This is a genomic window from Mesorhizobium sp. M0136 (assembly GCF_040322515.1).
Lineage (GTDB): Bacteria > Pseudomonadota > Alphaproteobacteria > Rhizobiales > Rhizobiaceae > Mesorhizobium.
Map to the genome: position 1 here is coordinate 112,419 of NZ_JAMYTP010000003.1, position 54,933 is coordinate 167,351.

Here is a 54,933-nt window from a genome sequence, read left to right on the forward strand (position 1 = left end):
CGCCTGGCCGATGAGCAGCGCGCCAGGACTTTCATCGGCATAGGCCGGATCGAAGCCACCGAGATAAGCGTAAGCGCGGCCCCGATCATGGAACCCGTAATAGGCGCCCACGGTCACGTCACCGATGGTGATGAGCCAGCATCGGGCAAGCACGTGTACGACCAGCTGCGGCAGCGCCTGACGGTGGAATGCTTCCACGCGGGAATCGGACAGAACGCCGTCGCCGTGTCCGGCCCAGCGCGCGCGGTGAAGGCGGATCAGGTGATCGAGGAATGTCTGCGGATCGGACAAAGCGGATTCGATGGAGACCCTGCCGCGTCTCGACGCGGCCCTGAGGGCGCGGCGCAATTGGCGCCTCCGCCGCGCCGGAACACAGCCCTGAAGCGTCTGGTCGCCGGCGAGAGCGAGCACCGGGCAAGCGGCATGACTGACGGCTTGGCACGATTCGAGCGCGGCATGCCTGATGGCAAGGCCGGCGCCGCCGGGAGGCAGGTCCTGCAAGATCCACTGTGACCAGCCGAGGGAAAGAACCGTGTCGGCGATGGCGATGGCGACCGGTTCGGCGGTTTCGGGAATACAAAGGACATCCAGATAGTCGCTCAACGAAATGCCGAGCGGAAGCAGCCGCGCGCCGGAGCCCTGGCGTTCCAGATAGAGTGGCGCCAGGCCGACCAGATCGGCGCCACGCCAGACGGCGACCGTCGCTAGCTCGCCGGGAGCGAATGTCCGCCACCATGGCAGCAACCATGCGGGAGACTGGAACGGCGTCGCCGAGGGACTGCGCGACCAGAGTTCCCACCAGTGCGGCTCAAGGGCTTCGAGGCCGGCCGGATCGTCGATGATCTCACCGCGGAGCATGTCCCGCTCACTTCGCCGTCGCGAGCTGCCCGCTGTCTGTGCCGAGCCGTGCCAGCGCCCGATAGGCGTCCATGTAGGAGGAAACCATGCGGTCGAGTGAAAAGCGCTGCCGCGCCTCGGCCCGGCAGGTCTCGGGATCCAGGTCGGGCGCGGCAAGGATGGCTTGCGCCATCTCGTCGACATCCCCGACCAGATACCCGGTCTTGCCGTGCTCGACCACATCCGGCAGTGCGCCATTCGGGAAGGCCACCACGGGCGTGCCGCAGGCGAGCGCCTCCATGGCGACCAGCGAACTGGTTTCCGCGGCAAGGCTCGGGATGACCAGGCAGCGGGCTGTGTTCAGCAGGCGCCGCTTGGCGACAAAGCCGACCGGACCAAGGAAGCGGCGCCGGTCGTCCAGCCGAGGTCCGACCTCGTCGTGAAAATACGCGGTGTGGGTTTCGTAAGGGTAGACTTTGCCGCCGATGACCAACGGCACACCGGCCTTCTTGGCTGCGTCCAGCGCCAGATGGATGCCCTTTTCCGGGCAGACGCGGCTGAGCACGAGGGCAAAGGCGCGCTTGGCCTGCCGCTCGCTGAGCGCGTCAATGTCCACTCCGTTCGGGATCGGTTCGATGAGCCTGGCTCCCGGCGGCGCGGTTCTTTGCTGAGCCGCTGATACCGCATGCAGCCACAGATCCTCCCGTGTCGGATTGAGAGCGTCGGCCGGATACCAGTCGAGCGGCAAGTGCAGGGTCACCAATGTCGGCCCGTCGCCCGGCAGATAGGCGTCGAAATCGATGCCGTGCAAATGAACCACGTCGATTGGCCAGCGAGCGCGTGCGGTAGCGATTGCAGCGCGATGAGCACGCTGCGCCCGGCGCTTCGCCGCTTCATCGAGCACGCCCGGTTCGGCCGGCGTCTCGATGAGAGTGCCCGCAGCGCTCGAGCCCTGGCAACCGATCACGATCGAGCGGTGTCCGGCCTGTACGAGCGCCTGGTCGAGCATCGACAGCACCTGCTCGGCACCACCGACCGCATCCGGCCCGACCGGGGCGAGGGGATAGGCGACGTTGAGGACGGTGAGCGTCATGGCGGGAGAGCCGAAGCTCCTCACGCTGCGGAGGCGCGTAGCCCGCCGACGGAGGGGGCAGCGATGCTGCCGGCATAGCGGCGCGTCATTGCCGCGCAGAACTCGGCGAATTCCTCCGGCACCAGCGGCGGACTGCTGTGGTGCGGCATCATTCCACGATGCTCCGGCGTGAAGCAGAAAGTAACGGTCACGTCGAAGTCGGCCAACGCCTCCATCTGCCGGTCGAACCAGTCAAGCGCGTTCGGCCTGAAGCTGTCGGCCCAGGAAAGCCCGGTACGCAGATTGGTGACGCCGAGGCGTTTCATCCAGGCAACGGCGTCATCAAGCCGATGATCTTCGAAATGGAACCACTGCACCAGTCCTAATGCCGGCGTGTGGTGCAGGAACTCCTCGAGCGCGGGCTTTGGCGTGCCGTCCTGGCGAAGCAGGCCCATGTAGAAATGGCGATAGTAAGACGAGCCTTCCGCCTCGCGATGGCGCGTCGTCGCTTCCCACTCGCGCGGCAGGTCGTAGAGGCTGTACCATTGGATGCGCGGTGCGTTGCCGATCAGCAATTCCGCGGTCCGGCGCAGGCCCCAGACCTGTACCTCCTCGGCGCCGAAGGTCGACACGCCGACCTCGCTGACCCATACCGGAAGATCGGTGACAGCCGAGATCTCGCCGACCTTCTGCGGCCATTCGTGGATCTGCCAGAGGTTCCAGTCGAGCGGAAAGCCGTGTACGGCGACCGCGTCGACATGATCGAGCACGCCGAATTCCTTCATCCGTGTCATGAAGCCGGCATCGATCGGCGAGATGCCGCCCAGCACCTTGGTCAAGGCGGGATTCTCCGCCGCGATTGCGTCGGCGGCCAGGATTGCCGTAGCGGCGAAGCGGCTCCAGTCGGGGTCGAGCTCGGGATCCCAGTGGGATTTGTTGTTGGGCTCGTTCCAGATCATCGCGGCTTCAATCATTTATCTGTCCTTTCGACGGGTAGACGGCGCCGCCGCCGGCCGGCACGTCGGCGGTGCGGCAGAAATAGACCTCCTGTTCCGGTTGCAGCACGATCTTGAAGCCGGCGCTGCGAAGCATGGCTTCGGTGCAGGCGCGATTGGGAATCCACCAGTTGGTCGGGTCGTCGGCGTAACGATGCTCGATGAAATGCAGCTTTGGGAATTCCGGCCGGTCGAAAAGGTCGTGGGTCCAGAAATGATAGTTCTGCTCGAGCGCCGGCACGTTGGTGCTGCCGCGCTGCATCGACTGGAAGATCATCAGGTCGTCGGCGACGTGCTCCCGGATCAGATCGAGTGCGAGCAGAGGATGGCGCAAATGGTAGAGCACGCCCATGAACAGCACGATGTCGAACCGCTCATGCAGGGCGCCAACGTCGTAGACCGAGAGCTGCCGGAATTCGATGTCGCAGTCTGCGACCTCGGCGGCAAAGCGCGCCTGCGCCAGGTAAGCTTCATCGAAGTCGATGCCTAGCACGCGGCCGGCGCCGCGACGTTTCATCTCGATCGAGTAGAAACCCGCATTGCAGCCTATGTCGAGCACCGCCTTACCGGAAAGATCGGCGGGAATCGCGTCGGCGAATTTGCGCCATTTGATCAGCGGATAGTTGCCAAGGAAATGGTCGGGAGCGGTTTCGATGCCGGCCAGCTCCATGTTGTGGAACCATGGGCCGAGCGCATCGATACGGCGGCGGATCTCGGCATCGGAATGCAGCATGGCTAGCCTCCTTCGCCTGCGAGGATAGGGACGTGCTGGTGGCCGGGCAGCGTAATGGCGGCTTGGCCGTCCTGGGTACCGGCGGCGCTTTCAAGCAGCCGCAATGCGGTGCGGTAACCGTTGAAGGTGCCGACGTCGACATAAGCGGTGCCAGCCTTGATGCCATAGGCTTCGCCCCCGGCGGCGAGATAGGCGTTGACCAGCGTGCCGATATATTCGTCGCACCGGTCCCGTTCCCGCCACAGCGCGGCGAGCTGATGAAGGGTGCGGCCGGGCATCTTGAACGCACCCCAGATCCAGTTCGACGCGGCATTCTGTTGCTTGACCTGGATTTGCTTCACCCGGCCGTCCTCGTCGACAACGACGGCATCGAAGAACTCCGGCTGGTCCACCGGAAACAGCAGGAAGGACAGGCCGTCGTCCGGGAGGGCCAGGAAGCCGTCTTCGGGAAACCAGATCGTGTCGGGCAACCCGACCAGAACGGTCTCGTCGGCTGCGACGAGCGGTGCGGCGCGGAAGATGGCGTCGCAAAGGCCGACCGGAGAAGGCTGCACCACGAACAGAGCGGCCGCGTCGGCATAGCCGGCAGAATAATATTCCAGGATATCCGACTTACCCGAGCCGATGACGAAACAGATCTTGTCGGCCCCAGCGCGGACCATGCGGCGCACCAGGTATTCGCTGACCGCGCAAGGCCGCTCGGTGTTGCCGTCGATGCGGCTGCCGACCGGCAGAAGCTCCTTCGAAAAGCCGAGCGGCTGGATGCGGCTTCCCCGTCCGGCTGCGGGCACGATGCCCAACATCAAACTGCCTCCTTCAACGGCTCGCCATGCGTGGAGCCGTGCAGTGCATCGGACAGGATGCGGTCGAATTCCTTCGCGCGCCGCGCCGAGGTGTGTTCGTCCAGCACCCGCTCGCGCGCACGGCGGCGGATCGCGTCAAGCTCGGCGTCGGACAGGTCGAGCGCCGCGACCACGTCGTCGGTGCTGTTGGCCACGACGATCTCTTCACCGGGCCGGAAAAAGGCCTCCAGTCCGGGCCATGTGTCGCTCACCATCGCAGCCCCGCAAGCGGCGGCTTCGAACAGCCGGCCGGAAGGACACCAGCCCCGTTCGGCCATCGCCTCGCGGGTCACGTTCAGGGTCAGTCGTGATGATGAAAAGAAGGCGGGGTGGTCGGCCGGCGGCAGATGCCGGACGAAGAAGATATTGTCGCTCCACGGGAATTCCTGCGGATATTGTGCGCCGCCAATAATGAAACGGCGATCCGGCAGGCGCGCAGCCGGGCTGACCAGCAACCTCTCGACCCCGGCCTGGCGGTCTGCCGCATAGGTTCCAAGATAGGACAGGTCGCCGGCAAACTCCGGCCTGGGCGGGGCGGGCCGGTGTCGCTCTGGATCGACATGGCCGTAGAGCGGCATGACGCGGCGTGCACCCAGCGTCGACCTCAATGCGTCGATCGCGGTTCCTCCCGTGTAGCTCAGCACGAGATCGAAATCGCGAAGTCCTTCCGGTCCGAAATAGGCCGGAGGCTCGCCTTGTTCGATCCGCGCCAGCGTCACCGGCGTGTCCAGATCGTAGAAGACCTTCAGCCCGCGACAGGCCTGGTGAGCAAGGCGCGACGCGCTCACGGCATCGGGACAATAGGAGGTGACGATGACGACATCGGCCTCTTTCATCGCCTTCTCGGCAACGCGCTGGATGTCCTCCCAATCCGGATAAAGGACAAGGTTGCCGCCATCCAACTGGTCGAGGTCGCGTGTACCGGCATAATAGGGGGTGTTGCGTTCGAAGAAGGTGATGGACCAGCCCAGCCCGGCCATCGCCCGGATCAATCCGCGCCACAGCGTGGCGTGGCCGTTGCCCCACGACGATGTCACGGTAAGACCGAAAATGACCATGCGCATCCGGCAAATTCCTCGTCAGGCAGCTTCGTTGAGTCTGATCAGCTTCGACCCCCAGTCCCCCCAAACAACCGTGGTGATTGACGCTGGGTCGATATCGAAGCGAAAGCAGTTCCCCAGCGACAGGCCGAGCACTTTGCACACCGCGGCCTTGATGACGTCGGCATGGCTGACCAGTGCAACGCACTGGTTCTGGTAGGTGCCGCGGACCTGTTCGATCAGCAAGACGACGCGTTGCTGCACGTCAAGCATGGTCTCGCCGCTCGGCGTTCTCGCTTGCTGACGCTGGTCGTTCCACGCTCGCCAGTCGGCATCCTTGTTCAGCTCCTCGAAGGTCTTTCCCGACCAGGTGCCGAAGTCGATCTCATCGAGTTCCTCGCGGATCACGATTTCACCGGCATTACAGGCGAGCGCCATCGGAGTCGCAGTCTCCTGCGTGCGTTCGCGCGGGCTGCAGAAGATTGCCGCTACCGGCTCGCGTGCCATACGGTCAGCCAGATGCGAGGCCTGTGCCCTGCCGGCCTCGCCGAGGCAAACGCCGGCCATCCGCCCGGCAAGATAACAGCCGACATTGTCATGCGCGGCGTGGCGCACCAGAAAAAACGTCGTCGTCATTCCGCCGCATCGAGCATCGGCTCGTCCTTGCCGGCGATGAAAGAGAGCGTGCGCTGGCGGGCTTCCGCGTCGGTGAACTGCTCGGGCGGCGATTTCATGAAATAGCTGCATGGGCCGGTCAGCGCGCCCGCGATGCCGCGGTCGAGCGCCAGCTTGGCGCAACGCACCGCATCGATGACGACGCCGGCCGAATTGGGCGAATCCCACACTTCCAGCTTGAGCTCGGCATTCAGCGGCACGCCGCCGAAGGTCGTGCCTTCGACCCGGATATAGGCCCACTTGCGGTCGGTCAGCCACGGGACATGGTCGCTCGGCCCGACGTGAATGTTGCCGGGCTCCAGGGGGACGTCGATCTGGCTGGTGACGGATTGCGTCTTTGAGATCTTCTTTGATTCCAGCCGCTCGCGCTCCAGCATATTGAGGAAGTCGGTGTTGCCGCCGAAATTGAGCTGGTAGGTGCGATCGATGCGCACGCCGCGCTCACGGAACAGGTTGGCGAGCAGCCGGTGGACGATCGTCGCACCGACCTGGCTCTTGATGTCGTCGCCGATCAGCGGCAGCCCGTGCTGCTCGAAGCGCCGGCGCCACTCCGGCCGCGAGGCGATGAAGACTGGTATGCAGTTGACGAAGGCGCAGCCCGCCTCGAGCGCGCACTCGGCATAAAAGCGTGTTGCCTCCTCCGAACCGACTGGCAGATAGGACACCAGGATCTCGGCGCCGCTTTCGGCGAGGATCTTGCCGACATTGGCGACCGGCTCGTCGGCCTCCTCGATCTCGTCGCGCAGATATTTGCCGATGCCGTCCAGCGTCGGTCCGCGTTCGACGCGAACGCCGGTAGGCGCAACATTGGCAAAGCGGAAAGTATTGTTGGGCGCGCTGTAGATCGCGTCTGCCACATCACGTCCGACCTTGCCCTTGGCGACGTCGAAAGCGCAGACCACCTCGATGTCCTTGACATGGTAGCCGCCAAGATCGGCATGCATCAGCCCCGGTATGGGTTCATTGCTCCTTGCGTCGCGGTAATAGGTGATGCCCTGAACAAGGGAGGAGGCGCAGTTGCCGACGCCGACTATTCCGATCCGAACTTTCTTCGATCCCACGAAACCGCTGCCTATGCTGTTGAAGGTAAGTTCTTCGTGCCAAACCGCCTTCCTCCCGGATTGTTCCTTGCCGGCTGTAAAAATCGTGCAACCGACGGTGGATCAAAGTAGCGCCCGCCGAGTTGTGCAGCCGGGGGGTGAGGCCAACCGGGACGAGACAATGATCGTCTATGGCGACCACAAGCAAACTGAGAGCGCGCGATATGTTCGCGCCTCGGCTTGCGACGCGGCCGGGCACATCGCGGACATGCCAAGCGGGATCGGACGGCACGCAGCCCTGGTCGGCCTGTTCATCAAGGTCTCGGAATTGGTCCAGGGCCTTGCCGACGCGGAATTCGAGGCCAAGGGCATAGACAGGAATTCCCCACAACGGATCGCGGGCGCAAATCTCCTGGTCGGCTTGGCCCGGGACGTGGGCAGATCGTGGAGGGCCGGATTCGCCGTCGACGGCCCGGTCGATGCCGAAGTGCCGCGAATGTTGGCCGAACTCGAATGCGATGGCGACATTCTGACCGGCGCGGCTGAGGGCTACGCTCACTACGCGCTCTATCCGGAGAGCTATTTCGTCGCCGCGCGGCAGTCGGGTCTCGATGCGAACACATGCGTGATCGGCATCCGCAGCATCGGCCTTGGGCTTGCATCGATGGTGGCTGCAGCCATCGGCGCGCCAGCACCCGTCAGCGTCCGTCCGACCGGCCACCCGTTTCGCAGGCGGCTTGCCGCCGATCCGGAGCTGATCAGCGGCTGGATGACGAAGCCGTCGGCCCGCTTTGCCATCGTCGATGAGGGCCCGGGTCTGTCCGGCAGCTCGTTCCATGCCGTCGTCGCATGGCTACAAGCGCTGGGCATCGATACCAGGCGCATCCATCTGTTCCCAAGTCATTTGGGTGGCCCGGGCCCCGCGACGTCGGCGGACATCCGTGAGGCATGGACGGTGTGCCAAAAACACACCTCGGATTTCGAACGGACTTTCCCCGCTGGATCCGCTCTGCCGGCGCTGCGGGATTGGGTGGCTAGAATGATCGGCCGCACAGCGGTCAGCCTGATGGAAATATCCGCCGGAGAGTGGCGTCGCTTGCATTATGGCTCGCAGGATCAGTGGCCGCCCGTTCATCGCGGCTTCGAGCGGCGGAAGTTCCTCGCTTCCGCGGGCCGGGAAAAATGGTCGGTCAAATTCGTCGGCCTCGGTGAAATCGGAATGCACAAGGCCGAGACCGCCAGGAGGCTGCACGACGCAGGCTTTGGCCCGGAAGTCGCCGGGCTGTGCCATGGCTTTCTGGTCGAACGCTGGATCGACGGCACAACGCTGGACCGGGCAACGCTTTCGAAAGAAAAATTGGTCGCTCACCTGGCGGGCTATCTCGCCTGGCGCGCAGCCAATCTGCCCGCCTCGGAGCCAGGTGCCTCGCTGGACGCGCTTGCCGACATGGCCGTGCGGAATACAAGTGAAGCGCTGGGCGAACGCCGCGCGGCGGAGCTGCAGACCTGGTTCTCGAAACAGGCTCCACCCAAGACCATGCAGCGGGTCGAGATCGACGGGCGGCTTCACCCGTGGGAGTTCATCCTTTCGCGCAGTGGAACGCTGGTCAAGACGGACGCCCTCGATCATTGCCGATCGCACGATCTGATCGGCTGCCAGAACATCGCCTGGGACATTGCCGGCGCCCGTGTCGAGTACAGCCTCTCCAATTCGGCGACTGGGGCGCTTTGCAAGGCCGTGGAAGCGAGAGCCTCCCGTCCCGTCGATGCCAATCTGGTCCAATACTATGAGCCCTGCTATCTTGCGTTCCAGCTTGGCTTGTGGAGCATGGCTGCACGATCTGGCGATGATCGGGAACAGATCCGGCTGGCGGCCGCGGCAAGACGTTATACCTCGATGTTGCTTCGTTTCCTGGAGAACCAAGGGGAACTGCGGCCCTTCGACCAGGATCAATCCAGCCGGCGAAGCATATCCGCTTCCTTTTCGAGGATAGCGACTACCTCCTCGCGCTGAAGATGCGTCATCATCAGGCTCACGCAGCATTCCAGATAGGTGATGGAGGCGCGCCGCAGGAAGGCAGCCGTCTCCTTCGCGGCCATTTGCTCGATGTCTTTGGCGGATCGCTTCGGATGCACGGTCGTCTCCATGCCGGTACCTTGGCAGAACCAGAAGCTGGACGGGTTGTTCCCGCGACGAGAAAAAGTGACCAAATCCGAAACGACCGCGCGATCATGCAGCGGCCAGACGCTCCCCGCCTCAGGCTGGCAGGTTTTGCAGCCGGCCTGAGGCAGAACGCACGGTGGCGGCAATTTGACGTCTTCTGTCGATCATCTGCGCCGTCTCAAGCTCGGCAAAATAGCCGATCGTGCGCATCAAACCTTGCCTGAGCGGCACTTTTGGCGACCAGCCGAGAAGCTTCTTTGCGCGGGATATGTCGGGTTGCCGACGACGAGGATCGTCTTGTGGCAGCGGCAGGAATTTCAGGCCCGATTTGGTTGCGGTCATGCCTCTCACCAGGCTCGCCAGTTGCAGGATGGTGAACTCCCCCGGATTGCCCAGATTGACTGGCTGGCGTGGATTGGGATCGACCTCCATCAACCGGATCAAGCCGTCGACCAGATCGGAAACGTAGCAGAACGACCTGGTCTGCAGCCCGTCGCCGAATATCGTCAGCGGCCGTCTCTCGAGTGCCTGCATGATCAGATTGGAAACGATCCGTCCGTCCGCAGGGTCCATCCTGGGGCCATAGGTGTTGAAGATGCGCGCGACACGGATATCGGCTTTTCCCATTCTCAAATAATCGAAGCATAAGGTTTCGGCGGTGCGCTTGCCTTCATCATAGCAGGCGCGGGGGCCGATGCAGTTCACGTGGCCGACATAGTCTTCCTTCTGCGGATGCTGTTCGGGATCGCCATAAATTTCGCTGGTGGACGCCTGCAGGAAGCGGGCGCCATCACGGGCGGCGAGCTCCAGCAGATTGAGCGTCCCGATGACACAAGTCCGCGTCGTGTGGACCGGGTCGGCCTGGTAACGCGGCGGCGAGGCCGCGCATGCCATGTTGAAGATGCGATCCACCGGTTCGCCAAGCTCCAACGGCCGGCAAATGTCTTGCTTGATCAGCCGAAAATCCGGGCGATCGGCGATCGATGCTATGTTCTCCATGCGGCCGGTAAGGAAATTGTCGACGCAGATCACGCGCCAGCCGGCCTGGAGCATTGTCTCGCAAAGATGCGAACCGAGGAAGCCGGCGCCGCCGGCGACAAGCACGGTCTTGGTCCGTTGCGCCTTTCTTGATAGCTGCATCTCTATCTTCTCCCGTCTGCGGGTCATGCTGCGCTCTCGACGTCCAGATCGAGAACAGAACGTGGCGATTTGGCCTGCGCCAGCAGCGCAACGAATTCGCGGGCTCTTGCGATGCTTGTGTGAGCTGCCAGGATGAGCCCGCGCGCCTGCTTGGCCATGGCAAGCCGGGCGCCGTCGGATTCTCCAGACAGGATACCGATTACGTCCTCGGTCCTGCGCGCCGTGTGGATCGTCCGCCCTGGAAACAGGCTGTCCAGTCCGGCCCAGCAATCGCTGATGATCGCCGTGCCGCAGGCGGCTGCCTCGAAGAGTCGCACGCTGGGCGACCATCCGGCCGCGATCATGGAACTGCGCGTGACGTTCAACGTGTAACGTTGGCGGCTGTAAAAGGCGGCATGATCTGCCGGCGGCAGGTGTTCGATGCGATCGACATTGTCCGGCCAGGCGATTTCGCGCGGATATTGCGAGCCGGCAACGACGAAGCGGCGCTCCGGCATGCGACGCGCCGGTTCGAACAGCAGGGCCTCCAGCGTCGCCTGGCGGTCGGGGCTGTACGTGCCGAGATAGCCGAGATCCCAGCGGATCGGGTCACCGGTTCCGTGATGCCGTTCCGGGTCGACAGAGCAGTAGAGCGGCTCGGCCCGCCTCGCGCCGAATTCCGCAGTCAGACGGGCAAGCGTCGGCCCGCCGGTGAAGGAGAAGTAGACATCGAAATACGGGACTTGCCGCCTGGCAATATACTCGCAATCATCGGTTGAAAGCTTTGCCAGCGTGACCGGCGTGTCGATGTCGTAGAAGCAGAACTGACCTGTGCACAGCGATGCCACGACGTCGATGATTTCAGGACCTTCGGGAACGAAGGAGCCGACGACCACGATATCGGCATCGCGCAGGCAGCGCGCAAAATTGCGGCGAAGATCATCGGTCGTTTCATAGTAGCGCAACGCGCAGAAATCGGGGTCGCGCAGATCCCGGTGACTTGCGTACCACGGCACGTCGCGTTCGAGAAAGGTGACGCGGTGACCGAGTTCGTGGAGACCTTTAAGCAGCCCCCGAAAGGTGGTGGCGTGGCCGTTTCCCCAGGACGAGGAGAGCGACAGGCCAAGAAAGACGATGTCGAGCGGCTTCGTCATTCGGCCGCCTCCACGGTCGGACGCTCGAAATGGCGCCTGAAAATGGCGTCGGCCAAAACGGCCCGTGTCGTATAGGTATGTTCGCCAAGTACCCGCCGAAGCGCGGATGCCCCGATCGCCTTGGCCCGTTCGGCGCTAAGGCTTTGCATGATCTCGGCGACATCCTCGCCATCGCGCGCGACCAGGATTTCCTCGCCGGGTTTCAGGAACAGGTCCACACCGAGCCAGGCGTCGGTGATGAGGCATGCGCCGGCGCCGGCTGCCTCGAACACGCGCGTCGCCGGTGAGAAGCCATTGGCCGCCATGCTGTCGCGGCTGATGTTGAGCACCGCCTTGGCCGTGACGTTCAGTGCATTGTGGTCACGCGTGCCGACATGGCCCAGCCATCGGACATTGGCAGGCATCTGCTTGTCGCCCCAGCCAGACCCGCCGAGCAGGAAGCGCTGATCGGCCGAGCGGCCGGCCGGGTCGAGGAAGAAGGCCTCGACGCGCGCCTCGCGGTCCGGCAGCCGGTTGCCGAGGAAGGCGAGATCGCAGGCAAAACGCATATCCTTGCCGACCGGATGATGCGTTTCCGGATCGAGCGCATTGTAGATCGGCACGCATTCGGCCGCTCCCATGGCCCGATAGGCCCAGACCACCGGGTCGCCGCCGCCATAGGTCAGCACGAGGTCGAGTTCCTGCAGCGCGCGATGCAGCGGATGGTCGGGCTCGTCGCGCAACTGGCCGAGCGTCGCCGGCGCATCGACATCCCAGAATACGGTCAGCGCATCGGCACGGGCGTGATCGAGCACCGCCCGCAACAGCGCGTCGTCGGCGAAACCGACGCCACTCGCCTTGACGACGACATCCGCCTCCGCCGCCCGCGCGGCCACCTGCATCATGGCATGCGGGGTGGCCTCGTAGACGACCACGGCACACCAGTCCGGCGCCTCGATGTCGCGGTTTTTCTGGCGATCGTAGACGTCCGGCTCGTAGAAGGTGATGTCATAGCCGAGCCTTGCCAGGGCCTTGAGCAATCCGCGGTAATAGGTTGCCGCGCCGTTCCAATAGGACGACAGCAGGCTCGATCCGTAGAATGCGATCTTCATTCGGCGGCCTCCTTTGCAAGGATCGTGTCGGCGGCTTGGCGGTGCCCGCATTCGGCGAGCACGCCGAACAATTCATCCGCCCGGTGCCGGCATGTGTGCCGCAAGCGGATGGTCTCGAGGCCCGAGGTCGCCAGAGAAGCGGCGAGATCCGCATCGTGCAGCACGGCGCGAAGATGACGCCGCATCTCGAAGCCATTATTTGCAAACAAGAAATCGGTGCCGGGCCTGAACAAGCGTTCGACATCGGACCAGGGCGCCGAAACAAGCGGAATGCCGCAGGCGAGCGCCTCGAACATGCGGATGGTCGGGATGCCGGGCAGGCTTTCGCGATATGGACGCCGCGGGATGTGAACCGTGATGCGGTTCGCCGCGAATGCCTTCGGCACGTCGGCATTGGCGATCCAGCCTTCGTAGCGCAGGCCGGCGGCCGCAAGGTCGGCGAGCGCCTCCGGCGGATAGCGAACGCCGTGGACGGTTCCGCTCAGGCCGAGCTCACGTACCGGGCCGACCAGGAACTCCCTGATTTCGGCGCTGCGCTCGTCGTCGCCCCAATTGCCGATCCAGATAAGGTCGGAACTACGCTCGATTTCAGGATGCGGCTGGAACAGGTGGTCATCGGCTGCCTCGTGCCAGGTGAAGACCCGCTTGCCCCATCCGGCACGGAGATAGCTTTCCCGCAGCGCCTCGCCGAAGGCGAGCACGCCGTCATAATGTTCAAGCCGCAAGGAGGAGATCGCTTGCGTGGCCGATATAGCGCGATGGTGCGTGTCGTGGAACAGCAGCGTGAAACGCCCGCCATTCGCTTTCGCCCTGCCCAGCCGCGCGACAAGACCCGGCTCGGTCCACTCATGCACGATCACCACATCGGCATCGGAGATCCAGGCTTCGTGGTCGAAGGCGGCGTCATAGGTGACCGGCATCAGCTCGGGAAAGTCCTTCCGGAATCGTTCGATCGCGAAGGATCCTTTCTCGGCCAGCAGGTTCGACCGGCTCCAGCCGTCGGCGGGCTCCAGCGCGATAGCCTGGTGCCCGCGCGCGACCAGCTCACGCATGATGCCGCGCAGGAAATGTGCGTTGCCGTGGTTCCAGTCGGAAACGATCGAATGGGTGTAGAACAAAAACCGCATAATCAACTATCCGCCATGGTGGCCAGGGCCGCCTTGTCGTAGACGCCGCGCATAGCGGTCGCCTGTCTTGCCAATGAAAATCTGCGGCTTCGGCGGGCCGCTGCCTCACCGAGTTCTCGCCGGCGCTGCGCGTCGCTGCAAAGGCTGCTGATGCATCTGGCGAGATCGCCCGGATCGCGCGCGTCGTAGAACATGGCCGCGCCGTCCCACAGTTCGCGATAGGTCGAAATATCGGCGAGCACCAAAGGCGTCTTCGACATCGCGGCTTCCAGCGTGGCCAGACCGAACGGTTCATAGAGCGACGGCGATACGAAAATGCCGGCCCGCGCCATCAGCAGGCGCACTTCCTCATGCGGTACCGGCCCGACGGGAACGGCGTGGCTGAAGCCAACATGCTGGCCGTCCGGCCCTTGCAGCGAGCCAGCGACGAAGATCGGCCATTGCGTGCGGGAGGCGGCCCGGTCCAGCACCGCCGCATTCTTTCCTTCGTCCCACCAGCGCGCAGCGGCGAAAACGACCGATTCCCGCCTTTCGCTCTTCGGCCCGGGCCGTGCACCGTTGCCGACGACGCTCAGGCGGGCGATCGGCCCGTAGCAGGTTTCCAGCATGTCGGCATGGCTGCGGCTGGGTGCAACGACCATGCCTGCGTTGTCGAAACCGCGCCGGTTGCGGTCCTTTTGCCAGGCCCAATCGCCGTCCGCCGCCTGTCCTTTGACGGCGTGGAACCATGTCACCACGCAGGAATGCGACACCGCCACCACCGGGCAGGGCACGTCGAGGCCCGCTGCCTGCGTCGGCGCGTTGAGATGGACGATTTCGATGGCGTAGTCACGGATGAACGGGAGCAGCTCCTGCTGCAACGCGTCGAGGTCGTGCTCGTCGCGGGTCATCCATTCGGGCGGCGTGTTGAGCCAGGTCAGCGCCGCGAATGACTGGGCCTCCTCGGCCTGCTGCCTGGACGGTTCCGGACCAAGCCCGGCAAACACGACGCTGTCGCCGCCGGCGACCAGTTGCCTGGCCAGATCGAGCGCATAGCGCCAGACGCCGCCGACGGCATCGACAGTCATCAGGATGCGACGCGGCGGGCTCAGTGTCCGCAACATGTGGCCTCCAATTCAGCCAGCGGACGCGGACGCTTCTCCTGGATGTCGCTGAACGTCCGGAAGGAGGCGAGGTAATGTTCATGCGCGCGCTCCCAGGCGAGATCGTCCGGCTCGCCCCAAAGTTCGCGGTAGCTGGGCGAACTCGGATAAGGATAAAGCGGCACCGGTTCGTTGGCCCAAACGCCGTTGTCGATCAGGTGCTTTCGCCAATAGTCGACCAGCGCGGGATCGTCTTCGACCACGCCGATGAGATTGGCCTGAACGAACGGCACATGGCGCCTGGCGTCGACCAGCAACGCAGCCAGTTCCTCGGTGCCCAGCCGGCAGCGTTTTGCCAACATGGCGCGGCCTTCCACCGTCAGGCTTTCGAGCCCCGCCTCGATCGAGACGCAGCCGGCGGCGCCGAGCAGTTTCAGCAGTTCCGGTTTCCAAAGGTCGATGCGCGTCTGCACCCCGAACTTCACATCGCGATCGACCAGCGCTTCCAGCAATGCCTTTTGCGGCAGGAATATCTCGTCGATGAAGTAGATGTAGCCGACGCCCTGTGCGATCAGCCGGTCGATCTCGGCGATCACCGCTTCGTGGTTCCGGCGGCGATAGGCGTCGCGGAAATCGATCTTGGCGCAGAAGCTGCAATTATACGGGCAGCCGCGCGAAGCCTCGACCTCGGCGCCAAAGCCGACCTGGTTGTCGTCGAAGCGGTGATGGTGGTGCGAATGGGCGGCAATCCAGTCCGATGGCCATTCGAGCGCCGGGTGATCGATGAACGAGCTCGCATGCACGCCGCCGTTCGAAACCAGTTCTCCATCCTCAAAATGGGCGGTGGACGGCACAGCATTCCAGTCGTCGCGCCGGGCGAGTTCCACGACCACTTCCTCGCATTCGCCGCGCACGACAATGTCGACGCCAAGCTTGCGCAAAGTCGGCGCCGGCGTCGCCGAGCCATGCGGCCCGACGGCGACGGTGCGGCCGCCGCACCCGGCAAGATGGTTGAGGAACTCAGCTGGCACGCGCAACTCGGGCGGTGCGCAGCGCCAGAACAGGTAGGTCGGCGCGGTGCTGACGACGGTCATATCAGGCTCGAAAGTGGCGACGCGATCGGCAAGCGCGGCATTGTCGAGCTTCTGGATCTGCCCGTCCAGCATCAGCACCTCGTGGCCGGCGGCTTCGAGCAAGGCTTTCGAATAGCCGAGTTCGAGCGGCAGATGCGGCTGGCGGCAGCCGAAATAGATGCTGTCCTGGTAGGTCCAGGACGGATTGACCAGAGCGACCTTCATGCCACGTACCTCGCCGGTTCGGGATGCGGGTCGGCGCGATGACGCTGCAGCCAGTCGGCGAGGTCGCGGATGCCGTTTCGCCACGGGACATGCGCTTTCCATCCCAGCGCCGCCTCGATCGCGCGTGTGTCGGCGACGAAGAATGGTTGGTCGCCGGTGCGTTCGCGGTCGTAGCGGATCGAAACGTCCCGTTTCGTTATGTCGCAAATCTCGTTCAGTAGCATGCGCAGGCTGACGGCGTTTTCCGGTCCGCCCCCGAGATTGAATGCCTGGCCCTTGATTTCCTCGATCCGGTCGAGCACGGCGCGGTAAGCCGCGACCGCGTCGGCAACGTGCAGGACGTCGCGTACCTGTTTGCCATCGCCATAGATGGTGATCGGCCGGTTGGAGAACGCGCTAAGCAGGAAATGGGCGACCCAGCCCTGATCCTCCGTCCCGAACTGGCGCGGTCCATAGATGCAGCTCATGCGCAGCACCGCCGTCGGCAGATCGTATGACTTGGCGTAGTCGAGGACATACTGGTCCGCCGCGCCCTTGGAGCAGCCATAGGGCGTGCAGAAATCAAGGCCGCGCGTCTCGTCAATGCCGTGCGCCTGGATGCTGGCGTCGCAAGGCGCATATTTGCCGTCGTCTTCGCGCATCGCAATGTCAGCGAGCCGCCCATAGACCTTGTTGGTGCTGGCGAAAACGACGGGGATGCGTTTGCCGCTGCGGCGAGCGGCTTCCAGGACGTTGAACGTTCCGCGCAGGTTGATGTCGAAATCCTCGTCCGGCCGAACCAGGCTCGTGGTGACGGCGGTCTGCGCGGCAAAGTGGAAAACCGCCTTCGAACCAGCCACCAGCGGCATCAGCGCCTCGGCCTCGCGGATGTCGACGATTTCAATGGTGAGACGGCTGCCGTGCTTTTGCGTCAGCCATTCGAGGTTCTGCTCGACGCCGGGACGGCTCAGATTATCGATGACCAGCACCGGTTCGCCATCCGACAACAGGCTGTCGGCGAGGTTGGAGCCGATGAAGCCGCTGCCGCCGATAACGGCGACGGGCGCTTCGCGAAAATCGGGTGAATCCGGTCTCATGATACCAGCCCTCGCGCTTCGAGTTCCCGCTTCATCTCGGCGCTGCGATCGATGGCGACGGTGTTGCGCACCCATGCGACGAAATCGCCGAGCGAATGCTCCAGCCGGTATTGCGGCTGGAAGCCGAGCAATTCGCGCGCCTTCGATATGTCGGCAAAGCAATTGCGGATATCGCCGGAGCGTGCCTTGCCGAGGATTTCCGGCTGGCGGCCAGGCACGCCCATTGCTTCGGCGAGCAGCCGGGCGACGTCGCTGACTGCGTAGGCCCGCCCGCTGCCGATGTTGATGACGTGGCTGCGCGCCTGGGGCTGTTCCAGCGCCAGCCGGAAGGCGCGGGCAACGTCGCGCACGTGCACGAAATCCCGCTGCTGTTCGCCGTCCTCGAAAATCAGCGGTCGCTGGCCATTGGCGATGCGCGAGGCGAAGTTCGCCAGGACGCCGGTATACGGGTTCGAGAGCGCCTGTCCGGCGCCGAAGACATTGAACAGGCGCAGTGCCACCGCGTCGATGCCATAGGCTTCACCGAAGATCAGTACGGCGCGTTCCTGGGCGTATTTTGTCAGCGCGTAGATCGAGGCGAGGTCGACCGGTTTCTGCTCGTCCGTGGGCAGCGGCGACAGGACTTCGCCTTCCGGCGACAGGGGATTCCATTGGCCGCTGCGGATATCGTCCGGCTGCCGTCTTGCATTGTCGATGCGCCGGCCGTCCGGCGTGGCATAGAGACCCTCGCCATAGACGCTCATCGACGAAGCAACGACGATCCGTTCGATCGGGCGTTTGATCAGCACTTCCAGCAGCGTGGCGGTGCCGAGGTCGTTGGCGCCGACATAGCGGGCGATCTCGTACATGGACTGGCCGACACCGACTTCGGCCGCCAGGTGAATGATCGCGTCGACATCGTCGACCGCCTCTGCGATGGCCTCGCGATCGCGAACGTCGCCTTTGATCAGCTTGGCGCCTGGCGGCAGGCTGATTGCCTCGCCGCCATGCACCTGGTCCAGCAACGCATCGAGAATTGAAACCCCATAGCCATGTTCAACGAGTTCCTGGGCGACGTGGCGGCCGATAAAACCGCAGCCTCCCGTGACCAGTATACGTTTCACGACAACTCCTCATACGAATGGCTTTGCCGCCCCAAACTTCCGGGCGAAAGGTTTGTTCCCTTGCTTCAACAAAGTTCCCGAGCGCTGCGCTCCGGAAGCGACCGCCTTGGGCTGGGCACGGGAACATCGAAGCGCGCTTGGTGTTAGGAGCCATAATCGACCAACCGCGCGCATATGCTCGGCAGCAATGCATCTGCTGGTTGTACGAGGCAGACCGGGATCTCGCGGTGTGCGGTGGAATCGAAGGGAGATTGGAATGTCTGAATCGAAGACGACCACCGATCATGATGAAATCCGCCGTTGGGCCGAGGATCGCGATGGCCGGCCGGCGGTGGTGCGCACCAAGGGCGAGGGCGGCATACTGCGCATCGACTTCGGCGAGCCTGAAGAGACGTTCGAGCCTGTCGAATGGGACGAGTTCTTCAGGATATTCGACGAGAACGAACTGGCCTTCCTCTACCAGGAAGAGACCAGCGGCGGCAAAACCAGCCGCTTCAACAAATTCGTCGAACGCAACCGGAAAGGCTGACCTCGTCTGATTGCCGGCAACTGCCGCGGTCAGTGCAGCAGGTTCGCTCCACGTGCCCTGACGATGTTTCGCATGATGCCGTTGAGCCAGTCCTCGGTGGAGGAGCCGGATGGTCTCCGGTCGATTTCGCCGATAGCCTGTTCGAGCGTCCGCTCGACCAGCCGGTCGGAGGCCTCGACATCTCCCAGCAGCAGGCGCGCCGCGAGCCTGAGCTTAGGCAGCAGCGAAAATACGTCGTCCGAGGGCTCCGACGCTCGACCTTCTGTCGATGCCGACGTCTCGGCTGGAAAGAGAGCGTCGAAAACAGCCTGGGCGTCCGAGGATTTTCGGAGGCTGCTGGCATACCGAAGCCGCTCGGGAATAACGATGTCTTCATCGCCGCTGAAAAACACGAACGGCACGCCACGGCGCATCAGTTCGTCGGCGATCGGAAATACCCGTCGTCCGTTGAGATTGATGTCCAGGATCGCGGCTTCGGCCTCGTCCGTATGTTTCGATGCCTGTTCCACCGTCGCTACCGGGCCAAGCACCACGGCGCCCATCTTGCTGAAATAACGTGCAAGATCCCCCGCCAGCATCCATTCGTCCTCGACGATCAGGATATGTAGGCCTTGCAGGTCGCGCACCTCATTGTTCCTTCTTTCTGCGGGATCTACGCTTGTCGGCGCGGACTTCTGCAAAGTGGCGCTCCAATACCTCTTGCAACCGTTCCGCGAGCGCGAGCAGGCGAGGCGGAATGTTTTCAGATACCGGGAACTTGGTCAGATCCGGCGAGGGCAACAGAATTCGCTTGGCCGGCTTTATTTCAGGTGATCGTTTTGCCATTGGAACCGCCTCCAAAGTCAAATGTTAATGCCCACCGGCGGTACTTTGTTCCGTTGGTGGACTATTTACTGGCCTCAGGCTCGGCCCGGTCTTAATCTGAGGCGCGATTTGGGTCTAAGGCCCGATTTGACGGCTTTGTGTTTGCGGCTGTTACCAGGGGCTTGGCGTGGCATCCCAGAATGGAAGATTTCCCATAGTCGGGGTCGGCGCATCGGCCGGCGGCATTCCCGCGATGGAGGGCCTGTTCAAAGGGCTGACCGGCGACACCGGCATGGCGTTCGTCGTCGTCACGCATCTCAGCCCGGAGCGGGAAAGCCTGCTGCACGAGGTCATCCGACGTTATACCGAAATGCCGGTCTTGGTGGCCGAGGAGGGGGCAGCGGTCCAACCCGACCAGGTCTATGTGATGCCGCAAAACGTCGTCCTCACCATCCGTAAGGGCGCGCTTTCGCTGCGCCGGCCGAACACGCTCAACCGCGAGCGCAAGCCGATCGATATCTTCTTCAGCGCATTGGCCGAGGACCAGGGCGAGTATGCCGTCGGCATTATTTTGTCGGGTGGCGATTCGGACGGCACGCTCGGCGCCAGGGCAATTAAGGAGCATGGCGGGCTGACCATTGCCCAGGCCTCCAACGGTTCCGGCCCCCGCAATCCAGATATGCCGCAGAGCGCGATTTCGAGCGGCCTGATCGACATAGCGGCGCCCGCCGAGCAGATCGGTGCAAAGCTTCAGGCGTTTGTCCGCGGTTTCGACGTGCTGAACGGCCTGACCGAAGCGGACGACGAACGCAAGGCCGAGATAGATCGAGCCCGCGATGAAATCTACGCCATTCTGCGCAGCCATTCCGGTCACGACTTTTCCGGCTACAAGGCCAAGACGTTCCTGCGTCGCGTAAAGCGGCGCATGCAGATAACGCAGCTACAGTCGATCAGCACCTACATAGAACGGCTGAAGAGGGATCCCGACGAGGTGGCGAAGCTGTTTCGCGACCTGCTCATCAATGTCACCAGCTTTTTTCGGGACGCCGAAGCGTTCAAATTGCTGGAGGACAAGATCATACCGCAGATTTTCGAGGGCAGGAACGCGTCCGATGCGGTGCGTGTCTGGGTGCCCGGCTGCGCCACCGGCGAGGAGGTGTTCTCGATCGGCATGCTGATGCGCGAGCGCATGGAGAAACTTCCCGCGCCGCCGCGCGTCCAGATATTCGCGACCGACATCGACGAGCCGGCGCTCGCGGTGGCGCGTGCGGCGCGTTATCCCGAAGCGCTGCTGCACGGGCTATCGCCACAGCGCAGGCAACGCTTTTTCCACAGCGACGGCGAGAGCTATGTGCTGGCCAAAGAGGTGCGCGAACTCTGCATTTTTTCCCCGCACAGCGTCATCCGCGATCCTCCGTTCTCGCGTATGGATATGATTTCGTGCCGCAACCTGTTGATCTATTTCGGCCCGCAGATCCAGAACCGGGTCGTCCCGATCTTCCACTATGCGCTGAGGCCGGGCGGTTATCTGTTCCTCGGCACCTCGGAAAGCGTCGGTCAGCACGGCGACCTGTTCGCCACGGTCGATAAAAAGCAGCGGATATTCCAGGCGCGGGAACATGCCACGCCGCGACCGCCGGTCCTGATCGGCAATGGCTTCACAGCTGCCCTGCCGGCGGGACGCCGTGGCTCAAAAAACGATGGCGCGAGCCATTCGCTGCGCCAGGCAATCGAGGCTCAGGTGCTGGAGCGGTTCGCCCCGCCTCACGTGCTGGTCAATGGCGATGGCGACATCGTCTACTATTCGGCACGGACGGGTAAATATCTGGAAGCGCCGCAAGGTGCCCCGAGCCGGCAGTTGCTGACCTTGGCCCGCCGCGGGCTGAGACTTGAGATGCGCGCCGCGTTGCGGGAAGCAGCAACGACGCGCCGCACGGTCGTGCGGGAGAACATAGCGGTCGAAGAAGACGACGGACAGCTTCAGTTCATTACACTGACAGTCGAGCCGTACACGGAACGCAGCAATGGCGAGCCCCTCTACCTCGTCCTGTTCAATCCGGTGGGGCAGGCCCAGATACGCTCCGATCCGGCCCGCGAAAGCCGCGGCACAGACGACGCGGCCGATCTCGAACGGGAGTTGCGCGACACGCGCGAGCGGCTGCAGTCGACCATCGAGGAGTACGAAACCGCGCTGGAGGAAGTAAAATCTTCGAACGAGGAACTCGTCTCCGTCAATGAAGAGGCACAGTCGACGAATGAGGAGCTTGAGGCCTCGAAGGAGGAAATGCAGTCGCTCAACGAAGAGCTCAACACCATCAATGCGGAACTGACCGGCAAGATAGAGGAACTCGATCGCGCCAACAGCGATCTCAGAAACTTGTTCGAAAGCACGGAAATCGCCACCATCTTCCTCGACCGCAACCTTGTGGTGCGAACCTTTACTCCTGCCGCGTCGTCGTTCTTCAACTTGCGTCCGTCAGATGTCGGCCGACCGCTGACCGATCTTTCGAGCCAACTCGACTACCCCGAGTTGAAGCGGCACATCCAGGCGGTGTTCGAGACGGGAGAGACCCTGAACCATCACCTTGCGCGCGACGACAAGGGCCGGTTCTACCTGGTCCGCATCAACCCTTACCGGGACAAAGGCGGCAGCATCCAGGGCGTGGTCGTGACACTGATCGACGTGACGACACTGGCGCAGGCGGAAGAGCGTCAGCAGGTGCTCATCTCGGAGCTGAACCATCGCGTCAAGAACATGCTGGCGGTTGTCGCCAGCATCACCAACCGGACGCGGGAATACTCGGCGTCAAAAGACGAGTTCGCTGAAGCTTTGATCGGCCGTCTGCATGCAATGTCACGAGCCTACAGTCTGCTCTCGCGCGAAAGCTGGACGGAAGCCTCCGTCGAGGAACTGCTGCGCCAGGAGCTTGGTCCCTTCGGGGCCGAACGGTTCGAGCTCGATGGCAAGCGGGTAAGCCTCAAGCCTGTACAGGGGCTTTCGTTCGGCATGGCAATCCATGAACTGGCGACCAATGCCGCTAAATATGGCGCACTGTCGAAGCCTGCCGGGCGGATAATTGTGAAATGGTCGGTGGTGGATGGAACCTTCAAGCTCGTCTGGCGCGAGAAGGGCGGCCCCCGCATCAAGGAGCCAACCGACAGCGGCTTCGGCCTTACCCTTCTGCGCGGAGAAATCGGCTACAGGCTGGGCGGAAAAATTGAAACAACTTTCCGCTCAAATGGTTTGGAGGCGGAAATTGCATTCCCTCTGACCCGCGAGGGCTCGTCGTGACCGGAAAGGTGCGTGTGCTGATCGTCGAGGATGAATGGCTGATCGCCGACGACGCGGCGGCTTACCTGCGCAAAGCCGGCCATCAGGTGGTTGGACCGGTTTCGTCGGTAACGGCAGCACTTCGGCTCGTTGGCGAAGGCGGCATCGACGCGGCGTTGTTGGATATCCAGTTGAACGACGAAACCAGCTATCCGATCGCGGAAGCGTTGCAAACGCGCGGTGTTCCGTTCGCCTTCCTCTCCGGGTACGGCGAACGCGAAATTCCAGCCGGGTTCCGCGCTTGCAGGATCGTGCAGAAGCCGGCGAGCCAAAGTGCGATTTTGAATGCCGTAGATGAACTCGCGCGCGCCGGCTGAATTCCTGTCGTTCCAGCGGGCCCGCCTTTTCAATCCAGCGGCTTGTCGGTGGGGCAGCGAGGTGCCAGCCTGCCGCCGCCGATTCCGGTCGAGGCCTTCCGGAACCATTTCCGCCATCGTTTGTTCGGCTCGAAGAAAGGAGCCGCGCGAAATGGAGCGACGTAACGCGTTAATTGCGATGGTGATTTCGGCCATCATCATCGTCGGCTTTCTCATAGGCTTTTTGTACGGCGATATGGGCTGGCAAACCTCGCCGCTCAAAAGAGCCCCTGAACAGAACCAGGGTGGCAATGCTCCGGCCGATACCTCGCCTGCCGCCGGCATCAAGAAGAACCCCAAGGAAAATACCGAAATGCCAGGCCAGCAATGAAGGCCGGTCCAGCAATGAAGTTAACCAATGCCACGAACTGAAACGGGCTCCTGTTTTTGCGGCGCCATAACGGCGGAGATGCGCGGCGAGCCTTTCTGGATTTGCTCCGATCACGATGACGACTGTCGCAAGGCGATAGGAAGCCCTCTGACGGTGTGGGTCGGTTATCGGCCTTCCGAATTCACGTTGCTCACCGGCACGCCGAGGACATTTTCGAAAACCTCCGGCGTGCTCCGGTCCTTCTGCGCGGATTGCGGGACATCGATCGGCTATGTCGACCAAGGGTTGCCCGACGAACTCTATCTGGCAATCGGCTTTCTCGATCACCCCGAACGGTTTCCGCCACAGGCCCATGCATACTGGGACATGAGGTTGCCCTGGGTCGACTTTCCAGACGAGCTGCCGCGGGTGGGGACGTATTCGAGGCGGCGAGATCCGACCTTCGGAAATCCGGCGGAACGCTAGCCTGGGGTCCGTTGCAAGTTGGAAGACGTGCCATCGGGGCTGCGTACGAAAACGACAGTTGGCGCGGGGCCGAAAACGCGCAATTATCGGCCGATGAGCCGCCGTTTGGATGACAAGCTCGATTGCAAGGCGTGCGGGACGATCCTGATGGATATTCCCGACGACCCGAAGGATTCGACGCCGATCTATTGCAGCAATTGCGGCGCCTATCTCGGCGAATGGGGCGAGCTGCAGGAGGATTTCTATAAACAGGCTTTCGGTGCCCAGGCCTTCGATCTGAACAACGGAACCATCATCAAGAAATAATCCTGGATTGCGCAGGCCTTCCGCCGGCCCAAGCCACGGCCTGCTGGCCCGGCTATTCGCAGCAATTGCCGTTCGGACCGGGCCATCTGGAACTTTTCTCCCGACCCGCTTGTTTGGGTGGCGGAAGGAGAAACGCCATGAGCACAAAACCTCCCCCTGTTCCACCGGAGAATCTGAGCCCAAAAGGAGCCGGTGACAAAAAACCGGTAGCCGCCGACCAAGCACCGCACGGCCAATCGACCGTGCCGGATCCCGACAAGCAGGGCCAGCAAGGCAATACGAAGGTCAACACCATCCATCAAGGCAACGTCCAGGATCGCTAGGTCATGTCCACGTCGAAGAAGACTCCTGCCAGCATCCGCCAGGGTGGTCCCGGCGCGGCGCACGAAAACGCCAAGAAGCCGCTGAGCGTCGAAAAGCCGCCGGCCGATTCCGACCGGCGCAGCCACAGCAAGGTCTCCGGGGGCGGCGGCGAACGCGACAGCCACCATACCCACGACCCCGAAAAGAAAGGCGACACCCGGCCTGCGCGTCAGGGCAAGTGAAATCGGGTGGCGACGCGAAGATCGGTGGCTCGAGCGAAATTTCAGCGGGGACGGCGCGCCGAGGCGAACGGCACGACATTGTCGACATTTGCCGCCGGCAAATCAAACAGCATCGGAAGCCCTCGCGTCGCGGCCATCTCCACGATCAGCTCTTCGATGGAGTGATTGGTCAGACGCGTCTCCACGCCCAGCCGGATCATCGCCGCCAGCTTGTGCACCGGCACCGGCACGGACTTCGCCCGGTCGTCGAGCAGCTTGCTGATTTCGATCACGACGTCTGCGTCGATATCCCTGGGCAAGTCTCGCATAAGCGCCTCCCGCCAAACGAAACGAAAAGCCCGCCGCACCTTTCGATGCGGCGGGCGATCCAGTAATGCGCACCGGCGAGGGGATCGGGTGGGCGTGCCGGCGCGCGCAGATCGCAAGTATTTTAGTTAAATCCGCCAGCCTCGATGTGTCACGCGAAAACGTCTGTACGTTTTTACCGAACCGCGCGGATCGCTGGCTCTCCCCGCGTCGCGCGGCGCGACCGCACGGATGGCGTGACCCTCTGCCCTCCGGACAACGAACCTAAACAGTATACATTATAAACTTAAAACATCTTGCCAGGCGATCCAGCCTGTGCTCCACTTCGCATTGGAACGTGGCCTGCAGGTCGAATTCTCTCGATATGTAGCTGCATTTCAACGGATACTGCGAGAACACCAGCCCTCAAACGATATACGAAATCTTCGCATGGGAAGGCGTGGATGACGGAAACGATAGAGCTCAAACGGGTTGGCGATGGCAATCTGCGTGCCCAGGTCTATCAACAAATCCGTCTGACCATACAGCATGGCGAATTGGCGCCTGGCCAGAAGCTCGTAGATGTCGACATCGCCGCCCAGCTCGGCATTTCCAGAATGCCTGTCCGCGACGCCTTGATGCAGCTGGTGCATGAGGGCTATCTCGTCGGCACCACACGCGGCTTCACCCTGCCCACGCTTACCGCAACGGATGTCGCCGACATCTTCGAGGTCCGCCGCTTGCTCGAGCCCCGGGCCGCCGCACACGCTGCGCGGACACTCGACGCCGCTGGCCTCAAGACGCTTGCGGCCGCGCTTCGGGAGGCGGAGGCTGCGGCCGCCGCCGGCGATGCCGACCGCTTCTTCCAGGCCAATTCGGCATTCAGGAATTGCTGGCTCGGCGCTGTCGAGAACCAGCGCCTTTCACAAACCATTGCAAGGTTCGCCGACCATGTCCTCGTCGTCCGTTTAAGGACGCTGTCGCACCAGCCGACGCAGGCCGTCGTCGTGGCCGGCATGCGCGCAATCTATGAGGCATTCGTCAAGCGCGACGCCGTCGCCGCTTACGACCGTATGACCCACTTCATTCAGAACGCCGAGGAGCGTTTCATGAAGCTGAGCCCTCCGTCTCAAAATTCCACAGGTGAAGGTGAGAGCATGTCGCAGCCGGGGAAACCATGACCAGGAAGCAGCACCCGCTGAAAGGGCCGAACAGGTTCAAGCTCGGCGTCTTCTCCATGAACGCCGATGGCGGCCTGGCAATGACCACCGTTCCCGAGCGCTGGCGTGCCCGCTGGGAAGACAACCTCAATTCCGCCTGCATCGCCGACCGCGCCGGCCTCGAGTTTCTGCTGCCGATCGCCCGCTGGCGCGGCTTCGGCGGTTTGACGCATGTGCGGGAATGGTCGTTTGAGACGTTCACCTGGGCGGCGGGTCTTGCTGTCGCCACGGAAAACATCGGCCTGTTCATGACGGTGCATGTGCCGCTGGTTCATCCGCTGCAGGCTGCCAAAGCGCTGGCGACGGTCGACCACATCTCCAACGGGCGTGCCGGCTTGAACATCGTCTGCGGCTGGAACCCGGACGAGTTCGCTATGTTCGGGCAGACGGTCGGCGAGCGGACCTACGATCAGGCCGAGGAATGGATCAACATCATCGTGCGTGCCTATCAATCGAGGGAGCCGTTCGACTTCAGCGGCGAGTTCTATGATCTCAAGGGTGTCGTTAGCCGCCCGCCAAGCTTGCAAGTGCCACGACCGGTGACCATGAACGCCGCGTTCGGCGCGCCGGGGCGCAACTATGCGGCGCGCCACTGTGACTATCTGTTTTCGACGTTTTCCGAAATTGCCGACGGACGTGCGCATGTGGTCGACATTACCAACCGCGCGGCCGAAGTCGGGCGCGAAGTCGGCGTCTATACGGTCTGTCACGTCGTCTGCCGGGAGACCCAGCAGGAAGCCGAGGATTACTACCGGCACTACGCGCTCGAATGCGCGGACGAGGGTGCCGTCGACGAGCATATGCGCAAGAAGAAGGAATTCGCGAACTCGCATGACGCGAAGGCCTTCACCGAATATCGGCAGAGGTTCGCCGGCGGTGCCGGGACGTTCCCGCTCATCGGCACGCCGGAAAAGATCGTCGACGACCTCACCGAGATCATGGAACAGGGTTATTCCGGCGCCGCCCTCACATTCGTCAACTACACCTACGAACTGCCCTTCTTCTGCGACCGCGTGCTGCCGCTGATGCGCCAGGCCGGGCTTCGAGTAAATTGATGCCGGCCGCCGCCATTCCGACGCTATGGGTGGATGGGCACAACGCCATCGATCCGCGCGCGTTCAAGCAAGCTATGCGGGCCGTGGCGGGCTCCGTCGCCATCCTCGCGTCGGAGCATGACGAGATCGGCTTTTGCGGCATCACGGCGACGGCTCTCTGCTCGTTCAGTGCCGAGCCGCCTTCGCTGCTTGCCTGTGTCAACCGCGGCAGCACCTTTGCCTCGGCCATTCGCGAAGGTTTGCCTTTTTCGGTCAATCTTCCCGCCGGCGACCAGGAGAACGTTGTGCGTGCCTTTGGCGGCATGACCAAAGCCAAGGGCGCCGCGCGGTTCTCGTCCGGATCATGGGTGCGCGGCGAAACCGGCGCGCCCTTGCTTGTCGGCGCGCGGGCAATGTTCGAGTGCGTGGTGGCCGAAATCATCGTGCGGGCGTCGCACATGATCGTCATCGGCATCGTCTCGGCCGTTGCGCTGGATCGCGCTCACCGATCGCCGGTCTTCTACGCGCATGGGCGGTTCCTGACAGTAGGAGATGATGTCAACTAACCGCCGTTCGTGTGGCGGCGTAGCGTGCAATTTCAGATCGGCCCGATGATGGGCCCCGGCGAAGTGAATCTATCAGAGGGAATACTGCAATGCGCATTTGGAAATCCCTTGTTCTGGCTGCACTCATGTCGGGTGTGGCGGGTATCGCCATGGCCGAAGAGGTCGTCCTCAACGCCGTGCATTTTACGCCGACGCAGAACGGCTACGCCCAGAGCTTCCTGAAGTTCGTTCAGAAGGTGAACGAAAAGGGCAAGGGCGTGGTCCAGATCAACGTGCGTGGCGGGCCGGAGGTCATTCCGCCGATCCAGCAGGGCGCGGCGCTCAGGAGCGGCCTGATCGATGTGATCGACACACCGGCAGGGCAGTTCCTCGAACTCGTGCCCGAAGGGGAGGTTTTCTCCGCATCGACCAAGACGCCCTGGGAGGTTCGCGACAATGGCGGCTGGGACTTCATCAGCGCAATTTTCGAGAAGAAGGCCAATGCCCATCTGCTGGCGCATGTCGACGCGGGCTCCGGCTTCAACGTCTTCACCGTCGACGAACCCAAGCTCAACGATGAAGGCAGCATCGACTGGGGCAGTTTGAAGATCCGCTCGTCGCCGCTCTATCGCGATTTCCTCGAATCCCTGGGCGCGACAGTGATCGTGCAAGCGCCGGGGGATGTCTATACCTCGCTCGAGCGCGGCGTCGTCAATGCCAACGCCTATACCGTATTTGGCTATGCATCCTTCGGCTGGGACAAATTCACCAAATACCGTGTCGATCCGCAATTCTTCAAAACCGACGTGCTGATCTCGATCAACAAGGCCAGATGGGACACGCTGTCGCCTGAGGCGCAGAAGCTGATTGCCGACACGGCCGTCGAATACGAGCGCGCGAGCTATGACGCCAACCTTGCCGAATCCGAAAAACAGGCACAGGCGATGATCGACGGCGGGCAGAAGGTTGTCAGCTTGACCGGCGCCGGCCGGACAAATTCCTGGCGGCTGCCACGCAGGCGAGCTGGGCGAGAATGGCCAAACGCGATCCCACCAACATCGATCAGTTGAAGAAATTCTTTCAGTAGCCCGAGCCGAGGGTGCCTTGTGCGCCCTCCATCAAAGCTGGGCCAAGGGGCAAAGGTGGACATCAGGGTCGTCGGGCATGGACAGATTGTTTGCAGCGATTGGGAAGCTGAGCCTTGCGTTGGCGGCGGTGGCAAAAGTGGTGCTTGGCCTCATCATTGTCGCGGTGGTTGCTGATGTATGCGTCCGCAATCTGGGCCTGAGGCCGCTTGCCTGGGCCGTATCCGCGACGGAATACGGCCTGCTTTACGCGGCATTTCTGCCGATGCCATGGCTGGTCCACAGCAAGGGCCATGTCTTCGTCGAGTTCCTGCGAAAGGCGCTGCCGGTGCGGGCACGAGCGGTGCTTGAAAAGCTGGTCTATCTCGCCTGCATTGCCGTCAGCCTCTACCTCGGCAGCGTCGCTCTGTCGTCCCTGACGAGTGCCGTGGCGGGCGGCGAATATGAAACGCGCAGCTTCGACATGCCGAAATGGCTGGTCTTTCTGCCCATCATGCTCGCCTTCTACCTCTCGGCGCTGGAATGGCTCAGATATCTGCTCGGCCGTGACACGCTGTACACGCTGGATCCTCTGGAAATGGAAGGGCTCTGACCGGTGGCCTGGCTGTTTCCATTCGCCGTGCTCGTTGGCACCATCCTGGTGTTGATGGGGCTGGGGCTGCCGGTCGCCTTCGCGTTCTTCGTCACCAATGTGATCGGGCTGTACCTGTTCTTCGGCGGTTCGATCGGCGTGACGCAGATGGTCGCCAACTTCTCCGACGCTGTCTCGACCTACGCGCTTGCCCCGCTGCCGATGTTTCTTGTCATGGGCAGCCTGTTCTTCCGCTCCGGCCTCGGCGAGAAGGTCATCTACGCGCTCGACCTGTGCATCGGCAATCTGCGCGGACGCCTCGCCTATGTCGTCCTCGCCGCCGGCACGATCTTTTCCGCGCTGTCGGGCTCGAGCCTCGCCAATACCGGCATGATGGGCTCGCTGATGGTGCCCGAGATGCTGAAGCGGGGCTACAAGCCGCATATGGCCTACGGCCCGGTGCTTGGAGCCGGAAGCCTTGCCGTCATCATCCCGCCATCCTCGCTGGCCGTCTTGCTCGGCTCGCTTGCCCAGATCGACGTCGGCGCGCTGCTCATAGCGGGGGCTCTGCCCGGGCTGCTGCTCGTTGTCATGTACGCGGCGCTGATCTTCGCCCAGACGAAGATCGACCCGGACGCCGCTCCGCACTATCCGGTGCCCGCCGTTCCCGCGGCCGAGAAGGTGAGGGCGGTCGCCGTCAACATTATTCCGATGAGCGTTATCGTGTTCATGGTGGTCGGCACGATCATCCTTGGGATAGCGACGCCGACGGAATCGGCGGGACTCGGCTGTGCCGCCGTTTTCGCCTTGTTGTTTGTCTACCGACGGTTCAGCTGGTCGGTTGTTTGGAAGTCGCTGGACGATGCGATGAAGGTCACCGGCATGACCTTCCTGATCATCTCGGCTTCGACGACGTTCTCGCAGATATTCGCTTTCTCCGGCGCCTCCAACGGCTTTATCCAGTTCATCGTCGGCTACGATCTTGGACCGTATCCCATGCTGCTCATGATGGTGCTCGTCATCCTGCTGCTCGGCATGTTCATGGATCAGGTCTCGATGATGCTGATCACGCTGCCGATCTTCCTGCCGATCGCCCAGCAATTCGGCTACGAGCCCGTATGGTTCGGGCTGATCCTGCTGCTCGCGTACGAGGTCGGCTTCACCACGCCGCCGTTTGGTCTGCTGCTGTTCATCATGATCGGTGTCGCGCCGAAAGGCACATCGCTCAAAACGGTTGCCATGTCAGCGGCGCCTTACATCGCACTGACGCTTCTGCTGATCCTGCTGATTGTCCTCTTTCCGCAGATCGCTCTCTTTCTTCCGAATTTGATCTAGCCGAACTCGATCCAGAGGGTCTCCACATGCGCTTTGCCTATCTTGCCTTCTTCCATGACGACCGCGAGGCAAATTTGGCCATCGCCGGTGAAGACGTTGACGCTGTGCGGCGCGTGATTGCGTCGACCCCGGGCCTTGCGCTTGCCAACATCTACCTGCCCGAAGTGGCGACGGACATGTTCAACAACGATGGTCCACCGCCGGTCTTTGGCTTCCAGCTCTATTTCGACGACTTGGCGGACATGGAGGCGGCGCTGGCGCCGTCCGGCCATCTGCAGGCACTTGCCGCACCTGGCATGCTGTCGAGCATCGCCGGTTCGAGGCCGACGCAACAGGCAATGTGCGTACGTCCGTTTCCCGTCGATGACGCTGGCGTCAAGACGTCCGGGCTGCCCTGCAGCTATCTTGTCCACTATCCCGGGCCGGCCGAAGACATGAATGTCTGGCTCCACCACTATGTGACGCATCATCCGCAATTGATGCGGGGCTTCCCCGGCATTCGCCACGTCGAGGTTCTGTCGCGACTGGATTGGTGCGGTTCGCTGCCCTGGCCGCGGATCGACCATATGCAGCGCAATCGTGTCATGTTCGACAGTCCCGCTGCATTGACGCACGCGCTGCAATCGCCGGCGCGGCTGGAGATGCGCGCCGACTACAAGACTTTTCCGCCGTTTTCAGGCGGCAGCCGGCATTTTCCGATGTCGACGGAAGCCGTGCATCCTTCGTCAAGGGCCACATAGGCAAACAGGTTTTTGCCGACGCCGAAAATTTCTGGAGATTTCATGTACGACTTTCGCAAGAAATGTATCTCTCTCGATCGCCTCATCGGCACCTTCTGCGCCATCCCGCACCCTGTGGCCGTCGAAGTGGCGGCCGCGAGCGGGGTCGATTTCCTGTGCATCGACTGGGAGCATTCGCAGATCGGCCGCGAACGGCTCGAAGATCTGATCCGCGCCGCCGATGTCCACAAGGTTCCCGCGATGGTGCGCGTTCCCGGCCACGCGCCGGAGTGGATCGCGGCCGCGCTCGACGCCGGCGCGTCGGGCGTCCTGGTGCCGCGTGTCTCCACGGCCGAGCAAGCCCGCATGGCGGTCATGGCCTGCCGTTACCCGCCGGTCGGCGCCCGCGGTGTCGGCCCGGGCCGCGCCGCCGGTTATGGCTACAGCATTCCGGACTACCTCAAATCGGCCAACGAGGTCCTGACGGTCGCCATCCAGGTCGAGACGGCCGAAGGCCTCGCCAACATCGACGACATCGTCCAGGTCGACGGCGTCGACGTGATCTTCATCGGCCCCGGCGACCTGTCGGTCTCGATCGACGCCATGGGGCCGGCCGGCCAGGACAAGCTCAATGCCGCGATTATGAGGATCGCGGCCGCGGCGCGCACGGCCCGCAAGGCCGTCGGCATCTTTCGCCCTTCGGCGGATGATGTCGGCAAATGGTCGCGGCACGGCATCAGCTTCCACGTGCTGGCCAGCGACACGATGTTTCTCGGCGCCGGCCTTGCCGCCGGTGTCGCGTCGGCGCGCAACGCCTCATAGCAAGAGTTTGGCATGAAGATCATCAAGACCGACGGCGTGTTGTCAGTCGAGGAAGAGCAGTTGCGCTACCTCGACGGCTTGAGCGCCGAGTTTGTCGAAAAGACGCTGCTCACGGAAGATGCCCTGATCGAACACTGCCGCGACGCCGACGCATTGATGGTATTGCGAGAGCCGATCACGGCTCGCGTTTTGGCGGAACTGAAGAGGCTCAAGGTCGTCGGACGGTTCGGCGTCGGGCTCGATTCGATCGACGTCGAGGCCGCCAGCCGTGCCGGTGTTCAGATAACCTACGTGCCGGATGCCAATCTGGTGGAAGTCAGCACCCACGCCATGGCCCTGATCCTGGCCTTGACGCGCAGGCTGAAGCAGTTCGACAGCGCGGTGCGCGCCGGCCGCTGGGCTGCAATGACCGATGGCGCCGGCATCATACGGCCCGACAGGCAGGTCATCGGCCTGATCGGCTTCGGCCAGATCGGGCGCCTGACTGCCGAGCGGGCGCGTGTCTTCGGCTACCACATCATCGCCTACGACCCGTACATGCCGGCCGAGCGCATCACGGCCGGTGGTGCTGAACCGGTCGGCTTCGACGAGTTGCTTGCCAGCGCCGACATCGTCTCGCTGCACGTTCCCGCGACACCGGAGACCAGAAACATCATGTCGGCGCAAGCCCTGTCGCGGATGAAGGAAGGGGCGATACTCATCAACGTGTCCCGCGGCGGCCTCGTCGACGAGGTTGCCTTGGCGGATCTGATCCGGCGTCGCCATCTGGCTGGCGCCGGCATCGACACTTTCGAGCGGGAGCCGCCTTCGCCCGACAATCCGCTGCTGGCGCTGGACACCGTCCTGGTCAGTCCACACGCGGCGCACTACTCGACCCAGTCTTACGCGGAGGTTCGCAACAAGGTGTTTGCCGATGTCGCATCGGTCCTGCGCGGCGGCAAGCCGGTATATCCGGTCAACCGGATATGACCATTCCCGATGTCGGCACCATCCGCTGCCTGTCGACAGTTCCACCTTGACGTTCCGGGGCAGGCGCCCTTGAGCGCGACCTCGGCAAGCGGATAGAGACGGGAACGGGTGAAGAGTGAATTCGCATTTTTTGCCGACAGCGCCACATTTTGTTCTTGCTTTGTGCCGGCAGCTATGCTACTAATTTGTGTATGGTGCTGATTCGCACCGAGGACCCGTCGCAAGGCGGGTTTTTGTCTTTAGGTTTCAGCGCCATCCGTCGAGGCTCTGCTCGGCTTGTCGCGACGCTCGACGATGTAGATGTGGTCGGCGACCAACACCACGTCGCCATGCTGGTTGATCACCTCGCAACGCTCGACGACCCGGCCTGAATCGGGTCGCTTCGGATCGTCTTCCCTGGCTGAGATGGTGGTGCGGGTCCGGATCGTATCGCCGATGAACACCGGCTTGATGAAGCGCAGCCTGTCGTAGCCATAGGAGAAGGCAACCGGGTTGACGACGCTTGCCGTCAGTCCGACGCCGACCGAAAAGACCAGCGTGCCGTGGGCGATGCGCTGGCCAAACGGCGTCGTCTTCATGAACTCGGCGTCCATGTGGTGGGGAAAGAAATCGCCGGTATGGCCGGCATGGACGACGAAATCGGTCTCGGTGATGGTGCGCCCGCTGGTCATGCGCGACGACCCGATCTGATAGTCCTCGAAGTAGATCGTCTGCTCCATGTCAGGGCCTCGCCGGTATCGGTGTTGCTGGCGCCGCGCTCGATTGATAGGCGGCTTCGACCAGCGCCATGGTGCTCCAGCCGTCCTCGACGGAACTGACAAGCTCGGCGTCCTCGCCCGACGCGTAGCGCTGGACATTGGCCATGCGGCCGGCAAAGGCGTCCGGAAACCATGAGCCGACGAGTGGAACCGCAATCCAGCCCTTGCCGCCTTTGGGGTAGATTTCGAGAATATCCGGCTCGCCGCGCGGATAATCGAGGTTGACGCCTAATTTGAGGTAAGCGGCGCCCTCGGTGCCGCAGATGCGGAATTCGCAAGCCTGGTGTTTTCGACCGAATTTGTGATCGTGGTTGATCGACAGCGCACAGCGCACGGTGTCGCCATAGTCGAGGATCGCGCTGGTGCGCGTTTGCGCAACCTTATGGCCGGGGTGGCCGAGTGTCTTGGCGTGAACCCCCTTGGGATCGCCGAGCAATTGCCGGATCAGGTCGAGATAATGGATCGAATGCATGGCGATCTCGACACGCGGCGCCTGCAACAGGAATTCCCAGAGCTGCCAGGGTGTCGCCAGCGCCAGCCATGCGTCGAAATCGACCACTTCGCCCAGCCAGCCCTTGGCGATCGCATCCTTCAGCGCCAGCATCATCGGCGCAAAACGGAGTTGGAAATTCACAGCGGCCCTGAGGTTTTTTGAGCGGCAGATTTCGAGGATCTCGGTCGCCTCGGTGAGGTCGCTGCCCATCGGCTTCTGGATCAGCGCCACCGCACCATCGGGCAGCGCCCTGAGCACGCCGGCGTGATAGGCCGGCGGTGTCGCCAGGTCGAATACGGCGTCCTTGATTGACGCAGCTTCCTCGACCGACCGGTAAGCGGTGACGCCCCATTTCTGCGCCAGTTTTTCCGCCTTGGCCAGGTCGGGGTCGAAAAGCCCGGCAACCGGGAAACCGGCTTTCCCATAGGCCGGGAAATGCGCATCGCCGACGATCGAGCCGGCGCCGAAAATCACGATCGGCCTGGGCTTTGACGGTTGTGCCCAGGCCTGGGAAAGCGAGGCAGGATCGAAAATGTCATCAGTCATAGTGGAAGACTTCGTCCATCGACGCCCACCACTCGCCCTCCTTGCGGGTCGGCAGCGGCTCCTGGCATGGCATGCACAGCGCCCACCATTCCTGCGTCGTGGGATCGGCAGCCATCTTCGCCATGTCGGCGGCATAGTCGGTGCCGTGGTACTCGAAGGTGCTGAACAAAAGGTGCTCCGGCTCCCTTAGATAGATCGAATAATTCTTGATGTTGCAGGCGGAAATCATCTTGAGGACGTCCGGCCAGACGGCAGCGTGAAGCCGCACATACTCGGCGACTTTCTCCGGCTTGAGACCGAGCACCATTCCCATTCGCTGCATGTCCGCCTCCTATTTCACTATCGCCACGGTGAATTCCGCTATGCTCTTCGACTTGATCGCATCCCAATCCCAGTCGATGCCGATGCCGGGCTCGTCCGGCGCCAGCGCGTGCCCGTCCTCGATACGCATTTTCTTGCCGGTCAGCTCGTCGAGCTGGGGAATATACTCGACATATCTGCCGTTCTGAACGGCGCATGTCAGGCTGACATGCAGTTCCATCAGGAAATGCGGGCAGACCGGTATGTCGAACGCCTCGGCTGCATGCGCCACCTTCAGCCACGGCGTGATGCCGCCGATGCGACCGACATCGACCTGCACGATCGAACACGCGCCCTTTTGCATATATTCGCGGAAATGCCGGATCGAATAGAGCGACTCGCCGATAGCGATCGGCGTCGATGTGGCACTCGACAGCCGCACATGACCGTCAATGTCGTCGGCCGGCAGCGGTTCCTCGATCCAGGCGAGGTCGAGTTCACGCAAGCGCTCGGCCCGGCGGATCGCCTCGTCGACTGAAAAGCCCTGGTTGCAGTCGGTCATGATCTCGTAGGAGTCTCCAACCGCCCGGCGCACCGCCGTCAGCCGGGCAAGATCCTCGGAACCGTGCGGCTTGCCGATCTTGACCTTCGAGCCGCGAAACCCCTTGGCCTTGGCGGCCAGCGCATCCTCGACCAGTGCCTCCGTTTCGATATGCAGCCAGCCGCCTTCGGTGGTGTAGAGCGGGCAACGGTCCTTGGCGCCGCCGGCAAGCTTCCACAGCGGCAGGTTTTGCGTCCTCGCCCGCAGATCCCAAAGCGCAGTGTCGATGGCCGCCAGCGCGATTGCCGTGATCGCGCCGATCGTCGTGGCATGGGTGGCGAACTCCAGCTCGTGCCAGATCGCCTCGATCATGTCGGCGTCGCGGCCGATCAGCCGCGGTGCAAGGTGGTCGGCCAGGAGCCGCATCACCGACGAGCCGCCCGTGCCGATCGTGTAGCTGTAGCCGGTGCCGACCGCGCCGTCGGCGTCGGTGATGGTGACGATCGGTGTTTCCTGGCTGACAAAACTCTGGATGGCATCGGTGCGCTTGACCTTAGGCACCAAGTCGACCATGCGCAGTTCGACCTTCTCGATCTTTGCCATGTTTTAACCTCGCAATGTCTTGCCTGTTTCGGCAGAAAACAGATGGGCCTGCGACAGGTCCAGGCTCATCCTGACCCGGTCGCCGGCCTTGAGCGGCTTTGGATTGAGCATCCGCGATACCCAGTCGCTGCCGTTGAGTTCGGCAAACACCAGCGTCTCGTTGCCAAGCGGTTCGGTGACGGTCACCGGCAGTTCCACCTGGTGGACGTCGACATCTTCGCCGGAGCTGATGCCGTGTCCCGTCGGATAGATGTCGTCGGGCCTCAAGCCGAAGACGACCTTGTCGCCGGTACCGACATTTGCCTTGAACTGGCTGGGCAGAGGCAGTCTCTCGCCGCTGGCGAACAGCAGCTGTCCGTCGCCGACAACCGCCTCGTGCAAATTCATCGGCGGCGAGCCGATGAAGCCGGCGACGAAGCGTGTCTGTGGCCGGCGGAAGACCTCGTCGGGAGTGCCGACCTGCTCGATGAACCCGTCACGCATGATGACGATGCGGTCAGCCAATGTCATCGCTTCGACCTGGTCGTGGGTGACGTAGATCACCGTCGACCGGACCTTGGCATGCAGTTTCTTGATCTCGGTGCGCATCTGCGTCCGAAGCTTGGCGTCGAGATTGGAAAGCGGCTCGTCGAACAGGAAGACGTCGGGATCGCGCACGATGGCGCGACCCATGGCGACGCGCTGGCGCTGTCCGCCCGACAGCTGCGACGGCCGGCGGTCGAGCAACTGGTCGAGGCCGAGAATGCCGGACGCCTCGGCTACGCGACGGTCCATTTCTTCCTTCGCGGCGCCGGCTATCTTCAGCGAGAAGCCGAGGTTTTCGCGCACCGTCATGTGCGGATAGAGCGCGTAGGACTGGAACACCATCGAGATGTTGCGCGAGCGCGGCGGCAGGTCGTTGACCATGCGGCCGCCGATCTCGATGATCCCGTCGCTGATCGCCTCGAGGCCGGCGATCATGCGCAGGGTTGTCGACTTGCCGCAGCCGGACGGCCCGACCAGCGCGATGAACTCGCGGTCGGCGACCTCTAGGTCGATGCCGTGCACGACCGCCACCGGACCATAGCTCTTGGTGAGTTTCTTGAGCGATACAGTTGCCATTTCAGCCTTTCACCGCGCCGGAAGTGAGGCCGCCGACGAGATGTTTCTGGACGATGAAGGTAAGCGTGAGCGCCGGTATGATCATAACCACGGCAAGCGCGCACATGCCGCGCCAGTCGATGGTGAATTCGGCCGTATAGTCGAGCAGACCGACCGGCAGGGTCTTGGAGTTGATCGAGCGTGTCAGCTGCGAGGCGAGCGCGAACTCGTTCCAGGAGGTGAGGAAGGCAAAGATGCCGGCCGAGGCGATGCCCGGCCCGGCCAACGGAAACTCGACCTGCCAGAAAGCCTGCCAGCGCGTGCAGCCGTCGATCTGCGCCGCCTCGGCGAGGTCTTTCGGCACCTGGCGGAAAAAGCCGTCGATCAGCCAAACGGTGAACGGCACGTTGAGCGCGACATAGACCAGGATCAGCCCGAAATGCGTGTCGATGATGCCGAGCCGCGCAAAGACGAAGAACAGCGGCAGCGACAGCGCAATGCCAGGCACCGTGCGCGTCAGCATCAGGCCAAGGAACATCGCCGATTTGGCGCGAAAGCGGTAGCGCGCAAAGGCATAGCCGCCGGCCATGCCGATAACGATGGCGATCACCGTCGAGGTCACCGAGACGATCAGCGAATTGCGGAAGTAGTCGAGCACCGGGATGCCGCCCTGGCCGACGCCGCTGAACATGGCTATGTAGGCATCGAGCGAGAGTTGCTGCGGGATCCACACCGGCGGCTTGGCCATGATCTCGACGGTCGGCCGCAGCGACGACAGCACGATCCAGATGCCGGGCAGGCAGATGACCAGCATGGCCAGGAACAGTCCGATGCCGTGAACGATGCCGAGCGCTTTGTTGCCGACGCGATGCAGGCTGTTCTGGTCCATCCTCACCACTCCGCCGCGATCTGCGTGCGCGCCGCGGCAAGCTTGCGGTAGAAATAGACGGTGAACAGGATGGACAGCAGGATCGAGAAATAGGCCATGGCATTGGCCATTCCCATCCGGGCATCGCCATAGGCGGTGCGGGCGACGAGCGTCCAGACCAGTTCGGTGCGGCCGGCAGGACCGCCGTCGGTCATGATCTTGACGATGTCATAGGCGCGCGCGACGTCGAGCGAGCGGATGGTCATGGCGATGAAAGCAAACGGCATGATGAACGGCCAGGTGACATAGCGGAATGTCTGCCACGGCGTGCAGCCGTCGACGCGGGCCGCCTCGACCGGTTCGCGCGGCATCGCCAGCAGCCCGGCAAGGATCAGAATCGCGAACACCGAGGTCGACGACCAGATCTCGGCGGTCAGGATGGCGATGAAGGCGAGATTGCCGTCGATCAGCCACGGGATGGCGCGGTCGGTCAGGCCGAGCCCCTGCAGGGTGTTGTTTACCAGGCCGATATTGTCGTTGAACATGAATTTGAACTGGAAGCCGACCAGGATCGGCGAAAACATCATCGGAAACATCATGATGGTGCGCAGAACCCGCTGGCCGCGCGATGCCTTTTCCACTAGCAACGCCAGCCCTAGCCCGATCAGCATTTCCAGGTTGAGCGCCACCGTCAGCAGCACCACGGTGCGGGCAAAGGCGACCCAGAAAGCGCGGCTGGTCAGGATGGCGACGTAGTTGCGCGCGCCGATGAAGACCCAGAACGTCTCCGGCCTGGTCAGCCGGAACGGCGTGAAGCTGGAATAGAGCGACAGCAGCAGCGGCACCACCACCACCGCCGCCAGCACGATCACCGCCGGCAGCAGGAGCAGCAATGGCGGCGAAGGTCTCCAGCCTTTCATGGCGATCCGGTTCTGGTTGGTGCCCGGACACCGAAGGCCGCCATTGGCGAGCTGGGATCAAGACAAAGCGTGTTGCGCATGGTTCGAAAAAAGTTCGGGGCGCCGCTCTTCAATGAGCGCGGCGCCCCCTTTGGTTGAATGATCAAAGCTTGCCTGCGTCCTCGAGGATCTGGGTGGCCTTGGCGGCAGCGTCGTCCAGCGCCTGCTTGGAGGTCTTGTCGCCAAGGATGGCGGCCTGCAATTCGGGATAGACGGCGTTGGAGATTTCGATCCATTCAGGTGTCTGCGGCACGGCAAAAGCGTGCTTTGCCTCTTCCTGGAACGCGGCCAGCACTTCCTTCTTATAGGGATCGCTTGCCGCCTGCTGGATGTCCCAGTCCCACACCGCCGTGCGGGTCGGCAGTGGGCCGCTTGCCGCCTCGAGCTTCTGGCTGTCCTCATTGGTCAGGAACCAGACCAGCGACGCCGCAGCCTCCTTGCTGGCGCAGTTTTCGGTGACCGAAAATCCGTGGTGCCCCGACCAGCCGGTGCGAATGCCGGCCGATCCCTTCGGCGCCACCTTAACCCCGACATTGCCGGCGACCTTCGACGACTTCGGATCGTTGAAGAAGCCTGCCCAGCCCGGCCAGTCGAGGTTGATGGCGACGGTGCCTGAGGCAAAGCCCTGGCCGAGATCGTCCCACAGATAGTTGGTGGTGCCGGCCGGCACCGCCTTGGCCTTGTAGAGATTGACGAACCAGTCGAGTGCGTGCACGCCGGCTTCCGAGTTGAAGGCCGGCTTGCCATCCTTGTCGAGGTATTCGCCGCCGTCGGCGATGAGCATCTCGTAAAACCGGCCGTTGATCGCCTCTTCCTTGCCGGCGAACTGGGTGCCGTAGAAATCGGGCGGGCTGGCGAAGAATTCCGCCTGCTGGGCGACCTCGTCCCAGGTGTCGGGCGGCGTCAGCTCCTTGCCGTACTTGGCCTTGTAGGCGGCCTTCTTGGCTTCGTCCCGGTAGAGGCTCTTCTGGTAATAGAGCGCCGACACGTCGAACTGCGCGCGCGGCAGCATCACCAGCTTGCCGTCGAGCGTCGAGGCCTTGATCGTCGACGGCACGAAGGCGTCGATCTCCTCCTTCGGCAGCAGCTTGTTGAGGTCGGTGTAGATATCAGGATACTGCGGCGCGAAGGACGAGTGGTTCGACCCAACGCACCAGTTGATGCTGCCGGAGGCGATGTCCGACTTGATTTCCTTGTCGAGCTCGAAGTGGTTTTTCTTCGAGATCACGTTGACCTTGGCGCCGGTCAGTTTTTCCCATTCGCCGATGCGCGCGTAGAGCCCTTCATATTGCTGGCCGCCGATCAGCTTGGCGTCGATGGTGACGCCGTCGAATTTGCCTGGCAGGTCGGCAGCAAGGGCAGCACTCGCACCAAGTGCGAGCAGCGTTACGCCGGCCGACAGGCCGCAGAACAGTTTCGTCATTGGTATCCTCCCAAGAGCCTGCATCGATCGCGTTGTGAGGTCGATCGGCAGCTTCATTCATATACAAACAAAACATTCATAGGATCGTCAAGCCGAAAGTTCTTTCGGAAGCAATACCGTTATGCGTATATGAAAAATGCAATTCACTGGAGAGGCGGAATGGCGGAGGACGAGGAAGACGACCGCTATCGAGCCCCGGCGCTGGACAAGGGGCTCGACATCCTCGAGCTGCTGGCCGGGGTCGATGGTGGCCTGACGCAGGCGGAAATCGCCAAGAAGCTCGACCGCAGCCCGAACGAATTCTACCGCATGCTGGACCGGCTGGTGCGGCGCGGCTATGTCACGCGGCCGGATGGTGACCGTTACTCACTGACGCTGAAGCTGTTTGGCCTGGCGCAGCTGCACGCGCCGGTGCGACGGCTGGTTTCCTATGCGACGCCGCTGATGCGCGAGCTGGCCGAGACCACACAGCAGGCAAATCAGCTGGTCGTCTTCGATCGCGGTTCTGCGGTGGTGATCGCACAGCAGGAAGCACCGGATTACTGGGGCATCTCGATCCGCGTCGGCTCGCATATCAGCCTGTTCGACACCGGCTCCGGCCATGTGTTGCTGGCGTTCCGCCCGCCGGAAGAGCGGCAGATGATGATCTCAGAACATCTGCGCAGCACCGACAAGCCGCCGCAATCGCCGGAGTTCTTTGCCCGCCTCGACCAGATCCGGGAACGCGGCTACGAGATGATGGCATCGATGCAGACCGCCGGTGTCTTCAACCTGTCGACGCCGGTCCTTGGCTCGGACGGCAGGGCGATCGCCGCGCTGTCGATCCCCTACATAACCCTGGTCAACGCACCCAAGGCGCCCGACATTACGAGGACGATTGAGCTGCTGCTGGCAGCGACCGAAAAGCTGTCGCAGCTGGCGGGATCGACCGTCAAGCAATCGCGATGAATTCTTATTTGAATGAAGAATTTCTCCGTGAGATGATCGCGAAGTCGCCAAGGAGGAGCGCGCCATCATGATCTTCGACACTCATCTGCACCTGATCGACCAGTCCGCGCTGCGCTATCCCTGGCTGGCCGGTGTGCCGGCGCTCAACCGCGATTTCTCCTACGACGAATATGCAGTCCAGGCCCGCCGCGCCGGCATCGAGGGCGCATTGCACATGGAGGTCGATGTCGATCCTGCCGACATCGAGGCCGAGACCAGCCATGTGAAAACGCTGTCGCAGCAGAAGGGCAGCCTGCTACGCGGTGCAATCGCCTCCTGCCGTCCGGAAGAGCCGGGCTTTGCCGGCTATATCGAGCGCCAGCGTGAAGATTCTTTCGTCAAGGGCTTTCGGCGTGTGCTGCACGTCATGCCGGATGAACTGTCGGAAGGCGCGCTGTTTCGTGAAAACATCAAGCGGCTTGCCGGCAGCGGCCTGACCTTCGACCTCGTCGTCCTGCCGCACCAGATCCCCAAGGCGATCGTACTCGCCGACCTCGCGCCGGATGTGCAGTTCGTGCTCGACCATTGCGGCGTGCCGGACATCAAGGGCGGTGCCGAGCACCCCTGGCGCGAGCACATGGCGGACATCGCGCGGCGCCCGAATGTCGCCGGCAAAATTTCCGGTGTGGTCGCCTATGCGGATGCCGGATCCTGGACTGTCGAAACGCTGCGTTCCTATGTTGAGCACACCATCGAATGCTTCGGCTGGGATCGCGTCGTCTGGGGCAGCGACTGGCCGGTCTGCACGCTCGGCGGTGGGCTTGCGACCTGGATTGCGGCAACGCACGCGCTGCTCAGTGGTGTCAGCGCCGATGAGCGGCAAAAACTGCTGTCAGGCAACGCCAAGCGGCTGTGGAGGTTGTAGAGCATTTTGCAGCCAAGTGGAATCACTTGGCGTCGCACAAATGCGGCTAAAACGAATAGACGGCCTCAGATGGTCGCCGACATGTGCCGCTCGCGACCGTAGAGCGAAACCAGGAGCACGATGACCAGGCCAGATGCCGCCCAGGCCGACGGCAGCACCTTCTGCGGCGCGCCGTCATATTGCGCCTTCAGTTCGGTCGGCAATCCAGCAATCACGCCCGAAACGTCTTGAGCGCAGGCTCTCCTCCGTTCGGTTGTTTCAGGCTCCTCCGCCGGCAACGCCGGACACCTGCGTCGAAAGGCTCTCCCGAAACAGGCGATTGAGATCGGCAACGACGCGAGCGGCATTGTGCCTTTCGCTCAGGCCAAGATTGATGCGATCTGACGCCGCCTGCTGGAAGGCCATGTAGCCGTCGTGCCGCGGCCTGACCCAGGCACCTTCGAGCGTGGCTCGGGTGTCCTTGTAGAAATTGCCGCTGGCGGCATTGACGGCGGCATCCGCCCAGGCTGCCGCATGGCCGGGCTGGCCGCCGGCCGAGGCATAAGGGCCGCGCTGCACGTCACCGCTGGCGATCCAGTAAGCGAAGTCGATGGCCGCCTGCCTGGCCTTCGAAAAGGCCGACACGGCGATGCCGGTCCCGCCGAGCGCCGAGCCTTTGGGACCGACATTGCCTGCAGCAGGGCTATCGGCGAAAACAACGCGGTTGGGCCGGAATCCGGCGATGGCGTAGGAGACATAGCCATAGATCAGCGGCGCACAGGCGATCCGCGATCCCGATCCGGCCATTTGCTCCAGAACCGCGATCGGATCCATGCCAAGACAGGCCGGGCCGACGAGCGCCGCGATCTCGCGCATCATCTCGAAAACCTGCTTGCCAGTTGCAGGATCCACATGGTCGCCCGGGCCTTCACCGGCGGGCCGGCCGAGATTGCCGGCGAGCGTGTAGAACACCATCAGCGAATGCGGCGGCCTGAGCGGCAACAACACGCGGCCCTGCCGCGCCAGATCGAGCGCATCGGCCCAGCTCGCCGGCGCAGCCGAGAGCATGTCGGGCCGCCACGCCTGCACCTGGCTGGCCGCGTCGATCGGAAACGCCCACTGCCGGCCCTGCCAGTTGTAGCTGGCATAGGACCGGCCGACGCTGTCCGCCGCAAGTGCTGCACGTTCGGCTTCCCGGCCGGCGATATCGAGCGGCGTCAGGCAGTTCTCGGCGGTGATCTGGCCGACATGCGGATGGTCGATGACGATCAGATCATAGGCGCGGGCCAGTTCCTGGACCGGAAAGGACTCGAAATCCTGCAGCGAGCGCTTGTCCCATTCGATAGCGACGCCGGTCCGTTCCTTCCACAGCGCCGAACAGGCGACCATCGGGTCATAGCCGCGCGGATGGCTCCAGGTCATGCCTTTGAGCATGACGTCGCTCACAGCCCGAACTCCGCGCGGATTTTTGCGCTGTGCTCGCCGATGCGTGGCGCGGCCCGCTCGACCTTGGCGCGGATGCCGTCAACCCTGAGCGGCGAGCGCGTGGTAAGGATCGAAACGTCATCCTCGCGCGTCACCGTCTGCAGCATGTCGAGAACCTGGAAGCCTTCGCTGGCCATCATTTCCGGCCAGGTCAAAACCTTGGCGCACCAGATGTCGGCAGGCTCGAGGATGGCAAGCCACTCGTCGACCGTTTTCGTCGCGATTTTTTGCGCGATGATCGCCTTGATCTCGTCGCGGGCAGTGAACCAGGTCGACGGCTGATCGCGGTAGGGCGCAAGTTCCTCGAGCCCGAGGAGATCGGCGAGTTTCGAGATCGGCGTCATGGCGATCGCCAGATAGCCGTCCTTGGCCGGATAGACGCCGTAGGGCGCCGACAGATAGGCGTGTGCGCTGCGGAAGCTCGACCGCCGCGGCAGCCGGCGCCCGTCATTGAGATGCGTGGTCAGCACCTCGAACTGGAAGTCGACCAGCGCTTCGAGCAGGCTGGTCTCGACATGGCTGCCCTTGCCGGTCACACCGCGCCGCACCAGTGCGGCGAGGATGCCTTGCGCGGCGGCCGAACCCGCCAGCATGTCGGCGATCGCCAGGCCGAAGGGCACCGGCCCCTGGTCCTCGTCGCCGTTCAGCCACATGACGCCGGAGCGGGCCTGCGCCAGCAGATCCTGCCCGGGCCGCTTGACCCATGGGCCTTCCTCGCCATAGCCGCTGATCGAGGCATAGACCAGGCGCGGATTGATCTTGCGCACCGCGTCATAATCGAAGCCCAGTCGTTCGATGACGCCGGGTCTGAAGTTCTGGATCAGCACGTCAGCCCTGGCCAGCAGGCCGCGCAGTGCCGCAAGGTCGGCCTCGTCCTTCAAGTCGATGGCAAAGCTTTCCTTGGCGCGGTTGATCGCGTGGAAGATAGTGGAATCGCCGCCGATCTCGGTGTCGCTGAGATAGAGACGGCGCGACAGGTCGCCGCCATCCGGCCGTTCGATCTTGATGACGCGAGCGCCGAGGTCGAGCAGTCTGAGCGAGCAGTAGGGGCCGGACAAGAACTGGCTCATATCCACAACGATGAGCCCGGTCAGCGGCAGTTCGGCAATGGCAGCCATTGCCTATTTCTCCGTCTTGCCGGCGAAATCGGCCGGATTGCGGTACTTCACCGTCTGCAGGTGCTCGCAATAAAGCACAAGCTCTCCTTCACCTTTGAAGACTTCATAGCTGGCGCGGATCAGCCCCATCTCCTTGTATTTGGGTTTCTTGTCGAGATTGGAGCGGATCGAATAGATCGTGTCGCCGATGAACACCGGCTTGATGAAGCGCAATTTGTCGTAGCCATAGGAAAAAGCGTTGATGCAGTTGGTGGCAACGAGGCCGAGCCCGGCCGAGAACACGAAGGCGCCGGCGACCAGGCGCTTGCCGAAGATGCCTTCTGTTTCGGCGAATATCTGGTCCTGCACGTATGGATGGATGTCGAGCACGAGCGTGTTGAAGAGATGGCTGTCGCCCTCGGCAATGGTCCGTCGCAGCGAGCGGATCTTCTGGCCGACCGGCCAGTCTTCGTAGAACCAGTTCTCCGCGTTCCAGACGGGAAGGTCGGCGTGATCCCTGGGCATGTTGGCGGGGTGTGTAGATGCCACGCCCACGGTTGGCGCGAAGCCGCTCATGACGACTTCCTCTGGGAGCGGGAATCGTCCATCAGGGCGCGCCGCAGACCAGCGAAATGCATGATCGATCCTCCCGTCAATCTTCTTTTGTGAATAGTATTTTCACATATGGGGTTGTGTTGCAAGCGAGTCTCGGCGAAATTTTGGCGGCTCCGTCGCGGCCCATGCCGGCGGAACATGGGAGGAAGTGATGCAGAATGCCTGTCTGGTTTTCGTCGGCAGCCTCAATCGCGACGCCCCATATTTTCAGGGCGCGCGCGGCGTCGGGCTGGGCGTCTACAGTTTCGACGAGGGGACACTGGAGACAAAGAAACTGGCCGAGACGGAAGACATCGACAATCCGACCTTCCTGTCGGTGACGCCGGACGGCTCCCACGTCTACGCCAATTCCGAAGTGTTCACCTGGCGCGAAGGTGTTGTCTCGGCCTACCGTTTCGACAGGCAGACCGCCACGCTGTCCTACATCAACAAGCAGCCGACGCTGGGCAGCATCACGGCGCATAACACCCTCACGCGCGACGGGACCAAGCTGCTGGTCGCCAATTACGGCATGGGCGAGGGCGGCCCCGATCGCTCGGTCGTGGTCTTGGGGCTGCGCGAGGATGGCGGCCTGAGCGCACCGTTGTCGAGCGTCGCCCATAGCGGGAGCGGACCAGACCCCGCACGCCAGGAGCGGCCGCACGCTCATAGCGTAACCGAGACGGTTGCCGGCGGCATGGCGATCGTCGCCGACCTCGGCATCGACCAGCTGGTGTCCTATCGCATCGGCTCAGACGGCAGTCTGACGAAGCTCGCCGAATCGGCGCTTGCGCCGGGGGCTGGTCCGCGCCATCTCGCGCTGCATCCGGACGGGCGCTTCGTGTTCGTCATGAACGAGCTGGACTCGACGGTCGTCTCGCTAGCGCTGGAAGACGGATCAGGCAAGCTTGCGGTGATCGGCAGTAAGCCGGCGGTGCCGCCCGAGGCGCGCGACGGCAATCACTGCGCCGACATCCAGATCTCGCCCGACGGCCGCTTCCTCTATGGCTCCAACCGCGGCCATAATAGCATCGCCGTGTTTTCGGTCGACCAGCAAAACGGCAGGCTTACCCTTGTGGGCTATACGCCTTGCGGGGGCGCCACGCCGCGCAATCTGGCCCTGACGCCTTCGGGCGGCCATCTGTTCTCGGCCAACCAGAATGCCGACCGCATCTCGATTTTCGCCCGTGATGCCGCAACCGGCCGGCTGACCGACACCGGCCGATCCATCGACATCGGCACGCCGATGTGCGTGAGGATCGTGCGTTGAAGTGACCTCAGAACTCGAGCGCCTGCCTGAGTGCCGGGCCGCTCCTGACGCGCAAATCGAGGTCGGCCTCGATATGGTCGATGTGGTGCAGCATCAGGGCACTGCCGCGTTCGGCATTGCCATTTTCCAGCGCTTCGAGGATCTGCATGTGTTCGTTGTGGCCGCAGCTCGAGATACCCGAGCGGCCATAGAGTGCGATCACCAGCGATGAACGAGCGACCAATTCCTCCATGAAGCGCTGCAGGATGACGTTTCCCGCAACCGACGCTAGAAGCAGGTGAAAATCCCCCGACGCCTTGATCTCCGATCGCCTTGCGTTCGGTCCGCGTTCGGCGATGAAACGGCCTTCTTCGTCGAGCTGGGCCTTGAACGCGGCGACATGCGCCGGCGTCATCCGCCCGGCGGCGGCAATCGCGATGCCGGGTTCGATGAGCCGGCGCGAAGCAAAAACTTGCCGCGCTTCCTCCGGCGACGGATTGGCGACGAAGGCGCCGCGATTGCGCTCGGTGCGCACCAATCCCTCGAAGGAGAGCATCTGCAGTGCGGCGCGCGCCACGGTGCGGCTGACATCGAACAGCGTGCCGACTTCGCCCTCGGAAAGCTTGGTTCCCGGCGCCAGCCGGCGATCGACGATCGCGTCGCGCAACTGGTCGCGGATCGCCTGCGCGCGATCCTCGTTGGCGGCCTCGATAGCAGGGATAGTCTGGTCGGCAATGTTCATGGCAGTGGTCCTGCCTTCTTCTATCCTGAATCGCATCGCTTGGACGAGAGACAAAGTGAATACAGGAACGAAAAAGATTGCATACGATTTTTGCGAGGATCGGTGGCAATCGCCTATAATTTGTGCATTGCACAAGGATGCCGTATCGGCAGCCATATTGAGGCGGCCCTGATTTCTTCGAGGATTCAGTTGGTTGGTGCGGCGGTGCGCAACTGGCACGCATGATGCTTTGGCTAATCCGACCAAAGGGGAAGCTGGATGTCCAAAGCCGCCGAAATCGACATTGTGTCCGTTTCGAAAGTCTATGGCGCGACGACTGCCGTCGAAGGCATCAGCCTGAAAATCCCTGCGGGAACCTATTGCTGCCTGCTCGGTCCGTCCGGCTGTGGCAAGACCTCGACGCTGCGCATGATCGCCGGGCACGAGAGCATATCGAGCGGCGACGTGCGTCTCGGCAACACAGTGGTTACCGACCTGCCGCCGGCCAGGCGCGGCACCGCCATGATGTTCCAGTCCTACGCGCTGTTTCCGCATCTCGACCTGATCGACAATGTCGCCTTCAGCCTGAAGATGAAGGGCGTCGGCAAGGAGGAGCGCCGCGCCAAGGCACTCGATATGCTGAAGCTGATGCAGATGGAGGCCTATGCCAGCCGTCGTCCGGCGCAGCTTTCCGGCGGCCAGCAACAGCGCGTTGCTCTCGCCCGCGCATTGATCACCGATCCCGAGGCGCTGTTGCTCGACGAACCGCTTTCGGCGCTCGATCCGTTCCTGAAGATACGCATGCGGGCCGAACTGAAGAAGCTGCAGACATCGCTCGGCATCACTTTCGTCCACGTCACCCACAGCCAGGAAGAGGCGATGGCGCTGGCCGACCTGATCGTGGTGATGAACGACGGCCGAATCGAGCAGGCGGCGCACCCGCGCACGGTGTTCGAGCGGCCGGCCACCGCGTTCGTCGCTCGTTTCATGGGCGACCACAATGTCATCTCCGGCCGCGTCGCCGGTAGTCGCGACGGCATGGTCGTTTTCGACGTGCCCGGCGGCGTCGCACTCGCCGCCAGCGGGCAGGGCAGGGAGACCGGGGAGCCCATCGACATCGCCATTCGCACCGACCACGTGCGCATCGGCGAGCCGCCGGCAGCCGGGCTCGGCTTCACCGGCATCATTGCAAACGTCGAGTACCGCGGTTCGACCGTGAAGCTCTCGGTCAATGGCGCCGGCATCGAGGATTTCACGGTGATCGTCGACGACACCAGCTTCTTCGCCAGGCCGGTTGCCGTCGGCGACGCAGTGCCGATCGCCTGGGACGCCGAGGACGCGATCGTCCTTGGCCGTCTCGATTCCTGAAACCCAGCATAACCAACCAAAACAGGGGAACTGAACATGACCAACACCACCGACAAGAAGACTGGAATATCGCGACGTTCGCTGCTCAAGACAGGTGCCGCCGCAGTCGGTTTCGCCGCCGGTTCCGGCGCCATATCAGGCTTTCCGACCATCTGGGCGCAATCGAACATCACGCTGCGCCAGTTCGGTACCGGCGTGTCCAATCTCAATGCCATCGCCGACAAGTGCAAAGCCGATCTCGGCATCACGCTGGAGATGACAGCAACCGATTCCGACGCCGCCGCGCAGCGCGCCGTGACGCAGCCCGACAGCTACGACATCGCCGACATCGAATACTGGATCTGCAAGAAGGTGTTCCCGACAGGCGTCCTGCAGCCGATGGATGTCAGCAAGCTGAAATATTACGACGAGCTGGTGCCGCTGTTCAAAACCGGCAAGCTGACGCCCGACAGCGTCATTGCCCAGGGCACCGCGCCGCATACGGTCGGTTACGTCGAGGCGCAGGACAGCAAGGTTTTCGCCAAGGCGCCGACCAATTGGTTCACCATGGTGCCGACGATCTACAATGCCGATACGCTCGGCATCCGCCCCGACCTCGTCGGCCGCGATATCACCACCTGGGCCGACATCATGGATCCGGCCTTCAAGGGCAAGACCGCCATCCTCAACATCCCGTCGATCGGAATCATGGATGCGGCGATGATCATGGAGGCAACGGGCAACATCAAATACGCCGACAAGGGCAACATGACCAAAGAGGAGATCGATAAGACGATCGACTTCCTGATCAAAGCCAAGCAAGCCGGCCAGTTCCGCGCCTTCTGGAAATCCTTCGACGAAAGTGTCAACCTGATGGCTTCAGGCGAAGTGGTAATCCAGTCGATGTGGTCGCCGGCCGTGGCCGCAGTCCGCTCCAAGGGCATCGCATGCCGCTTCCAGCCGCTCAAGGAAGGCTACCGCTCCTGGGGTGGCGGGCTTGGCCTGGCAGCCCATCTCTCCGGCGCCAAACTCGACGCCGCCTATGAATACATCAACTGGTACACGTCAGGCTGGGTGGGCGGCTATCTCAATCGCCAGGGCTACTACTCGGCCAACATGGTGTCGGCCAAGAAGTTCATGTCCGAGGACGAGTGGGGCTACTGGATCGAAGGCAAGCCGGCAAAGGGCGATATCCTGTCGCCGGACGGCAAGGTCATGGAAAAGGCAGGCGCCGTGCGTGACGGCGGCTCGTTCGAAGAGCGCATGGGCAAGGTCGCCTGCTGGAACTCGGTCATGGACGAGGACCGCTACATGGTGAAGCGCTGGAACGAGTTCATCGCTGCTTGATGCAAGGCGGCAATAGCTGAGATGTTGCATTCCTTCCCACCCCCCTCTGTCCTGCCGGACATCTCCCCCACAAGGGGGGAGATTGCGCCGTCATCTCTGATTTCGCCAATCTCCAATGCTTCAAGAGGAGAGCTAGCAGCCAAATTGCCGATCTCCCCCCTTGCGGGGGAGATGTCCGGCAGGACAGAGGGGGGTGGGAAGGATCACGGCGTGCCGGACTATCGGCCCTTTGCGACACCCCAGGGCTGTTCCAGATGACAGTGGCACTCGATCAGCCAGCAACCATTGCCACAAAGCCTGCCAGACGTAGGCGCCCCTTTGCCGGCGTCGCACCCTATCTCCAGGCGGCACCGCTGGCGCTGATCCTCGGCGCGTTCCTCCTGCTGCCTATCCTGATGATCGCCGTGGTCTCATTCTGGGACTACGATTTCGCGGCGATGTACCCGGATTTCCTGACCACCAACTACGCCGACACGCTCGGCTCGTGGGTTACCTGGAAGACCTATCTGAATACGCTGAAATACGCCGCCATCGTCTGGGCACTGACGCTGCTTATCGGCTTCTGGGTCGCCTATTTCCTCGCCTTCCATATCAGAACCACAGCCATGCAGATGGTGCTGTTCCTGGTCTGCACGGTGCCGTTCCTGACCTCCAACATCATTCGCATGATCTCGTGGATTCCGGTGCTTGGCCGCAATGGCCTGGTCAACTCGACGCTGGTGCAGATGGGACTGGTCCCGAAGCCGATCGAATGGCTGCTCTATTCCGAATTCGCCGTGGTGCTGGCCATGGTGCATCTCTACACGCTGTTCATGGTGACGCCGATCTTCAACACGCTGATGCGCATCGACAAGTCGTTGATCGAGGCCGCGCGCGACGCCGGGGCTTCCGGCTGGCAGGTTCTGTGGAACGTCGTCATGCCGCTTGCCAAGCCCGGCATGGCGATCGGCACCATCTTCGTCGTCACGCTGGTGATGGCCGACTTTTCGACGGTGCAGGTGATGTCCGGCGGCCAGAGCGCCTCCGTCGCGCTGATGATGAAGAACCAGATGTCGCTGCTGCAGTATCCGGCGGCCGCTGCCAACGCGGTCGTGCTGCTGGTGCTGGTCCTGCTGATGGTCGCGGGTATCCTGCGCATCGTCGACATTCGCAAGGAGCTGTGAGACTTTGAGACACGACAAGCGCAGCTTCGAATTCTACGTGCTGGCGGCGTTCTTCGCGGTTTTCGTGCTGTTCCTCTACGGCCCGCTTTCGGCGATCCTGATCCTCTCTTTCCAGGGCGAGAACGGCGGTCTGACATTTCCGCTGAACGGCGTCTCGCTGCACTGGTTTGCCAACCTGTTCGAGCGCCAGGCGGTCGGCGACTTCGGCGGCAGCTTCAAACGCTCGCTCGTCCTTGGCCTGATGGTGATGGTCGTCACTGTCGCCGTGTCGCTGCTTGCCGGCCTTGCCTTCCGGCAAAAATTTCGCGGCGCAACCGCACTCTTCTATCTGGCCGTCGCCAGCCTGGTCGTGCCCTCGATCATCATCAGTCTCGGCATTGGCGTCGTCTTCCAGCAGATCGGCTTCCGCCCCGCCTGGTACACGTCCGCTTTCGGCGCCCATCTGACCTGGACCTTGCCTTTCGGCGTGCTGATTATGTTTGCTGTCTTCAACCGGTTCTCGCCGGCCTACGAGGAAGCCGCGCGCGATCTCGGAGCATCGTCGTGGCAAACCTTCGCGCATGTCGTCCTGCCGATGATCGCACCCAGCCTGATCGGCGTCGGCCTGTTTGGGTTTACCCTCTCTTATGACGAGTTTGCTCGCACGCTGATGACGTCGGGCACCTTCAACACGCTGCCGCTCGAAATCTACGGCATGACGACGAATGTCACGACGCCGGTGCTCTATGCGCTGGGCACCGTGACGACCCTGTTTTCCTTCCTGGTGATCTTGCTGACGCTCGGCGCGATCGTCTATGTCGGCCGCCGCCGCGAGCGTGCCTGACAGTGCAGATCCTCGTCGTCAATCCGAACACCACCGCCAGCATGACCGAGACTATCGCGGTCGCCGCCCGATCGGTCGCTGCTCAATCGACGAAGATTGTTGCCGTTACCTCTACGATGGGCCCGGTGTCGATCGAAGGCTATTACGATGAAGCGCTTGCCGTTCCCGGCCTGCTGGTCGAGATCGCCACCGGTGAGCGCTTGGGCGCACAGGCCGCGATCGTCGCCTGTTTCGACGACACCGGCCTCGATGCCGCGCGCGCCATGGCCAACATTCCGGTCATCGGCATCTGCGAGGCATCGCTCAGCACGGCCTCGTTCATCGCCCAGCGCTTCACCGTCGTCACCACCACCGGGCGTTCGCGCGTGCCGGTCGAAGGCCTGGTGCAGCGCTATGGCATGGCGCGGCGGGCACGCGTGCGCGCTGCCGACATTCCGGTTCTTGCCCTCGAAGATCCAGCGTCCGGCGCACTGCTCAAACTGCGCAACGAGATTGCGCGCGCCATCGACGAGGATCGCGCAGAGGCGATCGTGCTCGGCTGTGCCGGCATGGCCGATCTGGCGGCGGCGCTGCAGCGGGAATTCGGCCTTCCGGTCATCGACGGGGTCGGTGCCGCGGTCAAGCAGGCCGAGGCCTTGATCACGCTTGGCCTGACGACATCCAAGCGCGGCGCCTATGCAAGCCCATTGGCAAAGCCCTATCATGGCGCGTTGAAGTCCTTCGCGCCTGGTGCCGCCGAGTGATCGCAAATGCTCAGAACGATCCGAACACTCGCACTTGAAGAGGTGGAAACCCTTGTCGATTGGGCGGCGGCGGAAGGCTGGAATCCCGGCCTCAACGATGCCGCGCTGTTCCAGGCAGCGGACCCGCAGGGCTTCATCGGCGCCTTTGTCGATGGCGAATTAGCGGCCGGCATTTCGGCCGTTGCCTATGGCGAGAATTTCGGCTTCATCGGCCTCTACATCTGCCGGCCGGACAGGCGTGGCCAAAGTCATGGCAAAGCCGTTTGGGATGCCGGCATGGCGCGGCTCGGCAACCGCACGATCGGCCTCGACGGCGTTGTCGAACAGCAGGCCAACTACCGCAGCATGGGTTTTGCACCGGCCTACCGGACGATCCGGTTCGTCGGATTGCCGAATGTCCCGGCAGCGGTCGGCAGTGACATTTGCACAATAGGGCCGGACTTCGTGCCGGACATATTGGACTATGACCGCCGCTTCTTTCCCGGCCCGAGACAGTCCTTCCTGGAACACTGGCTGCGCCCGCCGCATATGGCGCTTGCCATGGTCAAGGACGGCGCCATTGCGGGATACGGCGTCGCGCGCCGATGCCGCGACGGCTGCAAGGTCGGCCCGCTCTTTGCCGACAATCTGGACACGGCAAGCCGTCTCTTCGCCGCGCTCGCGCAGATGTGCGGCCCCGGAAACGTCCATCTCGACATTCCCGAAACCAGCGGGCAATTTGTAGATTTGCTGTCATCCGCAGGTCTTCAACCAGGTTTCGAAACCGCTCGAATGTACAGGGGAAAAGCGCCGCAGCTCACGCAGTCCGGTGTCTATGCGATAACGACCTTGGAGCTTGGTTGAGACGGTGCAAGTCGGCTTCAGCGCGCAAGTCGGGGAGCAGAAATGTCTACTTTTCCTGAACTGAAATGCCGGTATCGTCGATACGAAGTTCCACGCCTTTCGGCTTGGTCTCCTCGCGATAGACGTAAATGCCCAAGGCAATGACGGCGACGACCAAAGCGCCGATGATTAGATAAGATAGTTCTGCTTCATCCGCTGTCGTTAACAACATGATTTGAGCGAGTCTAGCGGTTCGGTATCAGGACGGCGGACGGACACGCACGTCGATCAGCCATCCAGCCGATCGCGCAGCATGCTTAGGGGAAGCAGCATGTTTGGCGCATGCCGCGTCAGGCCGTGGAACGGGATCGGCGACGGCGGCGCAAACGGCAGCGGCAAATCCTGAGGCTTTGTTCCATCAGCCCAATCCGCAAGCACCT

The 54,933-nt window shown here is 62.7% G+C and carries 62 protein-coding genes (2 of these 62 running past the window's edge); 27 read left to right on the forward strand and 35 right to left on the reverse strand.

The features are described 5' to 3' along the window. The 8 genes in view from NKJ35_RS04285 to NKJ35_RS04320 are tightly spaced (at most 20 nt apart) and all read right to left on the reverse strand, a layout consistent with a single transcriptional unit that may run on beyond the window. A protein-coding gene (locus NKJ35_RS04285) for a GNAT family N-acetyltransferase (RefSeq protein WP_352645223.1) crosses the window boundary here: on the reverse strand, positions 1-858 show its 5' portion. 132 nt of this gene lie to the left of the window's left edge; the window shows 858 of its 990 coding nt (coding positions 1-858); the start codon lies at positions 856-858; the stop codon falls past the left edge of the window. Positions 859-865: 7 nt separating this feature from the next. Beyond that, positions 866-1,930: a glycosyltransferase family 4 protein gene (locus NKJ35_RS04290; protein ID WP_352645225.1), complete on the reverse strand. Its 1,065-nt coding sequence runs from the start codon at positions 1,928-1,930 to the stop codon at positions 866-868. Positions 1,931-1,950: 20 nt separating this feature from the next. Further along, complete coding sequence (locus tag NKJ35_RS04295) at positions 1,951-2,883, reverse strand: glycoside hydrolase 5 family protein (RefSeq protein WP_352645227.1); 933 nt, start codon at positions 2,881-2,883, stop codon at positions 1,951-1,953. After that, on the reverse strand, positions 2,876-3,637 hold the full coding sequence (locus NKJ35_RS04300; protein ID WP_352476458.1) for a TIGR04290 family methyltransferase: 762 nt from the start codon (positions 3,635-3,637) through the stop codon (positions 2,876-2,878). The genes NKJ35_RS04295 and NKJ35_RS04300 overlap by 8 nt, the downstream gene beginning before the upstream one ends. A 2-nt stretch (positions 3,638-3,639) precedes the next feature. Further along, the gene (locus tag NKJ35_RS04305; protein ID WP_352645229.1) at positions 3,640-4,440 is read right to left on the reverse strand and encodes a nucleotidyltransferase family protein; all 801 of its coding nucleotides are present in this window, start codon (positions 4,438-4,440) and stop codon (positions 3,640-3,642) included. After that, positions 4,440-5,543 carry a CgeB family protein gene (locus tag NKJ35_RS04310; protein ID WP_352645231.1) on the reverse strand — a complete coding sequence of 368 codons (1,104 nt, stop codon included), beginning with the start codon at positions 5,541-5,543 and terminating at the stop codon, positions 4,440-4,442. The genes NKJ35_RS04305 and NKJ35_RS04310 overlap by 1 nt, the downstream gene beginning before the upstream one ends. A 15-nt stretch (positions 5,544-5,558) precedes the next feature. Further along, positions 5,559-6,155 (reverse strand): histidine phosphatase family protein, encoded by a 597-nt coding sequence (locus NKJ35_RS04315; protein WP_352505426.1) that lies wholly within the window; start codon positions 6,153-6,155, stop codon positions 5,559-5,561. Next, entirely contained in the window at positions 6,152-7,255 is a 1,104-nt protein-coding gene (locus tag NKJ35_RS04320) for an inositol-3-phosphate synthase (protein WP_352645234.1), read from the reverse strand. Before NKJ35_RS04320 ends, NKJ35_RS04315 begins: the two co-directional genes overlap by 4 nt. Before the next feature lie 160 nt (positions 7,256-7,415). Here NKJ35_RS04320 and NKJ35_RS04325 point away from each other — a divergent pair, with 160 nt between their 5' ends. Next, entirely contained in the window at positions 7,416-9,248 is a 1,833-nt protein-coding gene (locus NKJ35_RS04325) for a hypothetical protein (protein ID WP_352645236.1), read from the forward strand. Here NKJ35_RS04325 and NKJ35_RS04330 read toward each other — a convergent pair. From NKJ35_RS04330 to NKJ35_RS04370, 9 genes are all read right to left on the reverse strand, one after another. Next, positions 9,185-9,382: a hypothetical protein gene (locus NKJ35_RS04330; protein ID WP_352645238.1), complete on the reverse strand. Its 198-nt coding sequence runs from the start codon at positions 9,380-9,382 to the stop codon at positions 9,185-9,187. The two genes, NKJ35_RS04325 and NKJ35_RS04330, sit on opposite strands and share 64 nt — an antisense overlap. Before the next feature lie 109 nt (positions 9,383-9,491). Then, a complete protein-coding gene (locus NKJ35_RS04335) occupies positions 9,492-10,538 on the reverse strand; it encodes a UDP-glucuronic acid decarboxylase family protein (RefSeq protein WP_352645240.1) in 1,047 nt (348 codons plus the stop codon). Between the two features lie 23 nt (positions 10,539-10,561). Continuing rightward, positions 10,562-11,671 carry a CgeB family protein gene (locus tag NKJ35_RS04340; RefSeq protein WP_352645242.1) on the reverse strand — a complete coding sequence of 370 codons (1,110 nt, stop codon included), beginning with the start codon at positions 11,669-11,671 and terminating at the stop codon, positions 10,562-10,564. Then, positions 11,668-12,762, reverse strand: coding sequence for a CgeB family protein (locus NKJ35_RS04345; RefSeq protein WP_352645244.1), 1,095 nt, complete (start codon positions 12,760-12,762; stop codon positions 11,668-11,670). Before NKJ35_RS04345 ends, NKJ35_RS04340 begins: the two co-directional genes overlap by 4 nt. Further along, on the reverse strand, positions 12,759-13,889 hold the full coding sequence (locus NKJ35_RS04350; protein WP_352645245.1) for a CgeB family protein: 1,131 nt from the start codon (positions 13,887-13,889) through the stop codon (positions 12,759-12,761). The genes NKJ35_RS04345 and NKJ35_RS04350 overlap by 4 nt, the downstream gene beginning before the upstream one ends. 2 nt (positions 13,890-13,891) lie before the next feature. Beyond that, complete coding sequence (locus NKJ35_RS04355) at positions 13,892-14,992, reverse strand: glycosyltransferase family 4 protein (protein ID WP_352645247.1); 1,101 nt, start codon at positions 14,990-14,992, stop codon at positions 13,892-13,894. Further along, positions 14,977-16,269 carry a TIGR04295 family B12-binding domain-containing radical SAM protein gene (locus tag NKJ35_RS04360; RefSeq protein WP_352645249.1) on the reverse strand — a complete coding sequence of 431 codons (1,293 nt, stop codon included), beginning with the start codon at positions 16,267-16,269 and terminating at the stop codon, positions 14,977-14,979. Before NKJ35_RS04360 ends, NKJ35_RS04355 begins: the two co-directional genes overlap by 16 nt. Further along, positions 16,266-17,345, reverse strand: coding sequence for an NAD-dependent epimerase/dehydratase family protein (locus tag NKJ35_RS04365; RefSeq protein ID WP_352645251.1), 1,080 nt, complete (start codon positions 17,343-17,345; stop codon positions 16,266-16,268). Before NKJ35_RS04365 ends, NKJ35_RS04360 begins: the two co-directional genes overlap by 4 nt. Then, positions 17,342-18,448, reverse strand: coding sequence for an NAD-dependent epimerase/dehydratase family protein (locus NKJ35_RS04370; RefSeq protein ID WP_352645253.1), 1,107 nt, complete (start codon positions 18,446-18,448; stop codon positions 17,342-17,344). The genes NKJ35_RS04365 and NKJ35_RS04370 overlap by 4 nt, the downstream gene beginning before the upstream one ends. A gap of 256 nt (positions 18,449-18,704) precedes the next feature. Between NKJ35_RS04370 and NKJ35_RS04375 the strand changes: the two genes are divergently transcribed. After that, positions 18,705-18,977, forward strand: a complete 273-nt coding sequence (locus NKJ35_RS04375; RefSeq protein WP_352505415.1) for a hypothetical protein — start codon at positions 18,705-18,707, stop codon at positions 18,975-18,977. A gap of 29 nt (positions 18,978-19,006) precedes the next feature. Here NKJ35_RS04375 and NKJ35_RS04380 read toward each other — a convergent pair whose 3' ends face one another. Both NKJ35_RS04380 and NKJ35_RS04385 read right to left on the reverse strand, forming a co-directional pair. Beyond that, positions 19,007-19,603 (reverse strand): response regulator, encoded by a 597-nt coding sequence (locus tag NKJ35_RS04380; protein ID WP_352645255.1) that lies wholly within the window; start codon positions 19,601-19,603, stop codon positions 19,007-19,009. A gap of 1 nt (position 19,604) precedes the next feature. Beyond that, complete coding sequence (locus NKJ35_RS04385; RefSeq protein WP_352645256.1) at positions 19,605-19,802, reverse strand: hypothetical protein; 198 nt, start codon at positions 19,800-19,802, stop codon at positions 19,605-19,607. A gap of 166 nt (positions 19,803-19,968) precedes the next feature. On the opposite strand from NKJ35_RS04385, the gene NKJ35_RS04390 reads away from it, so the two are divergent. The 7 genes from NKJ35_RS04390 to NKJ35_RS04420 all read left to right on the forward strand — a co-directional run bounded on the left by NKJ35_RS04390 (position 19,969) and on the right by NKJ35_RS04420 (position 25,115). Continuing rightward, entirely contained in the window at positions 19,969-23,073 is a 3,105-nt protein-coding gene (locus NKJ35_RS04390) for a CheR family methyltransferase (protein WP_352645258.1), read from the forward strand. Next, positions 23,070-23,429: a response regulator gene (locus NKJ35_RS04395; RefSeq protein ID WP_352645259.1), complete on the forward strand. Its 360-nt coding sequence runs from the start codon at positions 23,070-23,072 to the stop codon at positions 23,427-23,429. Before NKJ35_RS04390 ends, NKJ35_RS04395 begins: the two co-directional genes overlap by 4 nt. Positions 23,430-23,580: 151 nt before the next feature. Then, positions 23,581-23,799: a hypothetical protein gene (locus tag NKJ35_RS04400; RefSeq protein ID WP_254818791.1), complete on the forward strand. Its 219-nt coding sequence runs from the start codon at positions 23,581-23,583 to the stop codon at positions 23,797-23,799. A gap of 27 nt (positions 23,800-23,826) precedes the next feature. After that, entirely contained in the window at positions 23,827-24,264 is a 438-nt protein-coding gene (locus NKJ35_RS04405; RefSeq protein ID WP_352505410.1) for a GFA family protein, read from the forward strand. Positions 24,265-24,369: 105 nt separating this feature from the next. Further along, on the forward strand, positions 24,370-24,570 hold the full coding sequence (locus NKJ35_RS04410) for a hypothetical protein (RefSeq protein ID WP_352645260.1): 201 nt from the start codon (positions 24,370-24,372) through the stop codon (positions 24,568-24,570). Between the two features lie 137 nt (positions 24,571-24,707). Next, positions 24,708-24,893 carry a hypothetical protein gene (locus tag NKJ35_RS04415; RefSeq protein WP_352645262.1) on the forward strand — a complete coding sequence of 62 codons (186 nt, stop codon included), beginning with the start codon at positions 24,708-24,710 and terminating at the stop codon, positions 24,891-24,893. Between the two features lie 3 nt (positions 24,894-24,896). Beyond that, positions 24,897-25,115 carry a hypothetical protein gene (locus NKJ35_RS04420; RefSeq protein WP_352645263.1) on the forward strand — a complete coding sequence of 73 codons (219 nt, stop codon included), beginning with the start codon at positions 24,897-24,899 and terminating at the stop codon, positions 25,113-25,115. 41 nt (positions 25,116-25,156) lie between these two features. Here NKJ35_RS04420 and NKJ35_RS04425 read toward each other — a convergent pair whose 3' ends face one another. After that, on the reverse strand, positions 25,157-25,423 hold the full coding sequence (locus tag NKJ35_RS04425) for a hypothetical protein (protein ID WP_352505406.1): 267 nt from the start codon (positions 25,421-25,423) through the stop codon (positions 25,157-25,159). A gap of 441 nt (positions 25,424-25,864) precedes the next feature. Between NKJ35_RS04425 and NKJ35_RS04430 the strand changes: the two genes are divergently transcribed. The 9 genes from NKJ35_RS04430 to NKJ35_RS04470 all read left to right on the forward strand — a co-directional run bounded on the left by NKJ35_RS04430 (position 25,865) and on the right by NKJ35_RS04470 (position 33,700). Then, positions 25,865-26,581, forward strand: coding sequence for a GntR family transcriptional regulator (locus NKJ35_RS04430; protein ID WP_352645264.1), 717 nt, complete (start codon positions 25,865-25,867; stop codon positions 26,579-26,581). Further along, on the forward strand, positions 26,578-27,675 hold the full coding sequence (locus NKJ35_RS04435) for an LLM class flavin-dependent oxidoreductase (RefSeq protein ID WP_352645265.1): 1,098 nt from the start codon (positions 26,578-26,580) through the stop codon (positions 27,673-27,675). The genes NKJ35_RS04430 and NKJ35_RS04435 overlap by 4 nt, the downstream gene beginning before the upstream one ends. Beyond that, entirely contained in the window at positions 27,675-28,220 is a 546-nt protein-coding gene (locus NKJ35_RS04440; RefSeq protein WP_352645267.1) for a flavin reductase family protein, read from the forward strand. Before NKJ35_RS04435 ends, NKJ35_RS04440 begins: the two co-directional genes overlap by 1 nt. Before the next feature lie 89 nt (positions 28,221-28,309). Beyond that, positions 28,310-29,269: a TRAP transporter substrate-binding protein DctP gene (gene dctP, locus NKJ35_RS04445; protein ID WP_352645269.1), complete on the forward strand. Its 960-nt coding sequence runs from the start codon at positions 28,310-28,312 to the stop codon at positions 29,267-29,269. A 94-nt stretch (positions 29,270-29,363) separates the two neighbouring features. Beyond that, entirely contained in the window at positions 29,364-29,876 is a 513-nt protein-coding gene (locus NKJ35_RS04450) for a TRAP transporter small permease (RefSeq protein WP_352645270.1), read from the forward strand. Positions 29,877-29,879: 3 nt separating this feature from the next. Continuing rightward, on the forward strand, positions 29,880-31,190 hold the full coding sequence (locus NKJ35_RS04455; RefSeq protein WP_254818782.1) for a TRAP transporter large permease: 1,311 nt from the start codon (positions 29,880-29,882) through the stop codon (positions 31,188-31,190). A 26-nt stretch (positions 31,191-31,216) separates the two neighbouring features. Next, positions 31,217-31,930 carry a hypothetical protein gene (locus NKJ35_RS04460; protein ID WP_352645271.1) on the forward strand — a complete coding sequence of 238 codons (714 nt, stop codon included), beginning with the start codon at positions 31,217-31,219 and terminating at the stop codon, positions 31,928-31,930. 42 nt (positions 31,931-31,972) lie between these two features. After that, positions 31,973-32,731, forward strand: coding sequence for an HpcH/HpaI aldolase family protein (locus tag NKJ35_RS04465; RefSeq protein ID WP_352645272.1), 759 nt, complete (start codon positions 31,973-31,975; stop codon positions 32,729-32,731). A gap of 12 nt (positions 32,732-32,743) precedes the next feature. Then, complete coding sequence (locus tag NKJ35_RS04470) at positions 32,744-33,700, forward strand: C-terminal binding protein (RefSeq protein WP_352645273.1); 957 nt, start codon at positions 32,744-32,746, stop codon at positions 33,698-33,700. Positions 33,701-33,939: 239 nt separating this feature from the next. On the opposite strand, the gene NKJ35_RS04475 is transcribed toward NKJ35_RS04470, so the two are convergent. The 8 genes from NKJ35_RS04475 to NKJ35_RS04510 form a co-directional block, all read right to left on the reverse strand. After that, positions 33,940-34,419, reverse strand: coding sequence for a MaoC/PaaZ C-terminal domain-containing protein (locus NKJ35_RS04475; protein ID WP_352505397.1), 480 nt, complete (start codon positions 34,417-34,419; stop codon positions 33,940-33,942). Between the two features lies 1 nt (position 34,420). Then, positions 34,421-35,497 (reverse strand): Gfo/Idh/MocA family protein, encoded by a 1,077-nt coding sequence (locus NKJ35_RS04480; RefSeq protein WP_352645274.1) that lies wholly within the window; start codon positions 35,495-35,497, stop codon positions 34,421-34,423. Next, positions 35,490-35,819 carry an L-rhamnose mutarotase gene (locus tag NKJ35_RS04485; RefSeq protein ID WP_023676093.1) on the reverse strand — a complete coding sequence of 110 codons (330 nt, stop codon included), beginning with the start codon at positions 35,817-35,819 and terminating at the stop codon, positions 35,490-35,492. The genes NKJ35_RS04480 and NKJ35_RS04485 overlap by 8 nt, the downstream gene beginning before the upstream one ends. Before the next feature lie 9 nt (positions 35,820-35,828). Beyond that, a complete protein-coding gene (locus tag NKJ35_RS04490; protein WP_352645275.1) occupies positions 35,829-36,941 on the reverse strand; it encodes a mandelate racemase/muconate lactonizing enzyme family protein in 1,113 nt (370 codons plus the stop codon). Between the two features lie 3 nt (positions 36,942-36,944). Next, positions 36,945-38,042 carry an ABC transporter ATP-binding protein gene (locus NKJ35_RS04495; protein ID WP_352645277.1) on the reverse strand — a complete coding sequence of 366 codons (1,098 nt, stop codon included), beginning with the start codon at positions 38,040-38,042 and terminating at the stop codon, positions 36,945-36,947. 1 nt (position 38,043) lies between these two features. Continuing rightward, positions 38,044-38,910: a carbohydrate ABC transporter permease gene (locus tag NKJ35_RS04500; RefSeq protein WP_352645278.1), complete on the reverse strand. Its 867-nt coding sequence runs from the start codon at positions 38,908-38,910 to the stop codon at positions 38,044-38,046. Positions 38,911-38,912: 2 nt separating this feature from the next. Beyond that, positions 38,913-39,809 carry a carbohydrate ABC transporter permease gene (locus NKJ35_RS04505; protein ID WP_352645280.1) on the reverse strand — a complete coding sequence of 299 codons (897 nt, stop codon included), beginning with the start codon at positions 39,807-39,809 and terminating at the stop codon, positions 38,913-38,915. A 142-nt stretch (positions 39,810-39,951) separates the two neighbouring features. Further along, the gene (locus NKJ35_RS04510; RefSeq protein WP_352645282.1) at positions 39,952-41,271 is read right to left on the reverse strand and encodes an ABC transporter substrate-binding protein; all 1,320 of its coding nucleotides are present in this window, start codon (positions 41,269-41,271) and stop codon (positions 39,952-39,954) included. Positions 41,272-41,430: 159 nt separating this feature from the next. Between NKJ35_RS04510 and NKJ35_RS04515 the strand changes: the two genes are divergently transcribed. Both NKJ35_RS04515 and NKJ35_RS04520 read left to right on the forward strand, forming a co-directional pair. Next, positions 41,431-42,219 (forward strand): IclR family transcriptional regulator, encoded by a 789-nt coding sequence (locus tag NKJ35_RS04515; RefSeq protein ID WP_352451570.1) that lies wholly within the window; start codon positions 41,431-41,433, stop codon positions 42,217-42,219. A gap of 67 nt (positions 42,220-42,286) precedes the next feature. Then, positions 42,287-43,123: an amidohydrolase family protein gene (locus NKJ35_RS04520; RefSeq protein WP_352645283.1), complete on the forward strand. Its 837-nt coding sequence runs from the start codon at positions 42,287-42,289 to the stop codon at positions 43,121-43,123. A 65-nt stretch (positions 43,124-43,188) separates the two neighbouring features. On the opposite strand, the gene NKJ35_RS04525 is transcribed toward NKJ35_RS04520, so the two are convergent. From NKJ35_RS04525 to NKJ35_RS04540, 4 genes are read right to left on the reverse strand one after another with little or no spacing between them, the layout of a single operon-like run. Beyond that, the gene (locus NKJ35_RS04525) at positions 43,189-43,338 is read right to left on the reverse strand and encodes a hypothetical protein (RefSeq protein WP_352645284.1); all 150 of its coding nucleotides are present in this window, start codon (positions 43,336-43,338) and stop codon (positions 43,189-43,191) included. Positions 43,339-43,381: 43 nt separating this feature from the next. Beyond that, positions 43,382-44,524 (reverse strand): extracellular solute-binding protein, encoded by a 1,143-nt coding sequence (locus NKJ35_RS04530; RefSeq protein WP_352645502.1) that lies wholly within the window; start codon positions 44,522-44,524, stop codon positions 43,382-43,384. 20 nt (positions 44,525-44,544) lie between these two features. Then, positions 44,545-45,705 (reverse strand): CaiB/BaiF CoA transferase family protein, encoded by a 1,161-nt coding sequence (locus tag NKJ35_RS04535; RefSeq protein WP_254818769.1) that lies wholly within the window; start codon positions 45,703-45,705, stop codon positions 44,545-44,547. A gap of 3 nt (positions 45,706-45,708) precedes the next feature. After that, entirely contained in the window at positions 45,709-46,260 is a 552-nt protein-coding gene (locus NKJ35_RS04540) for a MaoC family dehydratase (RefSeq protein ID WP_352645286.1), read from the reverse strand. 190 nt (positions 46,261-46,450) lie between these two features. Here NKJ35_RS04540 and NKJ35_RS04545 point away from each other — a divergent pair, with 190 nt between their 5' ends. Further along, positions 46,451-47,548 (forward strand): lactonase family protein, encoded by a 1,098-nt coding sequence (locus NKJ35_RS04545; RefSeq protein ID WP_352645288.1) that lies wholly within the window; start codon positions 46,451-46,453, stop codon positions 47,546-47,548. A 7-nt stretch (positions 47,549-47,555) separates the two neighbouring features. Here the strand turns inward: NKJ35_RS04545 and NKJ35_RS04550 are convergent, their stop codons facing one another. After that, the gene (locus NKJ35_RS04550; protein ID WP_352476498.1) at positions 47,556-48,269 is read right to left on the reverse strand and encodes a GntR family transcriptional regulator; all 714 of its coding nucleotides are present in this window, start codon (positions 48,267-48,269) and stop codon (positions 47,556-47,558) included. A 258-nt stretch (positions 48,270-48,527) separates the two neighbouring features. Here NKJ35_RS04550 and NKJ35_RS04555 point away from each other — a divergent pair, with 258 nt between their 5' ends. From NKJ35_RS04555 to NKJ35_RS04580, 6 genes are all read left to right on the forward strand, one after another. After that, positions 48,528-49,616 carry an ABC transporter ATP-binding protein gene (locus tag NKJ35_RS04555; RefSeq protein ID WP_352645289.1) on the forward strand — a complete coding sequence of 363 codons (1,089 nt, stop codon included), beginning with the start codon at positions 48,528-48,530 and terminating at the stop codon, positions 49,614-49,616. A gap of 36 nt (positions 49,617-49,652) precedes the next feature. Then, a complete protein-coding gene (locus NKJ35_RS04560; RefSeq protein WP_352476500.1) occupies positions 49,653-50,942 on the forward strand; it encodes an ABC transporter substrate-binding protein in 1,290 nt (429 codons plus the stop codon). A 254-nt stretch (positions 50,943-51,196) separates the two neighbouring features. Further along, positions 51,197-52,105 (forward strand): ABC transporter permease, encoded by a 909-nt coding sequence (locus NKJ35_RS04565; RefSeq protein WP_352645290.1) that lies wholly within the window; start codon positions 51,197-51,199, stop codon positions 52,103-52,105. Between the two features lie 4 nt (positions 52,106-52,109). Then, entirely contained in the window at positions 52,110-52,928 is an 819-nt protein-coding gene (locus NKJ35_RS04570; protein WP_352645292.1) for an ABC transporter permease, read from the forward strand. Between the two features lie 2 nt (positions 52,929-52,930). After that, entirely contained in the window at positions 52,931-53,671 is a 741-nt protein-coding gene (locus tag NKJ35_RS04575; RefSeq protein WP_352645293.1) for an aspartate/glutamate racemase family protein, read from the forward strand. Positions 53,672-53,677: 6 nt separating this feature from the next. Beyond that, the gene (locus tag NKJ35_RS04580) at positions 53,678-54,514 is read left to right on the forward strand and encodes a GNAT family N-acetyltransferase (RefSeq protein ID WP_352645294.1); all 837 of its coding nucleotides are present in this window, start codon (positions 53,678-53,680) and stop codon (positions 54,512-54,514) included. Between the two features lie 46 nt (positions 54,515-54,560). Here the strand turns inward: NKJ35_RS04580 and NKJ35_RS04585 are convergent, their stop codons facing one another. Continuing rightward, complete coding sequence (locus tag NKJ35_RS04585) at positions 54,561-54,725, reverse strand: hypothetical protein (protein WP_352645295.1); 165 nt, start codon at positions 54,723-54,725, stop codon at positions 54,561-54,563. A 56-nt stretch (positions 54,726-54,781) separates the two neighbouring features. Beyond that, positions 54,782-54,933: the end of an NAD(P)/FAD-dependent oxidoreductase gene (locus NKJ35_RS04590; RefSeq protein ID WP_352645296.1), read on the reverse strand. 1,141 nt of this gene lie beyond the right edge of the window; the window shows 152 of its 1,293 coding nt (coding positions 1,142-1,293); the start codon falls outside the window, past its right edge — the gene reads right to left on this strand; it ends in the stop codon at positions 54,782-54,784.

Coding starts and splice junctions, on each gene's coding strand:
- NKJ35_RS04290 (WP_352645225.1), bottom strand. CDS start 1,930: ATGACGCTCACCGTCCTCAACGTCGCCTATCCCCTCGCCCCGGTCGGG.
- NKJ35_RS04295 (WP_352645227.1), bottom strand. CDS start 2,883: ATGATTGAAGCCGCGATGATCTGGAACGAGCCCAACAACAAATCCCAC.
- NKJ35_RS04300 (WP_352476458.1), bottom strand. CDS start 3,637: ATGCTGCATTCCGATGCCGAGATCCGCCGCCGTATCGATGCGCTCGGC.
- NKJ35_RS04305 (WP_352645229.1), bottom strand. CDS start 4,440: ATGTTGGGCATCGTGCCCGCAGCCGGACGGGGAAGCCGCATCCAGCCG.
- NKJ35_RS04310 (WP_352645231.1), bottom strand. CDS start 5,543: ATGCGCATGGTCATTTTCGGTCTTACCGTGACATCGTCGTGGGGCAAC.
- NKJ35_RS04315 (WP_352505426.1), bottom strand. CDS start 6,155: ATGACGACGACGTTTTTTCTGGTGCGCCACGCCGCGCATGACAATGTC.
- NKJ35_RS04325 (WP_352645236.1), top strand. CDS start 7,416: ATGATCGTCTATGGCGACCACAAGCAAACTGAGAGCGCGCGATATGTT.
- NKJ35_RS04330 (WP_352645238.1), bottom strand. CDS start 9,382: ATGGAGACGACCGTGCATCCGAAGCGATCCGCCAAAGACATCGAGCAA.
- NKJ35_RS04335 (WP_352645240.1), bottom strand. CDS start 10,538: ATGCAGCTATCAAGAAAGGCGCAACGGACCAAGACCGTGCTTGTCGCC.
- NKJ35_RS04340 (WP_352645242.1), bottom strand. CDS start 11,671: ATGACGAAGCCGCTCGACATCGTCTTTCTTGGCCTGTCGCTCTCCTCG.
- NKJ35_RS04345 (WP_352645244.1), bottom strand. CDS start 12,762: ATGAAGATCGCATTCTACGGATCGAGCCTGCTGTCGTCCTATTGGAAC.
- NKJ35_RS04350 (WP_352645245.1), bottom strand. CDS start 13,889: ATGCGGTTTTTGTTCTACACCCATTCGATCGTTTCCGACTGGAACCAC.
- NKJ35_RS04355 (WP_352645247.1), bottom strand. CDS start 14,992: ATGTTGCGGACACTGAGCCCGCCGCGTCGCATCCTGATGACTGTCGAT.
- NKJ35_RS04360 (WP_352645249.1), bottom strand. CDS start 16,269: ATGAAGGTCGCTCTGGTCAATCCGTCCTGGACCTACCAGGACAGCATC.
- NKJ35_RS04365 (WP_352645251.1), bottom strand. CDS start 17,345: ATGAGACCGGATTCACCCGATTTTCGCGAAGCGCCCGTCGCCGTTATC.
- NKJ35_RS04375 (WP_352505415.1), top strand. CDS start 18,705: ATGTCTGAATCGAAGACGACCACCGATCATGATGAAATCCGCCGTTGG.
- NKJ35_RS04385 (WP_352645256.1), bottom strand. CDS start 19,802: ATGGCAAAACGATCACCTGAAATAAAGCCGGCCAAGCGAATTCTGTTG.
- NKJ35_RS04400 (WP_254818791.1), top strand. CDS start 23,581: ATGGAGCGACGTAACGCGTTAATTGCGATGGTGATTTCGGCCATCATC.
- NKJ35_RS04405 (WP_352505410.1), top strand. CDS start 23,827: ATGCCACGAACTGAAACGGGCTCCTGTTTTTGCGGCGCCATAACGGCG.
- NKJ35_RS04415 (WP_352645262.1), top strand. CDS start 24,708: ATGAGCACAAAACCTCCCCCTGTTCCACCGGAGAATCTGAGCCCAAAA.
- NKJ35_RS04420 (WP_352645263.1), top strand. CDS start 24,897: ATGTCCACGTCGAAGAAGACTCCTGCCAGCATCCGCCAGGGTGGTCCC.
- NKJ35_RS04425 (WP_352505406.1), bottom strand. CDS start 25,423: ATGCGAGACTTGCCCAGGGATATCGACGCAGACGTCGTGATCGAAATC.
- NKJ35_RS04430 (WP_352645264.1), top strand. CDS start 25,865: ATGACGGAAACGATAGAGCTCAAACGGGTTGGCGATGGCAATCTGCGT.
- NKJ35_RS04435 (WP_352645265.1), top strand. CDS start 26,578: ATGACCAGGAAGCAGCACCCGCTGAAAGGGCCGAACAGGTTCAAGCTC.
- NKJ35_RS04440 (WP_352645267.1), top strand. CDS start 27,675: ATGCCGGCCGCCGCCATTCCGACGCTATGGGTGGATGGGCACAACGCC.
- dctP (WP_352645269.1), top strand. CDS start 28,310: ATGCGCATTTGGAAATCCCTTGTTCTGGCTGCACTCATGTCGGGTGTG.
- NKJ35_RS04450 (WP_352645270.1), top strand. CDS start 29,364: ATGGACAGATTGTTTGCAGCGATTGGGAAGCTGAGCCTTGCGTTGGCG.
- NKJ35_RS04460 (WP_352645271.1), top strand. CDS start 31,217: ATGCGCTTTGCCTATCTTGCCTTCTTCCATGACGACCGCGAGGCAAAT.
- NKJ35_RS04465 (WP_352645272.1), top strand. CDS start 31,973: ATGTACGACTTTCGCAAGAAATGTATCTCTCTCGATCGCCTCATCGGC.
- NKJ35_RS04470 (WP_352645273.1), top strand. CDS start 32,744: ATGAAGATCATCAAGACCGACGGCGTGTTGTCAGTCGAGGAAGAGCAG.
- NKJ35_RS04475 (WP_352505397.1), bottom strand. CDS start 34,419: ATGGAGCAGACGATCTACTTCGAGGACTATCAGATCGGGTCGTCGCGC.
- NKJ35_RS04480 (WP_352645274.1), bottom strand. CDS start 35,497: ATGACTGATGACATTTTCGATCCTGCCTCGCTTTCCCAGGCCTGGGCA.
- NKJ35_RS04485 (WP_023676093.1), bottom strand. CDS start 35,819: ATGCAGCGAATGGGAATGGTGCTCGGTCTCAAGCCGGAGAAAGTCGCC.
- NKJ35_RS04490 (WP_352645275.1), bottom strand. CDS start 36,941: ATGGCAAAGATCGAGAAGGTCGAACTGCGCATGGTCGACTTGGTGCCT.
- NKJ35_RS04495 (WP_352645277.1), bottom strand. CDS start 38,042: ATGGCAACTGTATCGCTCAAGAAACTCACCAAGAGCTATGGTCCGGTG.
- NKJ35_RS04500 (WP_352645278.1), bottom strand. CDS start 38,910: ATGGACCAGAACAGCCTGCATCGCGTCGGCAACAAAGCGCTCGGCATC.
- NKJ35_RS04505 (WP_352645280.1), bottom strand. CDS start 39,809: ATGAAAGGCTGGAGACCTTCGCCGCCATTGCTGCTCCTGCTGCCGGCG.
- NKJ35_RS04510 (WP_352645282.1), bottom strand. CDS start 41,271: ATGACGAAACTGTTCTGCGGCCTGTCGGCCGGCGTAACGCTGCTCGCA.
- NKJ35_RS04515 (WP_352451570.1), top strand. CDS start 41,431: ATGGCGGAGGACGAGGAAGACGACCGCTATCGAGCCCCGGCGCTGGAC.
- NKJ35_RS04520 (WP_352645283.1), top strand. CDS start 42,287: ATGATCTTCGACACTCATCTGCACCTGATCGACCAGTCCGCGCTGCGC.
- NKJ35_RS04530 (WP_352645502.1), bottom strand. CDS start 44,524: ATGACCTGGAGCCATCCGCGCGGCTATGACCCGATGGTCGCCTGTTCG.
- NKJ35_RS04535 (WP_254818769.1), bottom strand. CDS start 45,705: ATGGCTGCCATTGCCGAACTGCCGCTGACCGGGCTCATCGTTGTGGAT.
- NKJ35_RS04540 (WP_352645286.1), bottom strand. CDS start 46,260: ATGAGCGGCTTCGCGCCAACCGTGGGCGTGGCATCTACACACCCCGCC.
- NKJ35_RS04545 (WP_352645288.1), top strand. CDS start 46,451: ATGCAGAATGCCTGTCTGGTTTTCGTCGGCAGCCTCAATCGCGACGCC.
- NKJ35_RS04550 (WP_352476498.1), bottom strand. CDS start 48,269: ATGAACATTGCCGACCAGACTATCCCTGCTATCGAGGCCGCCAACGAG.
- NKJ35_RS04555 (WP_352645289.1), top strand. CDS start 48,528: ATGTCCAAAGCCGCCGAAATCGACATTGTGTCCGTTTCGAAAGTCTAT.
- NKJ35_RS04560 (WP_352476500.1), top strand. CDS start 49,653: ATGACCAACACCACCGACAAGAAGACTGGAATATCGCGACGTTCGCTG.
- NKJ35_RS04565 (WP_352645290.1), top strand. CDS start 51,197: ATGACAGTGGCACTCGATCAGCCAGCAACCATTGCCACAAAGCCTGCC.
- NKJ35_RS04580 (WP_352645294.1), top strand. CDS start 53,678: ATGCTCAGAACGATCCGAACACTCGCACTTGAAGAGGTGGAAACCCTT.
- NKJ35_RS04585 (WP_352645295.1), bottom strand. CDS start 54,725: ATGTTGTTAACGACAGCGGATGAAGCAGAACTATCTTATCTAATCATC.